Origin of the sequence: Cyanobium sp. Alchichica 3B3-8F6 (genome assembly GCF_024346435.1) — a bacterium.
GTDB lineage: Bacteria > Cyanobacteriota > Cyanobacteriia > PCC-6307 > Cyanobiaceae > Cyanobium_A.
In genome coordinates this window covers 107,266-154,311 of sequence record NZ_JAGQCZ010000006.1, presented here as the reverse complement: position 1 = coordinate 154,311, position 47,046 = coordinate 107,266, and the positions used below count along the sequence as shown (strand labels likewise).

Here is a 47,046-nt window from a genome sequence, read left to right as displayed (position 1 = left end):
CGAAAGGTTTTGGGCTTGCTCATGTCCCATTCTCCAGCCCAGATCCATTGCTGTCACTGGAATCTGGGCAGATTGGAGAGCGTCTGTGGAGAAGCAGGCGGTGGGGTTATGTGCGACAGGCTCCTAGGAGCCAGCCTCAGAGTGGACCGCAGTTGCAACACTGCGCTCCTCTGCCTCCTGCAGCAGCCGGCTGGCGGCGGCATCGGCAGCGATTCCCGCCAGGTCGACGCTGGTCAGCACTGGGCTGTTCCGGCGGCTCAGCTCGTGGTCGTAGCAGCGGTCGTAGTAATCCAGCATCTGGACGCAGGCGCTGGCCCAGTCGCAACGGTCGATTGCTTCCAGGGCCGTGGCGGTGCGCTGAGGCCCCAGCCGACGGGCGATCCGTTCGGTGGCCTGGCGCAGGGCCTCCTGCCCCTGGTTTCCATACACCGCCACGAGCTGCTCGACACGCTCTGCCAGTGGGCGCTGGATCTCGATCGCGGGCGCCTCCCCCATCTGCCGCCACAGACCGGCGGGGATCCGGCAGCGGCCCACCTGGGCGCTTTCCGCCTCGACCCAGATCGGCGCCTGGCCCTCGAGAGCCTGCAGGTTGGACGCAAGACGATTTTCGTAGTGCTCGCTGCTGGGTTGGGTCGGCAGCCCCAAGCCGCCAAAACTGCTTCCTCGGTGGTGGGCAAGCCCCTCCAGATCAACCACGGCTGCTCCCTGACGCCGCAGGGCCAGCAGCAGATCGGTCTTGCCGGTGCCGGTGCGTCCGCCCAGCACCAGCAGCGGCCAGGGCCGCTCGAAGGTGTCCAGCACCCAGCGGCGGTAGGCCTTGTAGCCACCCTCAAGCAGCAGCACCGGTAGCTCCAGGGTGCTGGCCAGCCAGGCGACGCTGCCTGAGCGCATGCCGCCCCGCCAGCAGTGCAGCCGCAGGGGTGTGTTGTGCTGACCCAGCCGGCGCAGCTCCTGGCCCAGCGCTGCCAACTTGGGACCCACCAGCTCCAGCCCAAGCTGGATCGCCGCAGGGCGACCCTTGTGCTTGTAGCAGGTGCCCACCTGAGCCCTTTCGTCATCGCTGAACAGGGGCAGGTTGAGGGCGCCAGGGATGTGGCCCTGGGCAAATTCCTGGGGACTACGTACATCGACGATGGGCCCGCCTGCCGCCAGGAAAGCTGCCACGGTGAGGGGGGGGCTGGCGCCCGGCATCGTTGTTGTGGATCTCTGCTGACATAGTGGTCCCACGCTGGCTTCGCTTCAGGCTTCGACCCCTTCCATGCTTTCCGGTCCTCCGGTCACCGCCACCACTAGCGCCAGCCCCGAGTCTCTGCTTGAGCGCTTTCAGAGCGGCAATCCCCGACAGCGTCGTGCCCTGCTGGCCGCCCTGCAGGAGCAGCGGCAGCTCCTGCGGCCGCTGATCGCCGACCACCTGTCGGCCCTCGATGCCACTGGCGACGACTGGGCCGCCGGTTTCCTGATCCAGTTGTTGCTCGACGAGAGTGACGGCCTGCGCGACGCCTTCCTGGCCCGGTATCCCCTGGGGTGGCTGGCCACGGTGTCGGCGCGAGGACTCGACTACGCGCCGCTGCAACAGGCCCTGATGGCCCAACAGTTTGAGGAGGCCGATCGGATCACCAGCGCCCTGCTGCGGGAGCTGGCCGGGCCGACCGCGGTGCGCCGTGGCTATGTGTATTACAGCGAGGTGCCGCCGATGCCGTCGGCCGATCTCGACAGCCTGGATCGCCTCTGGGTGTGCTTTTCGTGCGGGCGTTTCGGGTTTTCCGTGCAAGGGCGACTGCTGCGCAGTTGCAACGACCGCTGGGAGCTGCTCTGGCCCAAGTTGGCCTGGAAGGACGGGGGCCGGTGGACCCGCTACCCGGGCTCCTTCCAGTGGTCCATCGATGCGCCCGAGGGGCACATGCCCCTGGTGAACCAGCTGCGGGGGGTGCGGTTGATGGATGCCCTGCTCAGCCATCCCGCTCTGCAACAGCGCATCAACGCCTGAGCCAGGGTGCCGGCAGCGGCGTAGGGTCGAATTGGCCCCTGCGGATCCCAGCCGGATGGCGCTGCGCTGGTCAGATTTCATCACGCCTTCGACCCTGCAGCTCGCTCCGCTGCTGGAGTTGCTGATTGAGCCGATCCGCTGCCTGCAGCTTCAGAGCCAGGTGCAGCTGGGTCTCCAGGAGGCGCTGGTCAACGCGGTGCGCCACGGCAATGGTTGCGATCCGGCCAAGTGCCTGCGGGTGCGGCGGATTGAAACCCCGCGCTGGCTGGTGTGGCAAGTGCAGGATGAAGGCCCGGGGCTGCCGCCGGATGCCCGCACCACGTCCCTGCCGGAGCAGCTTGACGCCACCGGCGGACGAGGCCTGTTCTTGATCCACAACTGCTTTGACGACGTGCGCTGGAGCAGCCGCGGTAACCGGCTGCAACTGGCCGTCAGTCGCCAGCGGGCTGCGGTGCTGTCGCCGGTCGGTGGCTGGGGCAACCGGGGTCGCTGAGCTCCCCCCGCAACCAGCCCAGGCCGTGTTCCACCAGTTCGATGGCCTGCTGGCGGGCGGCGCTGGCCTGGGGGGCGCTGGGGTCATCGCCGCCCAGCAGGAGCACCAGGGCAGCGGCCAGCTGCTCCGCTCCCCGTCGGGACCGCTGGGCCTTGAGGGCGTGCCAATCGCGATCGCCGATGGCCAGTTGGCGCTGCAGGGCCAGGGCCTGATCCAGGGCTCCCTCAGGCCAGCACCGGGATGGCTTGGGCGGCGAGGTGGGCACTGGACGTTTGTTGATGGCAGGCCCCATCCTGATGCCACTGCTGCGTTGCTGTGAGCTGGCTATGCCGAGCCGACCCCTGGGCCACCATCTGGTACACCAGCCGATCCGTCTGCTGCACCTCTTGGACGGCTTGTTCACCCAGGCCTCGCTGACGCGCCACAGCTCCGGGGTGACCCAGCGGCGCCAACGCCAGCGCCTGGCCCTGACCCAGCGCCTGCTGGATCCGCTGCCGGAGTCTTTGGCACCCCCGCACCGGGTGGAGGTGTTGTTCTGGCGTGGGCTGCGCTGGTCGACCGCCGGATTGCTGCTGGCCTGGTTGCTGAAGCGTTAACGCGGTTTACGCGCTGTCCAGATCCGCGTCATGAAGTGGGATTCGGCGGCGACGGCTTCAAATCCAGCCTGCCGCATGCGGCCGTCGATGTCGTCGCTGATGTAATCGCGGTAGTAGGGCTCGTGGAACACGCGCCGGAAGTTTTCCATCGCGGCGCTGAATTGGGGGGAATCGGCCAGCTGCACCGAGTCGGCCAGCACCACCACCCCGCCGGGCTCGAGCACGCGATAGGCCTCATCAATCACCGCCTGACGGGCGTCTCCAGGCAGTTCGTGAAACAGGAAGACGCAGGTGAGGCCTTGGAACGTGGCCTCCGCAAAGGGCATGCTTTCGCCATTGCCCTGCACCAGCTGGGGCAGCTCGCCGGGCAACTGGCTCAGCCATTTGTTCGCCTGGCGAAGGTAGGCCGTGGAGAGATCCAGGCCCACCATCTGGGCCTGGGGCAGGGCGGCCCGGATCTGGCGCAGCGTGCGGCCGGTGCCGGTGGCCACGTCGAGCACCCGCAACTGGCCCGCTGGCCGATCGGTAAAGGCTTTGATGCCTCGCAGCAGCGGCGCCAACACCCGCCGCCGCATCGGATCGGCGGTGCCGTTGAACAGAATCTCCACCTGCAGGTCGTAGAGGGCTGCGGAGTGGTCGCTCAGGTAGCCGTCAGTCTGGTGGTGAAAGTTCTGGAGGTAGTAGTCGGGGTAGGCGGCCGGATCCACATCCTGGGGTAGGTCACGCACGTTGCGCTCGCTGCGGCGGGTCCAGGTGCTGGGCATGTCCAGCCATACCAGCGGGTAACGGCTGGCCCAGTCGAGCCAAGGGGCATCGAATAGCAACGACGCTGGATACAGACCCTGCTCCGCCTCCTGCCAATCACGCTCGTGCAGGCAGTCCATCGACTGCTTGAGCCGGCCCATCAATTCCGGCGGCACCGGCACGGTTTTCGGGGTGCCATCCGGAGCCAGCAACCCCATCAGCCGGGTGCTCACTTCCTTATGGGTCAAGCCCAGCAAAGCCTTGCCCTGCTGCATGGTTTGGTAGGCCAGCTTGGTGAGCTGATCGGGCATGGCTGGGCAATCGCGTGCTGCCATTCCAGCCGATTGCCCCGGCGAGCGCGAGCAGCGAAGACCTGTGCCCCCCCCTTGTGTTTCCAAGCAACGGCTCGAGATACAGCCCCCATGGCATGCAGCGATCCAGGAAGTCCTCGAATTCCAGGCCTGGAGACTCAGCTGAGCTGTGCTCGATCTGAGCTGATCAGTGTTCGGATTCGGCAGGTCCGCTTCGACCATCAAAAAGCCCCGGCCTTTGGCCAGGGCTCAGGGATTGAGCGCAATGCGACAGCTCCTTGATCAGGCGTCGTAATACATCACGAATTCGTGGGGGTGGGGCCGCTGGCGCAGCTGCTGGACCTCCTCGTATTTGAGAGCGATCCAGTTGTTGATGAAGTCTTCGGTGAAGACCCCGCCGGCCAGCAGGTAGTCCTTGTCGGCGTCGAGGGCCTCGAGGGCGCCGTTGAGGGAGGCGGGCACCGTGGAGATCTTGGACAACTCCTCCGCCGAGAGCTCAAACAGATCGACGTCGGTGCCATCGCCCGGATCGATCTGGTTTTTGATGCCGTCGATGCCGGCCATCAGCATGGCGGCAAAGCCCAGGTAGGGGTTGGAGAGGGCATCGCCAGAGCGGAACTCCAGGCGCTTGGCCTTGGGGCTGGGTCCGGTGAGCGGGATCCGCACAGCTGCGGAGCGGTTGCCCTGGGAATACACCAGGTTGACCGGAGCCTCGAAGCCCGGCACCAGACGCTTGTAGCTGTTGGTGGTGGGGTTGGTGAAGGCCAGGAAGCTGGGGGCGTGCTTGAGCAGGCCGCCGATGTACCAGCGGGCGGTTTGCGAGAGGTTGGCGTAGGTGCCTTCGCCGAAGAACAGCGGGTTGCCACCCTTCCAGAGGCTCTGGTGCACGTGCATGCCGCTGCCGTTGTCGGCAAACACCGGCTTGGGCATGAACGTGGCCGTCTTGCCGTACTTCTTGGCAATGTTGCGCACCACGTACTTGTAGATCATCACGTTGTCGGCCGCGCTGATCAGCTCGGCAAACTTGATGCCCAGTTCGTGCTGAGCCGTGGCCACCTCGTGGTGCTGCTTCTCGATCGGCACACCCAGGCTGCCCATGGTGAGCAACATCTCGGAGCGCATCTCCTGAAGGGTGTCGTTGGGCGAAACCGGGAAGTAGCCCTCCTTCAGCTGGATCTTGTAGGCCAGGTTGCCGCCTTCCTCAAGCCGGGCGGTGTTCCAGGGGGCTTCGATCGAATCGACGCTGTAGAAGCTGCTGCCACTACCGGAGGTGTAGCGCACATCGTCGAAGACGAAGAACTCAGGCTCCGGACCGAAGTAGGCCGTGTCGGCGATGCCGGTGGAGCCGAGGTAATTCAGCGCCTTCTGGGCCAGGGCGCGGGGGCAGCGGGCATAGGGCTGGCCGCTGCGGGGCTCCTGGATCGAGCAGATCAGGCTGAGGGTTTTGTGGCTGTAGAAGGGGTCGATCCAGGCGGTGTTCGGATCCGGCACCATCGCCATGTCCGATTCATTGATCGCTTTCCAACCGCGGATCGAGGAGCCGTCGAAGGCCACACCTTCGCTGAAGGCGGCTTCATCGATCAAGTCGTTGCAGACCGTCAGGTGCTGCCATTTGCCGTGCAGGTCGACAAATTTGAGGTCGATCAGCTCGATGCCCTCGTCTTTGATCTGACGCAGGACCTCTTGGGCTGTTTTGGCCATGACGAACAAAAGAGTGGGTGCCGCCCTGGTCGCGGCGTGGCGGGACCGTACGGATCACCCCGGCGCCGCTGTGTATCGCTTGTAACCAAATGGTGGGCAGCGCTTGCGTAACCGTTTCTGTCAACTTCCCCAGAACGCGCCCCTGGCCTGGGATTTGGCCAAATGTGAGTGCTACGTTCCGCTGTAGGTGCGTCGATTCGATCCCGCCATGCGCGATGCCATCACTGGTCTGATTGGCCGTTACGACCAGCTCGGCCGCTATCTGGACCGGGACGCGATTGACCGGATCTCGGCCTACTACTCCGAGTCGGAGGTGCGTCTGGCGGCCGTGGAGCTGATCAACCGGGAAGCGGCGGCGATCGTGCGGGAAGCGGCCCAGCGCCTCTGGCTGGCGGATCCCGAGTTGATCCTCCCCGGCGGCAATGCCTACACCACGCGGCGGCTCTCGGCCTGCCTGCGCGACATGGACTACTTCCTGCGTTACGCCAGCTACGCCCTGATCGCCGACGACGCTTCGATTCTCAACGAGCGGGTGCTCAACGGCCTGGACGACACCTACAAGAGCCTGGGCGTCCCCACCGGCCCCACCGTGCGCAGCATCGCCCTGATGGCGGATGTGGTGTGCGAGATGTTGCTCGATGTCGGCGTAACCGCCACCAACGTGGTGCGGGTTCCCTTCGAGCATCTCTGTCGTGGGCTCGGCGCCACCAACGTGCGTGCTCGCTAGGCCGTTCGTCGCTGCTTAGGCTCGATCGATCTGTTCATTTGGTTTTGGTTTCCCTCCCCGTGCTGCCCCCCGTTAATTCCGCCCACCGCCGCACGCTGGGTCCCATCGCCACCCCAAACCGCCTGCTGCTCGGTCCTGGGCCGTCCAATGCCCACCCCACGGTGCTCCAGGCCCTAGCCCGCACCCCGATCGGCCACCTCGATCCGCTCTACGTCGAGCTGATGGGTGAGGTGCAGGAGCTGCTGCGTTACGCCTGGCAAACCGACAACCGCCTCACCATTCCCATGAGCGGCACTGGCAGTGCCGCGATGGAAGCCACCCTGGCCAACACGATTGAGCCCGGCGACACCGTGCTGGTGGCGGTCAAGGGGTATTTCGGTCTGCGCCTCGCCGACATGGCCGGCCGCTACCGGGCCAATGTCGTAACGCTGGAAAAGCCCTGGGGCGAAGCCTTCAGCCTGGCCGAGCTGGAGGAGGCTGTGGCCACTCACCGGCCCAAGATCCTGGCGATCGTCCATGCCGAAACCTCCACCGGCATCTGCCAGCCCATGGAGGGCATCGGCGATCTCTGCCGTCAGCACGACTGCCTGCTCTTGCTCGACACGGTCACCTCGCTTGGGGCCGTTCCCCTCTACCTCGATGCCTGGAAGGTGGATCTGGCCTACAGCTGCAGCCAGAAGGGCTTGAGCTGCCCTCCCGGTCTCGGTCCCTTCACCATGGGGCCCCGGGCCGAAGCCAAGATGATGGCGCGCCAGGGCAAGGTGCCCAACTGGTACCTCGATGTCACCCTGCTCAACCAGTATTGGGGCAGCGACCGGGTGTATCACCACACCGCTCCGGTGAACATGAACTTCGGCATGCGCGAGGCCCTGCGCCTGCTGGCCGAGGAGGGGCTGGACTCGGCCTGGGCCCGCCACCGCAGCAATGCCGAACGTCTCTGGGCTGGCCTGGAGCGTCTCGGCCTTGAGCTCCATGCCCCCGAGCACCTGCGCTTGCCCACCCTCACCACCGTGCGCATTCCGGAGGGTGTGGACGGCAAGGCCTTCACCCTCCACCTGCTCAACCAGCACGGCATCGAAGTGGGCGGCGGTCTTGGCGCTCTGGCGGGCAAGGTGTGGCGCATTGGTCTGATGGGCTACAACAGCCAGCCTGTAAACGTCGATCGGCTGCTCAATCTGTTCGAAACCGAGCTGCCGGCCTTCCGTCCCGCTGGAACCCCTGCTGCCGTCGCTGTCTGAACCACGCGGCCAGCTGATCTCCAGCTGGTTCCCCCAACACTCCGCCGATCACCCGCATGTAGTGATGGGCGCTGGCTGCGGTGGCAAGGTTGTGGCAACTGCCCAGGGCGCCACGCTTGGGATCCAGTGCGCCAAACACCACGGTGCCCATGCGGGCCTGCACCAGGGCACCGGCGCACATCGGGCAGGGCTCCAGGCTTACCAGGAGGGTGCAGCCGTTGAAGCGCCAGTCGCCCCGCAGGCGTGCCGCCTGCCCCAGGGCCACCAGCTCGGCATGGCCGAGTGGATCGGCGTGGGCCTCGCGTCGGTTGCTGCCCCAGCCAATGCAGCGCCCCGCCTCATCCAGCACCACCGCCGCCACCGGAATCTCGCCGCTGGCTCCCACCCGCTGGCTGTGGCGCAGCAGGCGCTGCATCCATTGCTCATGGGTCCACAACGGCGCGTGCTGCGCCAGGGGCTGGGGGTCTGGGGATTGGGTGGACTCCAACGCCTGAGCCGCAGCAGCAACCACACACTTGTAGCTCACCTCCGCAGGTGAGAATGGAGTCATTCGAGCGTTCCCCGTTGGCAAGCGCGCCACCTGCCCCGCGGGCGAGCCAGCCCCTGCCGTTTGCCAGTCCTGAGCAGCTCGACCCGCAACTGCAGGACTTTCTGGAGCAGGCATCCCGCCAGCTCTGCAGCTGGCTGGGGTCGGCCTCCCAGCGCTCGCCGCTGCCGGGTCTGAGCGTGTTGCCGGGGGTGGAACCCGCCCTGGAGGGATTGGAGCCTGCTGCGTTGCTGGCCGACCTGCAGCTGGTGATGGACGGCGCCTACAACCCCAACCACCCCGGAGCCCTCGCCCACCTCGACCCGCCGCCGCTGGCGGCATCGGTGGCGGCCGACCTGATCTGCGCCGGGCTCAACAACAACCTGTTGGCTGAAGAGCTCTCCCCCAGCCTGACGCGCCTGGAGCGCAGTCTCACGGCCTGGCTGGCGGAGCAGCTGGGCCTGCCGGCTGGCAGCGGTGGCGTGGCGGCGAGCGGTGGCACCCTCTCCAACTTGATGGCTCTGGTCACGGCCCGGCGCTGCCGTGGTCTGGCAACACGGGCCGATGCGGTGGTGCTGGCCAGTGCCGATGCCCACGTCTCCCTGGCCAAGGCGTTGGCAGTGATGGGCCTGCCGGCTGCTGCCTTGCACGCGATCCCGGTGGACCATGAGGGGCGCCTGGATCCTGCGGCCCTCGAGCTGGAGCTCGATCAGCTGGCGCAAACCGGAACGCCGGTGATCGCCGTGGTCGCCACCGCGGGCACCACCGTGCGGGGCGCCGTCGATCCGCTCCTGCCCCTGGCATCGATCTGCCGGAAACGCGAGCTGTGGCTTCACGTCGATGGAGCGATTGGCGCCGTCTTCGGTCTGGTGGCCGGTCATCGCTTCCGGGTGGCGGGCCTGGAGCAGGCCGACTCCATCACGATCAATCCCCAGAAACTTCTGGGCATCACCAAGACCTCGTCGCTGTTGCTGTTGGCCAGGCCCCAGTGTCTGGCTGAGGCTTTTCACACCGGTCTGCCCTACATGGAGCCGAGTTGGGGCAACGGCCACGGTGGGGAGACGGGGTTGCAGGGCACTCGGCCCGCTGAGATTCTCAAGCTCTGGCTTGGTCTGCGCCAGTTGGGTTTAGAGGGAATTGAGGCGGTGCTCGATGGGGCCATTCAGCGGCGCCGCCAGCTCGCGGCCCTGCTGGAGGCCAGTGGCCGCCTGCAGCTGCGTGGGGGATCCTTCCACCTGCTGGCCTTCACACCCCAGGGCTTGGACGCCGCTGCTGCCGAGTGCTGGAGCCAACACACCCGCCAACGGCTGCTGCAAGAGCATCTGATGCTTTCGCGACCCTTGTACGCCGGTCGCCACCACCTCAAGGCCGTGCTCGGCAATCCCCACACCCGCAGCAGCCACCTGGACAGCCTGGCCAGGCTGGTGCAGCTCAGCTTGGACGAGCTGCCATGACCGACCCTTCTGCTGAATCCCAGGCTGGTCGGGGACGTTGGGTCGCGATCCTCACCGGGGCGATCTCGATTCTGATCGGCGTGCTGTATCTGGCCCTGATCGTGGTGCTTGACAGCCGGGGACCGCTGCAGCCGCCTCCGCCGGAAGCCCTTGTCGACAGCGCCGTCATTCGGCCGGAGGCCGGGGCGGCAAGCGCGGCTGCTTCGCCTGCAGCGGTTCCACCACCCGCCTGAACGCCGCCTCGAGAAAGCGGCTCAGCGCCCCATCGCGGCGGCTCAGGTCGTACTGCTGCTGCACCACCTCCTGCACACCGCCATCGCCCCAGTCCTGGTCGCGCTCGAAGTAGGTGACAAAACTGAGGCCCGCCACCCGGGTCAGCCAGGCCGCACTGACCGCCTGAATGGCCCGGCTCACCACCAGGGCGGGCAGATTCAGGCTCAGGGCCGCACTCAGCAGGCTGACCCCACCTTTCACCAGGCCCAGGCCGGCCATGGTGCGCCCCACCGACAGGGCTAGGTCCTGGGCGTTTTGGCGGCTGAGGCTGATGCCGTAGATCCGGCCGATCTCCACCACCATCTGGGCATTGACGGCCGCCGCGCCCAGCAGGTCGAGCCCGGGCAGGGGCGTGACGGCCAGCACCCCGGCGCCGATCCACATGTAGCGATCCACGATGGCTTCGCTATCACTGCGCCGCTGCCGGGCCAGCAGGGAGCGGCTGGCTTCGCTCAGCTGGCGGCACTGCAGCAGCAAGTTGTCGGCGATCAGCTCTTCGCCATCGGCATGGAGCACCGCCGCGATGCGGCGCAGTAGCGCGTCCACTTCAGCGGGCGGTTGGAGCGGTCTGCCGCCCGGCATCGGCACGCTCTGGGGAGCCGCGCTGGACGGCAACACATCCTCGGTGGCGATGCGGCCGCGGGTGCGTTGGCGCAGCAGCTGCAGCAGCCGTGCTTCTTCCTGTTCGCCACGCAAGTCGCACTTGTTCAGCACCAACATCAAGCGTTTGCCGAGGCTGGCCAGGGCTTCAAACACCTCCAGTTCGGCAGCACGCAGATCGCCATCCACCACCAACAGCAGCAGGTCGGCCTTGCCGGCCTGCTCCCGGGCCAGCCGTTCACGCTCCAGCCCCTGCGCGCCGGCTTCGAGAATGCCTGGTGTGTCCACCAGCCACACGGCCCGTTGCAGCCCACGCAGGCGCAGGCGGTAGCGCTGGCTGCCGGTGGTGGAGCCCATGGCGGCGCCCACCTCGCCCACCAGCTCCTGCAGCAGGGCGCGGATCAGCGAGGTTTTGCCAGAGGAGCCGATGCCGAACAGCACGATCACCAGGTCGCCCCGCTCCAGTTCGGCGGCCATGCGCTGGCGCTCCTGGCGCAGGGCTTCCCGCTCGACTGCATCCCGCACCCGGTCGAGGGTTTGATCAATGGCGGCCAGGTTCTGGGCGGCGGCCTCGCGGCGGTTGCCGGGAGGCGGCAGCTGCGACGCCGTGCCAGGGCCTGCCTTGCCCCCCAGGGCGGCCCGCAGCCAAGGCCAGGCCAGCTGCACCAGCAGCAGCACCAGGCCAGCGAAGACCACAAAAAACACCGGCTGGACGATCCAGTACGGCAGATACCAACTCAGTTGCAGGTAAAGGGTGTTGATCGCCTGCAGCACCACACCCACCGCGATCAGGGCCAGCAGGGCCAGACCAGCGATCAACCACAGGCGGGTGCGGGTTTTCATCGATCAAACCCAGGCATCAGGTTCGGGAGGCGCGCAGAATCTCACCCCACAGACTGGCGGCGAGGGCGCTGCTGGCGCGGGTGGGGCTGTTGTCGTCGTTGCCCAGCCAGATGCCCACCACCCAGTTGCGCTGGGGCTCATAGCCCACAAACAGCAGATCGCGGCTCTCGTTGGTGGTGCCGGTCTTGCCGCCCTCCTGGCCCCCCAGACTCGCCATCTGACCGGTTCCCCGCTGCACCACGGCCCGCAACATCTGCTGCATCGCCTGGGCCGTGGCCAGGGTGATGACCTGGCGGCCCGGCTGAGCAGGGGCCTGGCCAGTCCCCGAACCCCCACCGGCAGTTGTGGTCTGACGGCATTGACTGGACGTTTGGCCGCTGCAGGCCTCTGCATCGGTGAGGCGCCGGATGGTGGTGGGGGCATGCCAGATGCCGTCGTTGGCGATGGCGGCGTAGGCGGCGGTGAGCTCCAGCAGGGTCACCTCGCTCTGGCCGAGGGCGAGACCCGGCACGGCGGCCAGCGGGCTGGTGATGCCTAGATCGCGGGCCTTCTGCACCAGCGCGTCGAGGCCCACCCGCTGGGCTAACCGCAGGGCTGAGGTGTTGCTGCTGATCGCGAAGGCTGAGACCAAACTCAGGGAGCCGCTGCAACCGCTGGCGAAGCTCTGACCGCGCCAGCGGAAGGGAGCGCAGCTGATCCTATCCTCGGGGCGCAGACCCCGTTCCAGGGCCACCAGATAGGGGATCAACTTGAAGGTGCTCCCCGGCTGGCGCAGGGCCATGGAGGCCCGGTTGAACTGGCTCTGGCGGTAATCCCGGCCCCCGGCAATGGCCAGGATGCCGCCGCTGCGGGCATCGAGCACCACCACGGCGCCCTCGCTCACCCTCAGGCCAGCACTGCTCTGCAGCCTCTGGCGCAACAGCCGCTCCACCTGCTCCTGCAGGGAACGATCCAGGTGGGTGTCAATTAGAAAGTTGCCCTCGGCGGCCACATCTCGGCCTACCAGCTGATCGAGGTCGCGGCGCACCTGGTCGGAGTAGAAGGGCACGCCGCGCTGGGCTGGGCTGCTGCGGCAGGCCTGGGGTGACAAACGGATGGGGCTGCGGCGCCCACTGCGGGCCTGGTCGGCGGTGAGGCGCCCGGTTTCCCCCATCTTGCTGAGCACGGCGTTGCGGGCCTCCAGGGCTGCCTGGGGATCAAAACAGGGGTCGTAGCCGTTGGGGGAGGGCAACAGCCCCACCAGCAGGGCCGCTTCCTCGCGTTGCAGTTGGCTGGCGGGCTTGCCGAAGTAGTGGCGAGAGGCATCTTCGAAGCCCCAGCCCACGCCGAGATACACCCGGTTGAGATAGCTCAGCAGCAGGTCGCGCTTGCTGAAGCGGGCTTCCAGCTGCAGGGCTACGAGCAGCTCCCGCCACTTGCGGCCCAGGGTTTCCCCCTGGCCCACCTGATCGGGATACAGGCTGCGGGCCAGTTGCTGGGTGAGGGTGCTTCCGCCCTCCAGCACCCGGCCTCCGAGCACGTTGGTCACCAGGGCCCTCGCCGTGCCCACCGGGTCGACGCCCGGATGCCACCAGAAGCGGCTGTCCTCACTCGCCAGCAGCGCATCGATGAGCACCGCCGGATAGTCGCGCAGGGCCTGGCGCTCCCGGTGCTCGAGAGCATCGGCCGTGGTGATGGGCTTGCCCTGGCGGTCGTAGAGCACCAGCGGACCGCGCACCGTGGCCAGGCTGCCGCGGATCGGGGCTTGCACGACGGAGAGGGCCAGAAGACCAAGCCCTCCAGTAGCCATGCCCGCCAGCGCCCAGCTGACGCCTCGCAGCAACCGCTGAAGCTGAGGTAGTGGTCGGATCTGAAAGTCCAGTTCGGGCAGGCCCGCTTCCTGACTGGGGCCAAAGCGGAGGCTGTCGCCGTCGCGCAGCAACAGCTGCCGCACGCGGCGGCCTTGCCACCACAGGCCATTGGTGGAGTTCTGGTCACTCAGCAGCCAGTGGGGGCCGCACCGTTCGAGCAGGGCATGGCGCCGACTGACCGCCTGGTGGTCGATGCTGATCTGGCAGTCGCTGTCGCGGCCGATGCCGTATGCGCCCGGATGCAGGGGCAGCAAGCGCGAGGCCTGGCCCGGCTGGTGAATGCGCAGCTGGGCCTGGCCAGGCTGGCTAAACCGCTGCCAGCGGCGGCGCAGGGCCTCAAGGGCGGGGTTGGCCATGGCTCCCCAGTAGATCGATGGCGAAGCAGAGCACCGCCAGGTTGATCGCCACATCGGCGAAATTGAACACCGGGAAGGAGATCGGCACCAGGGCCAGGAAATCGACGACGTAGCCCAGCCGCCAGCGATCCAACCCGTTGCCGATGGCGCCGCCCAGCACGAGCCCCACCCCCAACCAGCGGGCCGGAGCCAGGGCGCCCTGCCGCTGAATCCAAACGATCACCCCCAGGGCCACTAGCAGACTCACCAGGCCGAGCAGTTCAGGGTGGCCCGTGAACAGGCTGAAGGCGGCGCCGGTGTTGCGGGTGAGGTGCAGATCCAGCAGACCCGGCCAGAGTGGTGTTGTGCCAAATAGGGCCAGCTGGGCTACGGCCCAGGCCTTGCTGAGTTGGTCCAAGAGCACCACCACACCGGCTGTGGCATAGGCCAGGGTGCGGGCCCGTCTCATGGCTCCACCAGCAGCAGCCGACGCAACAGCAGGGCCGCCACGGCGACGCCGCAGCACAGCAACAGCTGGGGCAGCAGGGGCGCGACGCTGTAGCTGATCAGCAGCATGCCGAGATTGGGCCCCCAGCGGCCCGCCAGGGCGCCGAGCAGCAAGTTGGCGATCCCGCAGAGTTGCAGCACCGCCAGGCCCACCACTGCTGCGCCAAGCAGGCTGAGCAGATCGTTCATGCCCGGTTGGCGCGCCAGCTTGCCGGTGAGCCAGGCGGCGGGAAGGAAGCCGGCCAGGTAGCCGAAGCCGGGATCGAGCAGATAGGCGGCGCCACCACCGCCGTGGAACACCGGTAGCTGGAACAGCCCCAGGCTGAGGTAAGCCACCGCCGCCAACATGGCGCTGCGGGGCCCACAAACCAGGGCGGTGAGCAGCAGCGCCGGCACCTGCAGGGTGATCGGCAGGGTGGCCAGGCTCCAGCCCCCATCGGCCGCCGGCAGGGGAGCTGCGGCCTGGATCAGTCCTCCCACCAGGATCAGCAACAGGCCGGCAATGGCGCCGCTCCAGGTGGCTAGGGCCCGCAACTGATCCCGTCGTGTCTGCGACCATTTTGGGGGGTCGTGCCACCAAGGCCGGTCCCATCTGCCCTCCCACCTGCCGGTATGGACCAACCCACAAGCCAGGAGACCCGCGAGTCCCAGCTCTTTACGGTGGGCGACGCCGTGCAGCTCAAGGGACGGCAGCAGTACCTGAAAACGGCCGATCCCATGCCGATGCTCCGCCCCCCCGATCTCGTGGATCCGGAGGAGCTGGGTGAGGTGCTGGCGCTGAAAGCGCGCAACCTTCTGGCAGTCCGCTTTCGGCGGGGCACTTTTTTGATCGAGGCCGATCAGCTCCAGCCCCCGGAGCCCCAGAACGCCGACTGATCGGCGAGTCCTCAGCGGCTGAGGGCATGGCGCTGCCAGGCCTGTTCGGCGGCAGCCAGAGCCTGCGGTGGTCCACAGAGGCTCAAGGCCGGCTCGGTTAGTCGCCGTTGGGCCGCGGCCAACAGGGCTGGGGCATCGAGCTGCTGGGCCCGGTCCAGGGTGTCTTGCACATAGGTCCAGCCCAGACCATGGCCGAGGACTAGGGCCTGGCGATCAGCGATCTGGCCGCAGGTCTGCCGTCCCATGGCGTCCTGGCCGCGGTATTTGGCTTTGGCTAGGGCGAGTTCGCCGTCGCTGAGTGGCTGCTCCAGCATGCGAGCCCATTCATCGAGCAGGGAGGTGGTGGCTTCGGCGGCCCGTTCCGCCGAACTGGACAGGTGCCAGATGAAGGGGCTCGCCCCGCGCCGCGCCGGCATGTGCACTCCCACGTCGTAGGCCAGGCCGCGCTCCTCCCGCATCGTCACAAACAGCCGGCTGGACATGCCCATGCCGAGGTGGGCCTGCAGCAGCCGCAGGGCCAGCCCGTCGGGATCCCCCAGGGGCACGGTGGCCACCCCCAGCATCAGCACCAACTGCTCGGTCTCCTGCTCCAGGCTGTTGAAGCGCTGGCTGCAACCTGGCGCCTGCGGGCCTGGGCCCGCTAGGGGCGTGGTGGTGGACCATGGGCTGCGCGCCAGCCAGGCATTGAGCAGGTCCGGCAGCTCGGCCCCCAGATCGCCACAGGCCACCAGCAGGGCACCGTCCTGGCCAAGCACCGGCACCAGAGCACTGATCTGCTCGCGGCCGATCGCGGCCAGCTCCTCTTCCACCCCCAGGGGGTCGTGCCCATAGGGCCCTTGGCCGTAGAGCTGGTGGCGCAGCTGGTCGTGGGCCAACTGGAAGGGATCCTCCCGCTGACGCTGCAGGCTCTGCAGGTTGAGGCCGCGCTCGAGCTCGAGTTGGTCGCTGCTGAGCCAGGGCTGCCGAGCCATGGACAGCAGCAGGGGCAGCAGCTCGGGGGCATCGCTGCTGGCGCACTTGAGGCTCAGCACCAGGCTGTCCTCCGTGGCCTCACAGCGCAGGGCGGCACCCCGACCTTCCACCAGATCGGCCAGGGCTTCGGCGTTGTAGTCGCCGCAGCCTCGCGTCAGAAGCCCGGCCAGCAGCTGGGCAGCTCCCCGCTCGCCTGGACGATCCCCACTGCTACCGCCGCGGATCCAGAGGCGGCAGGCCACGATCGCAGGCCCTGGCCGCCGTTGCCACACCAGGGGCAGGCCCCCCTCCAGGGTTGTGTTCTGCCAAGTGCCTGTTGGCCATGGGGAATGGCTCATGCCGGCACCGCTTCAAGGACGCAGGCCGCCGCTGGATCCAGCAGGGGCAGCGTCCGCCGCACCAGCTCCTGCCGATCCCAGCGCTCGATATCCTCCAGCGGCTGGGCCAGACCGTGCCGCCGCCCCCAGAGCCTGTTGTTGCCGATCAGCCCCGCCACGCCACCGGCGGCCTCCAAACCGAAGCGATAGCCGTTCGCCACCAGCCGCTGGGCCCGCTGCCACTCCACATCCGGCAGCCCGTCCTGCTGCAGTTGCGACCACACCTCAGCGATGGCCTGGCGCACCGCCGGCAGCTCGTCGGGTTCGCAGATCGCCTCCAGCAGGGCAAAGCTGCCGCTCTCCATCACATGCAGATCGAGATCGATACTCTCCACAATGCGGAGCTGCTCGCGCAGTCGCTCCACCAGGCGGCTGCGGCGACCTTCGGCCAACACGGTGGTGAGCAGGTCGGCACCCATCACTCCGTGGAGATCGGCGGCGGGTGGGAGCCCCCAGAGCATCAGCAACCGGGCTGATTCAAGCCGGGGCACAGCCAGTCGGTGCTCACCGGGTTGTACAGCCAGGGGAGGGCGGCTCGGGGGTTCAAGCACCGCCGGCAGGTCGGCCAGGGCGCTGCGCTCCAGGCGATCGCCGAGGGCGGCGGGTTCTACGGCACCGCTGAGGGCGAGCACGCAGCGGTTGGCGCCATACAGACGCTGATGGAAGCCGGCCATGGCCTCGGGCGTTTGGGCCAGCAGCAGCTCCCGCTGACCCAGGATCGGTTCGCCGTAGGCATGGCCAGGGCAGCCCAACCGCAGCAACTGCTGCAGGGCTATTTCATCGGGCTGGTCTTCGCTTTGGGCCAGCTCTTCGAGCACCACCTGGCGCTCCATCACAAAGGCGTCGCGGTCCAGCCGCGGGTGCAGCACCAGATCCAGCAGCAGATCCAGGGCGTCGGCAGCGGCCTCAGGCGGAATCAACACGTGGTAGTGAACGTCGTCGAAGCCGGTGGCGGCATTGCTGTTGCCGCCCATCGCTTCGATGCGCAGGTCGAATTCCCCCGGCCCCAGCCGCTCGGTTCCCTTGAACACCATGTGCTCGAGGAAGTGGGCCATGCCGCTCTCCCCGGGACCCTCAAACACACTGCCGGCCCGGCACCAGAAGTCGAGGCAGACCAGGGGGGAGTCGGCCAGGGGCAGATAGACCACGCTGGCACCGTTGGCTAGCGGGTGATCGCTGGGTGACGCCAGCCCTGGCAACAGGGTCTCGGACGGGGCCAGGGTCAAGGCTCAGATGCGTGGCAGGATCTGCATTCTGCTGGCTGCACCCCCTGCCGTGAGTTCCGCCCCCGCTTCCTCCCAGGCTTCCGGTATCCACCCACTGGTCGATGCCCTGGCCGAGCGGATGCGCCAGTGGTGGCAAACCCTGCCCGAGCTGGCCCCCCTGGCGGTGGATCCGGAGCTGGAGGCGATCAGCGGCAGTCTCGATGGCGATGCCCTGTTCATCCGCAACGAGCTGCGCCAGTGCCGAGGGTTGCGCAAACTGCACCTGGAGACGGCGCGCCTCGGCGCGGGGCTGAAGATCCTGCACTGCGTGATGTTCCCCGACCCCCGCTTCGATCTGCCGGTGTTTGGCGCCGACATCGTGGCGGGTCCAGCCGGGGTGTCGGCTGCCATCGTCGATCTCTCGCCGGTGCTGGGGGAGCTGCCAGTGGGCATTGCTGCCGCATTGACCGCCCGGCCTCGCCCCTCCTACAGCCAGGAGCGGGAGCTGCCCGGATGGGGATCGATCTTTTCGCCCTTTGTGCGCTTTGTGCGCCCCACCAGCCCCGAGGAGGAGAAGGCTTTTGTCGATGAGGTGAGCAGCGTTTTGGCTGTGTTGGGCGATGCCATCGCCGCCGCCGCGCCTCAGGACCCAGACCATCCGGCTACGGTTGAGCGCTGGCAGGGGCAGCTCCGGTATTGCAAGCAGCAGAAACAAAACGACAAGACCCGACGGGTGCTGGAGAAGGCCTTCAACCCCGCCTGGGCCGACCGCTACATCGAGGAACTGCTGTTCGACGATCCGCCGGCTCCGTGAAACGGACCCTTCAGCGGGTGCCGCGGCTGTGGTGGCTGGCTGGTGTCGCCGTGGTGGTGGTGCTGGGGGGGCTGGCCGTCAGTCGCCAGCAGCATCCAACGCCCATCCCCGCCACAGCTGCCTCCCAGTCGCCTCGCCCGCCTGAGGCCGTTGCAGCTCTGGGCCGGCTCGAACCCGCCGGAGATGTGCGGTTGCTGGCCGCCCCGATCAGTGGCATTGGTGGCAGCCCCCGCATCACGCAGTTGCTGGTGGAGGAAGGCGACACCGTGCAGAGCGGCCAACTCCTGGCCCGTTTTGATACGGCACCCAGCCTACTGGCCCAGCAGCGGTTGCTCGAGGCCCGGATTCGCAACCTCGACACCCGGCTGCAGGTGCAGACCCGCGACATCAGCCGCTATCGCCAGCTGAGCCGCTCCGGTGCCATTCCCAGTGGTGAGCTCGACACCCGCGAAACCGCCCTGCTCGAGCTGCAAGGGGCCCGCACCGAGGCCTGGGCCGAGCGCGAGAAGGTGAAGGCGGAGTTGCTGCTCACCCAACTGCGGGCACCCATCGCCGGCACGGTGTTGAAACTCCATGCGCGGGTGGGCGAGCGGCCTGCCGACAAGGGCGTGCTCGAACTCGGGGCCAGCGACCGAATGCAAGCGCTGGTGGAGGTCTATGAGAGCGACATCGACCGGGTGCGCCTGGGCCAGCCCGTCTCCCTGATCAGTGAGAACGGCGGATTCAAGGGCAACTTGAGCGGAGAGGTGATTCGGATCAGCCCCCAGGTGCGGCAGCGCTCGGTGCTCTCCACCGATCCCACCGGTGATGCCGATGCCCGCGTGGTGGAGGTGCGGGTGGCGCTCACTCCCACCGACAGCCTGCGAGTTCGCGACCTTACCGGCCTGAAGGTGATCGCCCGGCTCGGTCGCTGATGCTGGGTCGCCTCTGGCAGGGCCGGCGCATTCCGCTGGCCTGGCTGTTGCTGACGCGGCAGCCGGTGCGCCTGCTGGTGGCCCTGGCCGGCATCGCCTTTGCCGGCATTTTGATGTTCATGCAGCTGGGCTTTCGCGACGGGCTGTTCGACGCCAGCGTCACGATCCATCGGCTCTTTGACGCCGACCTGGTGCTGATCAGCCCGCGCTCCAGCAGCTCGGTGAGCATGGCAGGGTTTCCCAGGCGTCGGCTCGTGCAGGCCATGGCCGACCCCGCTGTGGAGGGGATCACGCCGGTGCACTGGAATCTGCTGCTCTGGCGCAACCCGGAAACCCGCGGCACCCGTTCGATCCTCACCCTCGGGTTTGAACCGGGTGATCCCCTGTTCACCGATCCCTCCTTGGCGCCCAAGGCCAAGCTGCTCCAAGACCGGGGTCGCGTGCTGTTCGACGAGCGCTCCAGGCCCGAGTTCGGTCCGGTGGCGGAGTGGTTTCGCAGCGGCCGCACGGTGGAAAGCGAAATCGGCGGCCAGCGGGTGCGAGTGGCGGGGCTCGTGGGTCTGGGCACGTCCTTCGGGGCCGACGGCAACCTGCTCACCAGCCACGAGACCTATCTGAAGCTGCTGCCCAACACTCCTCCGGGCAGCATCGAGGTGGGGCTGATCCGGCTGCAGCCGGGCTCCGATCCGGCTGCGGTGGTGGAGCGGCTCAGGCAGCGCTTGCCAGCCGATGTCACCGTCCTCACCAAGGAGGGCTTCATCGCCTTCGAGCAGAACTATTGGCGCACCAGCACCTCGATTGGCTTCATCTTCACGCTGGGCGCTGCGATGGGATTCGTGGTGGGCTGCGTGATCGTGTATCAGATCCTCTATTCCGACGTGAGTGATCACCTGCCGGAATACGCCACGTTGATGGCGATGGGCTATCGCCTGCCCAGCCTGCTTGGGGTGGTGGCCCGTGAAGGCCTGCTGCTCGCCACCTTCGGCTACCTGCCGGCCTACGCAGCCGGCCAGGGCCTCTATTGGTTGGTGCGCAACGCCACCCAGCTGCCGGTGACGATGAACACGACCCGGGCCCTGACCGTGTTCACCATGATCCTGGTGATGTGCATGGGCTCGGCGGCCCTGGCGATGCGCCGGCTCGCCGACGCCGATCCGGCGGAAATCTTCTGATGGATCTGGATCGTCTGGAGAGTGGGCCTGCTGCATCGGGCACCGTGGTGCAGGTGGCCGGGTTGAGCCACTGGTATGGGGCCGGCTCGATGCAACGGCAGGTGTTGCAGTCGGTGGATCTCGCCATTGCTCCCGGTGAGGTGGTGCTGCTCACGGGCCCCTCCGGATGCGGCAAAACAACCCTGCTCACCCTGGTGGGAGCCCTGCGCCAGGTGCAGCAGGGCTCGGTGCGGGTGTTTGGAGAAGAGCTACACGGCGCGGGGCGAGCCTCCCGCCAGCGTCTGCGTCGCCGGATCGGCATGATTTTTCAAGGTCACAACCTGCTGCGCTGCCTGAGCGCCGAGCAGAACGTGCAAATGGGTGCCGACCTGCTGCCGGGATTGGGTTATCGGGCCCGCCGCGATCGCGCTCGCGAATGGTTGCGCGCGGTGGGGCTTGGCGATCACCTGAACAAATTGCCCCACGATCTCTCGGGCGGCCAGAAGCAGCGGGTGGCGATTGCCCGAGCTTTGGCGGCCCGGCCCCAGTTGCTGTTGGCCGATGAACCCACCGCGGCCCTCGATTCCCGCAGCGGACGGGAGGTGGTGGATCTGCTCAAAGGCCTGGCGCGGGAACAGGGCTGCGGTGTGCTGATGGTGACTCACGATCCCCGCATTCTCGATGTGGCCGACCGGCTGGTGCAGATGGAGGATGGCCAGCTCTGCCAGGGGGCCAGGCCCATTGAGTAGGGTGAGGATTCGCATCTCTCCCCGTTGCCGTACGCATGGCCAAGCGCAGGAATCTCAAGAAAGAAAAACAGGAGCGCAACCGCGCCTATGCGCGCAAGTTCAAGAAGCGCAAGCTGCGCAACGACGGCCGTGGTGAAGGGGCTGGCAACGGTGTGACCGGCACGGCCAACAACGGCGGCGCTGCAGACTGATCAGCGCTTTGACGCGTTGCTGGGGGGATCCTGCGGGGTCCCCTTTTTGCTGTTCACGACCACTCGGCTCAATCTCTCCCGGCGGTTCCGATGTTCCTCAGCGTCGTCATCCCCACCTACAACCGCCTGCCGATCCTGCAGAAGTGCCTGCGGGCCCTGGAGGCCCAGGAGCTAGCTGCGCCGATCTCCGGCTACGAGGTGGTGCTTGTTGACGACGGCTCCACCGATGACACGGTGGCCTGGCTGCGGGGGCATGCGGCCGAATTGCCCCATGTCCGGCTGATCCAGCAGGAACACGGTGGTCCTGCTGAAGGGCGCAACCGAGGGGTGCAGCAGGCCCAGGGTGAGGTGATTGTTTTCATCGACAGCGACCTGGTGGTCACCCCCAGTTTTCTGCGCTGTCACGCTCAGGCCCTGGAGCAGCACTGGACGAGGCGGGGCGATCGCCGCTGTTTCACCTATGGCGCGGTGATCAATACCGCCAACTTCGACACTCCCACCAGCGAGCCCCACAAGTTGCAGGACGTGTCGTTTGCCTATTTCGCCACCGGCAATGTGGCGATCGATCGCACCTTGCTGGAGCAAGCCGGCCTTTTCGACACGCGCTTCCGCCTGTATGGCTGGGAGGATCTGGAGCTGGGGGAGCGGTTGCGGCGTCTGAGTGTTGCGCTGGTGCGCTGCCCTGAGGCGGTTGGTTATCACTGGCACCCGGCTCTGCGGCTGGAGCGGATCCCCGACCTGATCCGGGTCGAGCGGGAGCGGGCCAAAATGGGATTGGTGTTCTATTTGAAGCACCCCACCCGGCGGGTGCGATTCATCATTCAGTACACCTGGTTGCACCGGCTGCTCTGGGAGCTACTCACCCTGGGGGGCCTGCTCAATGAGCGCAGCCTGCGCCCCCTGCTGGCTTGGTTGATCCGTTGCGGCCACCCCGGTCTGGCGATGGAGCTGTTGCGGCTGCCCCTGAACCGTCTGGGGGTACGCGCTCTGTATGCCGAAGCCCGGGCCCTTGCGGCCACAAGCCAGGCCTGCAGGCCCGTTTGATAGGGTACTGGGGTTCCATTCACCCCGCACACCTGCGTGTTTCGGGTGATCTGAGCGCTTCACCCCACCGGCCCCTCTTGGCTGGCTGGGCGGCTCGAGATCCCTGGCAGGTGGAGGCAAACCCGAAACCCCCAACCAAACCATGGCTGTTGTCACACTCGCCGAAATGATGGAGGCGGGTGCCCACTTTGGGCACCAAACGCGCCGCTGGAATCCCAAGATGTCGCGCTACATCTATTGCGCGCGCAACGGCGTTCACATCATTGATCTCGTGCAGACCGCCGTCTGCATGAACAACGCCTACAAGTGGACCCGCAGTGCCGCGCGCAGCGGCAAGCGCTTTCTGTTTGTTGGCACCAAAAAGCAGGCCTCCGAGGTGATTGCCCTGGAAGCCACCCGCTGTGGAGCCTCCTACGTCAACCAGCGCTGGCTAGGCGGCATGCTCACCAACTGGACCACGATGCGCGCCCGCATCGACCGGCTCAAGGATCTTGAGCGCATGGAGAGCTCCGGCGCCATTGCCATGCGTCCCAAGAAGGAAGCTGCAGTGCTGCGCCGCGAGCTGGAGCGCCTGCAGAAGTATCTCGGCGGTCTCAAGAACATGCGTCGGCTGCCCGACGTGGTGGTGCTGGTGGACCAGCGCCGTGAAACCAACGCCGTGCTCGAGGCCCGCAAGCTCGATATCCCCCTGGTGTCGATGCTCGACACCAACTGCGATCCCGACCTCTGCGACGTGCCCATCCCCTGCAACGACGACGCTGTGCGCTCGGTGCAACTGGTGCTCGGACGCCTGGCGGACGCCATCAACGAAGGCCGCCACGGTGCCCAGGACCAGGGCCGTGACGACGAAGGCTGATTTCGCCCCTGCCCATTTCTCTCTGAATTCTGTACCCCATACCCTCCATGGCTGAGATTTCGGCAAAGCTGGTTAAAGAACTGCGCGACAAGACCGGCGCAGGGATGATGGACTGCAAGAAGGCGCTGTCGGAGTGCGACGGCGACGCCACCAAGGCCACCGAGTGGCTGCGCCAGAAGGGCATTGCCACCGCCGAGAAAAAGGCCGGCCGCACCGCTGCTGAAGGAGCCATCGGCAGCTACATCCACACCGGTGCCCGCGTGGGCGTACTGGTGGAGGTCAACTGCGAAACCGACTTCGTCGCCCGCGGCGAGGGCTTCCAGGAGTTGCTCCGCAACGTGGCCATGCAGATCGCGGCCTGCCCTGGGGTCGAATACGTCAGCGTGGATCAGATCCCTGCCGAGGTGGCCGAGCGCGAGAAGTCCATTGAGATGGGTCGTGACGACCTGGCCGGCAAGCCCGACCAGATGAAGGTCAAGATCGTCGAAGGCCGTATCGGCAAGCGACTCAAGGAGCTGGCCCTGCTGGACCAGCCCTTCATCAAGGACAGCTCTGTCACCGTGGCCGAGATGGTCAAGCAGGTGGGCGGCAAAGTGGGCGAAAACATTCAGGTGCGCCGCTTCACCCGGTTCACCCTGGGTGAAGGCATCGAGGTGGAGAAGGCCGACTTCGCCGCGGAAGTGGCGGCCATGACCCAGCCAGCCTGAGCGCCCCCCCTGTGACGGTGCTGGAGGCTGCCCGCCAGCAGCTCACGGATCTGGAAACCCAGCTGTCGGCCTCCAACCCGCAGCTGTATCGGCACCTGGCCCTCTACCTCCAGGTGCTGCGTGATGGCCTGTTGAACACCGTTCAACAGGCCTGCTTTCATTTGGCGACTCAGGCCTATCCCGATCGCTACCTCGAGCTGGATGCTTCCCAGCGGCAGGTGTTGCATCGGCGTCTCCGCAGCCTGGTTCAGCGGGCCACCAGCCTGCTCACGGTGGAACATCTGGCCCACCTGGCGTCCCAGATGGCGCGGGAACAGCATCGTCAGCGTCAGCGGCGGCGCAGCCGTCTGCTGGAGGCCCTTGAGCAGGGCGAACCCAGCGAGTCTTTGGCCGATGCGGACGAATCGGACCAGCCGCCGCACGGTTCGGTGCATCTCGGATTGGCATTGCCGATCGGAGCTGACTTTCTTCCCACCTCCAGCTTTGCCATATCGTCAGCGCCCCAAGCACCTTCGCTTGCGTCCGACGCGGCCGATACGGATCCAGGGGAGGAGGGTGAGCAGGACTCAGCCATGCAGGCCATGGCCGAAGCCTTCAGTGAATGGCTCGAGCAGTCCCCGCCCCGGGCTCCCACCCCCTGGGATGGAGGCTCGTTGCCGAGCGAACCGGCCCTGCTGATGGCCTGGATCGCAGGTTTTGAGCTGGCCCTCAGCCGCCGGCTGCGCAATCTTTCCCATGCCCTCAACGTGGAGCTGTTGCGGCTTGGGCTCAGCCGCACCCTGCTGCCGGTGAGCCTGCTGGATGCCGTGTTGGCTGGTCAATTGGATACCTTGGAGGCTCCGGCCAACCTGCTGCGGCTGCCCTTGCCGTTTGGCCCCGATGCGGGCCCGGCGCGGTTGGAGACCATGACGGTGCTGCTGCGACCGGATGATCTGGAGTTGGCGCTTCCCAAACTGCGCACCTGCCGCACCCGGATTCAGCAACACCGGCAGGAGGTGCGCAGAATGGCCCAGCACTATCGCCGCATCCAGCGGCGCGTTCAGGCGCTTGAGGCGGAACAGCTGTGGCTGCAGGACATCAACCCAGCCCAGACACCCCCGCTGCCCCCGACCTAGAGGCCTGGCTGCGCACCCTGCAGCAGGCGCTGCAGGTGGAGGCGGATCGTGGCTTCATTGATCTCAAGGGCCGCCATAGCCGCTTCAGTGCTTTTGTGATTCAGCAGCTGCGGGAGCGACCTGCTGATCTCCCGGACGAGCCACTGCAGCGGATCCTTGAGCTGAAGGCGGGCTTCGACACCTACAGCCAACTCTCGCTGGCACGGCGCCAGTCGCTGGTGCGGCAGTGCCGCGAGCGCCTGCATGCCTTGCGCCAGGCTCAGCGCCCGGTGTTGGCGGTGGCCCCACCGCAGCTGCGCCTGGTGTCCAGTGCACCCGGAACCACGCCCAGCGCAGGCGCGGCGGACTTCACGGCCGACACGCCGCTCTCGGAGGTCCGCGGCGTCGGCCCCAAAACGGCGGCACGGCTGGCCCAGCTTGGGCTCTGGGTGGTGCGCGACCTCGTGCACTACTACCCCCGCGACTACCTCGACTACGCCAACCTCGTGCGGATCAGTGGCTTGGAGCCGGGGCGCACGGCCACCATTGTCGCCACGGTGCGCCGCAGTCACGCCTTTGCCAGCCCGCGCAACCCCAATCTCTCGATCCTGGAATTGCATCTGGTCGACTGCACCGGGCGGATTCGGGTCAGCCGGTTCTTTGCCGGCCAGCGTTTCTCCAGCCCAGGTTGGCTGAAATCCCAACAACGTCTGTTTCCAGTGGGCGCCACGGTGGCAGTGAGTGGCCTGGTCAAAGAAACCCCCTATGGCCCGGCATTCCAGGACCCGCTGATGGAGGTGCTGGACTCGCCCCAGGCGCCGGTGCGCTCCGAAACGATCGGTCGCCTGCTGCCGGTGTATGGGCTCACCGAAGGCCTGGGGGCCGACCGCTTGCGTCAGGTGGTGGAGGCGGTGCTGCCGGTGCTGCGCCGCTGGCCCGATCCTTTGCCCGAAGGCCTGCGCCGCAGCCAGGGGCTGATCACCCGCTCCGAGGCACTCACCCAGATCCACGCGCCGGCCAGCCAGGAGCAACTCCAGGCCAGCCGCCGCCGGCTGGTGTTCGATGAGTTTCTGCTGCTGCAACTGGGCCTGGCCCAGCGGCGGCGCCAGCTCAGCCAGCGCCCTGCCCCGCCCCTGGCCCTGCCCGCCGGGGGTGAGGGCCTGGTGCAACGCTTCCTGGCAATCCTGCCCTTCGCGCTCACCGGCGCCCAGGAGCGGGTGCTGGCAGAAATCCGCGCCGATCTGGCTCGCCACCAGCCGATGGCTCGGCTGGTGCAGGGGGATGTGGGTAGCGGCAAAACCGTCGTCGCCCTGGCCTCCCTGCTCACCGCCATCGAAGCCGGCTGCCAGGGGGCGTTGATGGCGCCCACCGAGGTGTTGGCGGAACAGCACTACCGCAAGCTGGCGGAATGGCTGCCCCAGCTGCACGTCACCTCGGCGCTGCTCACCGGCTCCACGCCGGCCCCGAGGCGCCGGCAGTTGCTCCAGGACCTCGCCAATGGCCAGCTGCAGCTGCTGGTGGGCACCCACGCCCTGCTTGAAGACCCGGTGCAGTTTGATCGCCTGGGTCTGGTCGTGGTGGATGAGCAGCACCGCTTCGGGGTTCGCCAGCGCAACCGCCTGCTGGCCAAGGGCCTGCAGCCCCACCTGCTCACGATGACGGCTACCCCGATCCCGCGCACGCTGGCGCTCTCGCTGCATGGCGATCTGGATGTCAGCCAGATTGATGAGCTGCCGCCAGGCCGCCAGCCCATCCGCACCCACCTGATCAAGGGCAGCCAGCGCCAGCAGGCCTATGGCCTGATCCGCGAGCAGGTAGCCCTGGGCCAGCGGGCCTACGTGGTGCTGCCTCTGGTGGAGGACTCGGAGAAACTCGAGCTGCGCTCCGCCGTGGAGGTGCACCGGCAACTGAGTGAGGAGGAATTTCCCGAGCTCAGCGTGGGTCTGCTGCACGGACGGCTTAACAGCGCCGACAAGCAGGCCGCCATTGGCGCGTTTGCCCGCGGTGAATGTCAGGTGCTGGTCAGCACCACGGTGGTGGAGGTGGGTGTGGATGTACCCGAGGCGAGCGTGATGGTGATCGAACACGCCGAGCGCTTCGGCTTGGCCCAGCTGCACCAGTTGCGCGGCCGCGTCGGCCGGGGAGCTGCTGCATCCCATTGCCTGTTGATCAACGACAGCAGCAACGTGCTGGCCCGGCAGCGGCTGGAGGTGCTGGTGCGCTCCAGTGATGGTTTCGAGATCGCCGAGATGGACCTGCGGCTGCGGGGGCCTGGACAGGTGCTCGGCACCCGCCAGAGTGGCCTGCCCGATCTGGCCTTGGCCAGCCTCACCGAAGACGGTGCGGTGCTCGAAGAGGCCCGCGACCTGGCCAGGCAGATCACCGCCACCGACCCCGATCTGCAGCAGCATCCTGGGCTCGCCCAGGCCCTGGCAGAGCAGCGTCGCCGCCAGATGGATCAGGCGGCCCGGCTCAACTGATCAACCCCTTCCCTTCCTGTTATGGCCCTGCGACCCTGGAGTCCGATTCCGATCGTGGAGGCCGGGGAGCCACTGGTGGGGCTGCCGCCGCAGTTGTGGCGGCTGCAGCCCCATCCCTACGTCAGCCTCGGAGCGCCCTATGGGGCCCACGGGAATCCTTTCCAGCTGCGCAGCAGTGTGGTGGAGCGGCTACTCCAGGCCGAGCACGCCCTCCGGCAGGCCCAGCCCCAGTGCCGCCTGGCGATTTTTGATGCCTGGCGGCCCCTGGCCGTGCAGCGCTTCATGGTGCGCCATGCCGTGCTGCAGGAGTGCGCCCGTGCTGGTGTCAATCCCGATCAGCCCTCCCCTGCGCGCGACCGCGTGATCACCGAGGTGGGGCGCTTCTGGGCCCCGCCGAGTAACAATCCGGCGACACCGCCCCCCCACAGCACCGGGGCGGCTGTCGACCTCACCCTGGCGGATGTCTCAGGGATGCCGCTGGAGATGGGGGGCGAGATCGATGCGATTGGCCCTGTATCGGAGCCGGAGTTCTACGCGGAGGCAGCCCTGGCGGATCCCAACGGTGCTGAGGCCCTCTGGCATGGGCGTCGCCAACGCTTAGCCCGGGTGATGGCCGGAGCAGGCTTCGTGCAGCATCCCAACGAGTGGTGGCACTTCAGCTGGGGCGATCAACTCTGGGCCTGGCGCCGTAGCGAAGGGCAGGCCTGTTATGGCCGGATTGGCGAGGCCGCCAGCGCCCTGGCCAGCTGATCAGCCTGCTGGGCGGTCAGCAACTGCCGCAGGCGGGCGAGCACGGCTGGGCTCTGGTCGGCATAGGGCTGCAACTGTTGCTGAAACGCCGTTCGAATGCGCTCCGCATCGCAGGTGGTGCGATCGGGGTCGTAGACGGTGGGCCTGGAGGGGGCGGTTCCGGTTGGTGGCGGCCCTGGCTCAAGGCCACTGGGGTAAGCAGCGCCGAACCCAGGGCCACGGCGAGCAGGGGCCTGATCACCCAGCCCTCGCGCTGAGCCACTGCTGCACGGGGTGGCGGCCACTCTTGACCACGAAATCACCGAGGCTGCGGCGCCCTCCGGCGCTCTGCCAGGCCTGCAGCAGGGGCTCAAGCGTGGCTTCCAGGGCCTCCAGGGGCATCTTCTCGAGATAGGGCTCCGCCAGGCGGCTGAGGTTGGGGGTTCCACCCAGCCAGAGTTGGTATTGATCGACGCCGCTCCCCACCAGGCCGATCTCGGCCATGTAGGGGCGGGCGCAGCCGTTGGGGCAGCCGGTCATGCGCACCAAGACCGATTTGGTGATGCCGAGCCGTTGCATCAGCGCCTCGAGCCGCTCCAGCACCTCGGGCAGGATGCGCTCGGCTTCTGTCACCGCCAGGCCGCAAAGGGGCAGCGCCGGGCAGGCCAGGGCATGGCGCGCCAAGGGGGCGGGACTCTCGGGCGATTCAAAGCCGAGAGCCGCCAGCTCATCGCGCACGCTGGAGCGCTGGGCCACACCGATGTTGCAGAGCAGCAGGTCTTGGTTGGGGGTGAGGCGCACCTCGAGCTTGTAGGTGTCGATGATCCGGCGCAGGCCGCTCTTGACGGTGCCGGAGAGGCGGCCACAGAGCACAGGAAGGCCGACAAACCACAAGCCACGGCTTTGGCGGTGCCAGCCGAGGTAATCCTCGAGCTTGGCCTTGGGCTCCAGCCGCATGCCCTTGATCGGATGGGCGAAGTAACGGGCCTGCAGCTCCTGGCGGAACCAGGCGACACCACGGTCGTGGATCAGGTATTTCATGCGCGCATGGCGGCGCTGCTCCCGGTCGCCATGGTCGCGTTGCAGCGCCACGATCGACTGGAGCAGATCCAGCACGTGTTCGGCGGCCACATAGCCCAGCGGGTCGGCCGTGCGGGCGAACGTTTCCTCTTTGTTGTGGGTGCGGCCCATGCCACCGCCCACGTACACGTTGCAGCCCTGGGGCTGGCCCTGGGCATCGCAGAACAGCACCAGGCCGATGTCCTGGGTGAGCAGGTCCACCGAGTTATCGCCGGGCACGGTGACAGCCACCTTGAACTTGCGCGGCAGATAGGTGTCGCCATAGAGGGGTTCAGCGGCGTCGCCGCTGAACACACGTCCGTCGTGCTGACGTGCCTTCACTTTGGTGACGGCAGCGCTGGGCTTGATCCGGTAGCTGAGCTCACCATCCACCCAGAGATCGAGGTAAGAGCCTTCCGCAGCCTGGGGGGCGAGCAGGTCGGCAATCTCGTCGGCCAGTTGGCGTGCCGCCGGGTAGCCGCCCTTCTCAAACGGTGCCGCCGGTGCCATCACATTGCGGTTGATGTCACCGCAGGCGGCCAGGGTGGAGCCGAGATGACGCACGATCGTGCCGATCACCTCCTTGAGGTTGTCCTTGCGGACGCCGTGCATCTGGAAGGCTTGGCGGGTGGTGGCCCGCAGGGTGCCGTTACCCAGGCGATCAGAGAGCTCGTCAATAGCGAGATAAAGCGGCGCCGGAACCCGCCCACCCGGGTTGCGCAGGCGCAACATCATCTGCCAGTCCTTGTCCTGGCCTTTGACGCGATGTTCGCGGTTGTCCTGTTGGTAACTGCCGTGGAACTTCAGGATCTGGACGGCGCTGTCCGTGAAGTTCGGGGCGTCGTTGCCAAGTTCGGTGAGCAGCGGTTCCTTCAGGTGACCGCTACCGGCCTTGAGCTGTTCAAATTTTGATGGGGCCTTGTCAGAAGAGGCCTTGGCATCGGAGCCGTGCATGACTTGGGGCATCGGGTCCTGACTCAAGGCTCGGCACGACACCGAAGTTAGCGAACAGCGTTCAATACAGTCGCGCTGTCTCGCCTGCCACCCGTGTCGACCTTTTTGCTCGAAATCGGCACTGAGGAACTTCCCGCCGACTTTGCCCGGCTGGCCTTGCCCCAGTTGGAGCAACTGGTGCGGAAGGATCTCGACGGGTTGAGGCTTCGCTTTGATGCAATCCGTTGCACCAGCACGCCGCGCCGCTTGGTGGTCACGGTGGCCGGGCTGCCGGAGCGCCGGCCGGATCTGGAGGAAGATCGCAAGGGCCCTCCCAAAGCCCAGGCCTGGAAGGAAGGCAAGCCCACGCCAGCGGCCCTGGGGTTTGCCAAACGCTGTGGCGTGGCCGCTGAAGCTCTGGAGATCCGCGACACCCCAAAAGGACCGTTTGTATTTGCCCGCTGCCGCGAGGTTGGGCGACCCGCAGCGGAGGTGCTGGCGGGCCAGATTCCGCAATGGATCGAAGCGCTCCAGGGGCGTCGCTTCATGCGCTGGGGCGAGGGGGAGATCCGCTTCTCCAGGCCGGTGCGCTGGCTGGTGGCCCTGCTGGATGCCACGCCCCTGACCGTGACCCTGCCTGGCAGCGACCCGCTGGTGGCGGCGGGCACCCTCAGCCGGGGCCATCGCCTGGTGGGTGCCAAGGTCGCGATCGCCAGTGCCGACAGTTACGTCGCCGACCTGGCTGCCGCTGGTGTGGAGGTGGATCGTCAGCGTCGCGGCAGTCTGATCCGCGCAGCCGTAGACGCTGCGGCTGCAGTCCACGGCGCTGACGCTGACCTCCCGGAAGCCCTGTTTGAAGAACTCATTGACCTTGTCGAATCACCGTCCCTGCTGGAGGGCAACTTCGATGCCGCCTATCTGGAGTTGCCCGCCGAGGTGCTCAGCACGGTGATGCGGGTCCATCAGCGCTACGTGCCCCTGGTTCGCCAGGGGCACGCGCTGGATCCCCTGGCCCTGAACGCCAGGGATAGCCTCCTTCCCCGCTTTCTGTGTATCAGCAACGCCTTGCCTGAGGCGGCAGCCACGGTGGCGCGAGGCAATGAGCGGGTACTCAAGGCCAGGCTCGCCGATGCGGAGTTCTTTGTCCGGGCTGACCGGGCCATCGCCAGCATCGATCGCCGAGATCAGCTGGCGCGTGTCACATTCGCGGAAGGACTGGGTTCGCTGCTGGATCGCACGGAGCGCCTGGAATGGTGCACCGATGTGTTGCTGAAGCAACTGGGCCTCCCCGCCAGCTGTGGCGACCATGCCCGCCGGGCCGCTCACCTGTGCAAGCACGACCTGGTCAGCCAGATGGTGGGCGAGTTCCCCGAACTGCAGGGGGCTATGGGTGGCAAATATCTGGTAGCGGAGGGCGAACCAACGGAAGTGGGGCTGGCCGTGCTGGAGCACTACCTGCCCCGCGGAGCCGGTGACACCCTGCCCCGTTCGGATGCCGGGGCGGTGGTGGCGCTGGCCGAACGGCTGGAACTCCTGCTCAGCATTTATGCCAAGGGTGAGCGACCCAGCGGCTCCTCCGATCCCTATGCCCTGCGCCGCGCGGGCAATGGCCTTCTGCAGATTCTCTGGGAGCGGGGTTGGACCCTCGATCTGCAGGCTTTACTGCAACGCTGCACGGCCCATTGGGCCCAGTTGCTGCCGCACTTTGCGGTGGAGGCGCCAGCGCTTGCTGCCGAGCTGGGCGAGTTTCTACGCCAGCGGCTGGCCAGCCTGCTGGAAGAACAGGGCCTGGATGTCGATCTGGTGCAGGCGGTGGCTGGCGAGGGCATGGCCCTGGAGCGCATCCTTCGCGACCCATTCGATGCCCGCCAGCGCGCCGATCTGCTGGCCGAGCTGCGGGCCAGCGGTGAGCTGGCCGGGGTGCAAACCGTGGTCACCCGCGCTGCCCGCCTGGCGGAGAAGGGCAACCTCGACGGCACCGTGCTCAGCCCGGCAGCGGTGGTCGATCCCGGCCTGTTCGAGACCCCCAGTGAGGCGGCCATGCTCGAGGTCCTGGAACAGTTGCAACCGATCGCGTCCAGTGAGAGCATCGGACGCCATGCCGCCCTCGCCCGGGCCCTTGCGGCCAGCCGGCCGACTCTGGAGGCCTTCTTTGATGGTGAGCAAAGCGTGTTGGTGATGGCCGACGATGGAGCCGTGCGCACCAACCGGCTCAACCTGCTCGGGGTGCTGCGCAACCAGGCGTCCGTCCTGGCGGACTTCAGCCGCATTGCGGGTTGAGGGCCACCTAGGGTCGAGGTTGGATAGGCCTACCTGATGCCTGTTCAGACCGGGGTTTTCGCCTGACTCGTCTCTCATCTGAACAGGCCACGATGCCGGTTCAACCCTTACGCCGCAGCGACTTTCAGCTGGAGGCCTTCCGCAGCCCCGACGACCGCATCGCCTTCTGGCAGCTGCTCAACACCCTCGTGCCCACGGCCGTGCTGTGGGCATGCGTTCAGCCGCTGGCTCAGGCTGGATCGGGCCTCCGGCTCCTGCTTCTGCCGGTGCTGGTTCTGCTGGTGCTCTTCTCAGCCCGCTCCTTCGCGCTGATGCACGACTGCGGCCACGATTCCCTGTTCCGCTCCCGTTGGCTGAATCGACCGGTCGGCTTCCTGTTGGGCTGTCTCAATGCGATTCCCCAGCACCCCTGGGCACGGGGGCATGCCTTTCACCATCAACACAATGGCAATTGGGACCGCTACCGCGGACCATCAGCTCTGCTCACCCGGAACGCCTACCTCGCTCTTGCGCCAAGGCAGCGCTGGCTCTATGGACTCAGCCGCCATCCATTGATGCTGCTGCCCGGTGGCGGCTACTACCTGTTGATCCGGCCACGGTTGCAGTTGCTGCAGGGCCTGGCTGAATGGCTCAGCGCCATGGCCGCCCACCTCGGCAGCCGTGGTGTTTCAGGTGTCGTCGACCTGCCCGCCCTGAGTCGCGATTTCCAGTCCAGTCATTGGTACACCGCCGGGGAATGCCGCGAGCTGGTGGCCAACAACGTGGTGGTGCTCAGCAGCTGGTGGCTGATGGGAGCCTGGCTCGGCCATGGCCTCTTCTGGGCCTGCTATCTGCTGGTGATGACCCTGTCAGCGGCCATCTTCCTGTGCATTTTCTTTGTGCAGCACAATTTTGAGGGCTCCTACGCCAGTGGCAGCGACGGTTGGAGCTATTTGCGGGGGGCGCTGGAGGGCAGCAGCAATCTGGATGTGCCCCCCCTGCTGAACTGGTTTTTGGCGGACATTTCCTTCCACAGCATTCACCACCTCTGCGAGCGGATCCCCAACTACAGGTTGCGGGCCTGCCACACGGCCAACGCCGAACGACTCGCCACAAGCCGGCTGCTGCGATTTGCAGATTTCTCCACCTGTTTCACCTACATCCTCTGGGTCGATGAGGCAGGTCGGTTGATCACCCTCCAGCAAGCCTGAGGCTGTCAGCTGAGACCTGCGCTCAGCCCTTGCCTGCCAGAACGGGCTCGCGCTCTTCTTCTCCAGCTTCGGAAGCATTGCTCCGTTCGGCCGCGGTCGGCTTGGTTCGCACTTTGATGCCCCCCTTGATGGTGCTCACGGCAAGCATGGCGTTGACTTCAGCCTCATTCCGCACGGCGCTATCGACAGGCTTGTAGCCCTGGGGCGCCAGGGCGTTGCCGCGCAGCACTGAACCCAGGGTGAGCAGGGTGAGCTTCAGCTGCTGCCAGGGATTCATCAGCACCACCCGCTTGTAGAGGTAGCTGTCGAAGGTGAGGCGCTGCACGTCCTTGTCATCGCACATCTCCACGAAGGCCTCCCGGGCCGCATCGTTGCGGTAGAAGATATTTTGCAGCAGTTCCAGCACCTTGTAGGTGGCGCCGTACTGGCGATCCCACTTCTTCAAATATTTTTTGAGATCGGCTTCACTGGGCACCTTGGTGCCACCGGCGCTGGCCTCAACGATTTGCTCAGCGCACATCCGGCCGCTCTTGGCTGCGAAGTAGATGCCTTCGCCCGAGCTCTTGGTCACATAGCCGGCGGCATCACCCACCAGGGCCATGCGGCCCACCACCCGACGCGGGCGGGGATGCTCAGGAATCGGATGGGCTTCCACCTTGATCACTTCGCCATTGACCAGGCGCTTCTTGGCCCGCTCACGGATGCCTTCCTGCAGGCTTTTGATCAAGCCCTGGTTCTGTTGCATCGTGCCGGTGCCCACGGCCACGTGGTCGTACTTGGGGAAAACCCAGGCGTAGAAATCGGGAGAGACATCGGTGCCGACGTACATCTCGGCGAGGTTCTCGTAATACTTCATCTCCTCGGGAGGCAGTTTGATCCGCTCCTGGAAGGCGATGGCCACGTTGTAGTCGCCGGCATCCATGGCCTTGGCCACGCGGCTGTTGGCGCCATCGGCGCCCACGATCAGATCCACTTCGAGGGTCTTGGTTTCTCCGGTGGCCTCACCCGAGGCGTAATCGGAGTAGGTGAGGGTGTAGGGGCCCTGGCGATTGGCGCCCGTGTCGATCTTGGTGACCAGACCGTTGACCAGGTGAGCGCCCAGATCGGCGGCGCGGTCGCGCAGGAAGGCGTCCATCACCTCCCGCCGGCACATGCCGATGTACTCGTCAGCGTTCTCAAGGTTGATGTCCACCTCCCGGTTGGAGGGGGAGATCATTTTCATGTTGCGGACCTTGCGGTCGATGATCGACTCCGGCAGGTCGAACTCGCTGACCATGCAGAGGGGAATCGCCCCGCCACAGGGCTTGGCATTGTCCAGCTTGCGTTCAAAGATCCAGGTTTCGATGCCGGCCTTGGCAAGCACTTCGGCCGCACAGGAACCACTGGGGCCGCCACCCACCACTGCCACACGCAACATCGGAAAACCGCTCCGCCAGGAAGGATGTGGCTCGGAAGCTAACACTGCTGAGCAGCCTTTTGAGGGCCAATCCGCATGCCCCGCCTAGGATCTTTACTGCTCCCGTTTCCAGGGCTGTTGATTGGTGCCAGACAGGGGACCCGCGTGACCCGTCGCAACCCCCTTAGTAGCCCCAAGAGGCGCCCCCCTGATCAGGATGGGCTGTTGCAGGCTGGCGGCCTGGAGGACATTCCCGTGGCGCGTCGCTCTGCGCGCCCGGGATCTCCGGCCAATCGCTGGTTACTGCGGCTCACGGTGGCCACCGGGTCGCTCCTGCTGGGCTTGGTTGTGCTGCTGCTGTGGCGGCCCCAGCCCCTGCAGGGCCTGTTGGCGCCACAGCCAATCAAGGGCCTGAATGCCCGCACGGGCCCCGATGGGAGGCTGCTGGGCCATTTCCCCTACCCGGAACTGGCCCCCTCCGACCAGGTCGCGGTGGCTCCAGGCCTGTCGTTGCACCGAGACGCCGCCGTCTCCCTCCTGGCCATGCAGCGGGATGCGGCCAGCAGTGGGGTCGAGCTGGTGGTGCTGAGTGCCTTCCGCTCAATCACGCTCCAGAACGATCTGTTTTTTGGTGTGAAATCCGAGCGCAATCAGAGTGCGCGCGAGCGGGCGATGGTCAGTGCTCCTCCAGGCTTTTCCGAGCACAGCACCGGCTATGCGGTCGATCTGGGTGACGGTCGCACTCCGGCCACCAACCTCTCCCCAGCCTTCGACCAAACCGAGGCGTTTGCCTGGCTCCAAGCCCATGCGGCTCGTTATCACTTCACCCTCTCCTTTCCTCGCGGCAACGCCCAGGGGGTGAGCTACGAGCCCTGGCATTGGCGCTTTGAAGGCAGCGCCGAGGCACTCCAGGTGTTTGAGCCGGCGCAGCGGTTGGCCCGCTGATGGTGCCCGTTCCCGAACTGCTGGCACCGGCGGGCAACTGGGAGGCGCTGCGGGCCGCGGTGGCCAACGGTGCCGATGCCGTTTATTTCGGTGTGGAGGCGTTCAACGCCCGCATGCGTGCGGCCAATTTTCGGGTCGCCGAACTGGCGGAGGTGATGCACTGGCTGCACCAGCGCGGGGTCAAGGGTTTCCTCACCGTCAACGTGCTGGTGTTTAGCGACGAACTGGGCGAAGCCGCAGCGCTGGTGCAGTCGGCTGCGGCGGCGGGGGTGGATGCGCTGATCGTTCAGGACATCGGCCTCGCCCGTCTGGCCCAAGCCCTGGCGCCTCAATTGGCAATCCATGGATCGACTCAGATGTCGATCACCAGCGCCGCCGGCGTGGCCCAGGCCGCCGCGCTGGGGTGTGAGCGGGTGGTGCTGGCCCGCGAGCTGACCCTCACCGACTTGGGGCGTCTGCAGCACCAGCTGCAGCAGCGCCAGCTGGCCATGCCGCTGGAGGTTTTCGTGCACGGGGCCCTGTGCGTAGCTTATTCGGGCCAATGCCTCACCAGCGAAGCCCTCGGCCAGCGCAGCGCCAATCGGGGTGAATGCGCCCAGGCCTGCCGCCTGCCCTATCAGCTGATTGTTGATGGCGAGGAGCGCGACCTGCACGACCAGCGCTATTTGCTCTCACCCCAGGATCTGGCGGCCTGGGAGTTGCTGCCCCAACTCCAGGCGATCGGGATTGCCAGCCTCAAGATTGAGGGGCGCCTGAAGGACGCCAGCTATGTGGCGGCCGTCACCGATGCCTACCGACAGAACCTCGATCGGCTCGCCGCGGGCAGCGACCCAGGCGCCCTGCCCGCCGAGCAACGCCGCTCCCTGGAGCTGAGCTTCTCGCGGGGCCTGTCCACTGGTTGGTTGGCGGGCATCAACCACCGGGCCCTGGTGCATGGCCGTTGGAGCAAGAAGCGCGGGCCCCGGATCGGCGTGCTCGAGCACTGGGATCCGCAGGGGGGATGGTGGATCGTGGACACCCGCGAGGCCCTCAAGCCCGGCGATGGGCTGGTGTTTGAAGCTGCTGGTGCCGATCCCTTGGAGGCCCCATCGGAGGTGGGGGGGCGGGTGATGGCGGTGCAGCAGCGGCCGGGCGAGCGCCTGGCGATTCGGCTTGGACCTGGCCGGGTCGACGGTCTTGGCTTCCGGCCCGGCAGCCCCTGCTGGCTCACCAGTGACCCCAGCCTGGAGCGCCATTGGCAGCGGCTGGCCAGCCAGAGCGTGCCGGAGCGTAGCCGGCTGCTGCACCTCCAGGTGAGCGGTCAGGTGGGCCAACCCCTCGAGGTGCGGGTGCTCGCAGCCGAGGGCCTGCCGCCCGATTGCACCGGTTCCCTTTTGCTGTGCTCTGCCTCAGCGCTGCAGGTTGCAACCGGCCAGTCTCTCAATCGGGAGCGGCTGGAGACCCAGCTTGGCCGGCTCGGCGGCACCTGTTGGACCCTGGAGGGCCTGGAGCTCGCGCTCGACGGCGAACTGTTTCTGCCCATGGCCCAGCTCAACCAGCTGCGGCGTGAGCTGGTGGATCAGCTGGCGGCGCTGGAGCCGGATCCCGGGCTGGCTGGATCGGACGAGCCGTCTGAACCCTGCGCCGAACTCGAGGCTGTTCTGCAGCAGCTGGCCGCCGTCGAACCGCGCGAGATAACCCCGGTGGGTGCGGATCCAGGCCCCGAGTTGGTGGTGCTGGTTCGCACGCTGGAGCAGCTGCGAGCCTTGCGAGATCAGCCGGTGGCGGCGGTGATCGCCGACCTGGAGCAACCCGCTGATCTGCGGGAGGCGGTGGCGATCGGGCGGGGCTGCTGGCCCCAGGGCATCTGGCTGGCGGGGCCGCGCATCACCCGACCGGATGAGCGCTGGACGCTCGAGCCGCTGCTCCGGGCTCGCCCCGATGGCTACCTGGTGCGCAATGCCGATCAATTGGAAGCCCTCACACCCCTGGCCCCCTGCAATGGCGATTTTTCCTTGAACGTCGCCAATCCGCTCACCGCAGCGTGGTTTCTTGAACGTTGGGGCTTGCAGCGGATCACCGCCAGCTACGACCTGGATCTGCCGCAGTTGCTGGTCTTGCTCCAGGGCTGCCCCCCTGAGCGTGTGGAGGTGACGGTGCATCAGCACATGCCCCTGTTCCACATGGAGCACTGCCTCTTCTGCGCCTTCCTTTCGGAGGGCCACGACCATACCGATTGCGGTCGCCCCTGTGAGCAACACACCGTGGTGCTGCGGGATCGCAGCGGCAGTGAGCACCCCCTGCTGGCCGACTTCGGTTGCCGCAACACGCTGTTCAACGGCAAAGCCCAAACTGCCGCCGAGGCCCTTCCCCAGCTGCGCCGTGGCGGAGTGCGCCACCTCCGAGTCGAACTCCTGCAGGAATCCGCTGCCCAGGCCCGTCAGCGGGTGGAGCAATACGCCGCTGCGCTGCGCGGCGAGATCAGCGGCCGCAGCCTCTGGCAACGGGAGCAGCTCGACAGCCGCCTCGGCGTGACCCGCGGCAGCCTCAGAAGCGGCAAGGGCGTGGGATAGAGTTGAGTGCTGGCTTCAAGTCTTCGTAAACGTTCCGCATCCCGTTCCGTCTACATAAACTTCAAGTCAACGTACTTAAAACGTACGGCCATCAAGTACTCAGTAGGACCTTTATTTATATGAGCGGCGCACACACAGGCACGCCCATTCGCAACATTGCGATCATCGCCCACGTTGACCACGGCAAAACCACGTTGGTGGATGCCCTGCTCACCCAGTCGGGCATCTTCCGCGAAGGAGAGGCTGTTCCCACCTGTGTGATGGACTCCAATGATCTGGAGCGCGAACGCGGCATCACCATCCTGTCGAAGAACACGGCTGTTGATTACGACGGGATTCGCATCAACATCGTCGACACCCCGGGCCACGCCGACTTTGGCGGCGAGGTGGAGCGGGTGCTGGGCATGGTGGATGGCTGTCTGCTGATCGTGGACGCCAACGAGGGCCCAATGCCCCAGACCCGTTTTGTGCTCAAGAAGGCCCTGGAGAAGGGCCTGAGGCCGATCGTGTTCGTCAACAAGATTGACCGGGCCCGGGTTGACCCTGAGGTGGCGGTCGACAAGGTGCTTGATCTGTTCCTGGAACTGGGTGCCGACGACGACCAGTGCGATTTCCCCTACCTGTTTGGTAGTGGCATGGGTGGCTACGCCAAGCCAGACATGAAAACCGAGAGCGACAACATGTTGCCGCTGTTCGAAGCCATTTTGCGGCACGTTCCGCCCCCGGTCGGGGACCCCGAGAAGCCCCTGCAACTGCAGGTGACCACCCTCGATTACTCGGATTTTCTCGGCCGGATCATGATCGGCCGCATCCACAACGGCACGATCAAGGCGGGTCAGCCTGCGGCCCTGATCCGTGATGACGGCAGCATCAAACGCAGTCGCATCAGCAAGTTGCTCGGTTTCCAGGGCCTGCAACGGGTGGAGATCCAGGAGGCTCGTGCCGGTGACCTCGTGGCCGTGGCCGGTTTTGATGAGGTCAATATCGGCGAAACCATCGCCTGCCCCGATCACCCGGAGGCCCTGCCCCTGATCCGGGTGGACGAGCCCACCCTGCAGATGACTTTTGTCATCAACGATTCGCCGTTCGCCGGCAAGGAGGGCAAGTTTGTCACCAGCCGCCAAGTGCGGGATCGCCTGCAGAAGGAACTGCTCACCAACGTGGCCCTGCGGGTCGAAGACACCGATTCACCCGACCGCTGGGCCGTTAGCGGCCGCGGTGAGCTGCACCTCGGCATCCTGATCGAAACGATGCGCCGTGAGGGCTATGAGTTCCAGGTGTCCCAGCCCCAGGTGATCTTCCGCACCATCGACGGCACCCCCTCCGAGCCCTACGAAACCCTTGTGCTCGATGTGCCCGAGGAGTCGGTGGGCGCCTGCATCGAGAAGCTCGGCGTGCGCAAGGCCGAGATGCAGAACATGGAGAACACCAACGACGGCCGCACCCAGCTGGAGTTCGTGGTGCCAGCTCGGGGCCTGATCGGCTTCCGTGGCGAATTCATCCGCGCCACCCGCGGCGAAGGAATCATGAGCCACTCCTTCCTCGACTACCGGCCCATGCAGGGCGATATGGACAACCGCCGCAACGGCGTTCTGATTGCTTTCGAGGAGGGCACGTCCACCTTCTATGCCCTTAAGGGAGCCGAAGATCGCGGTCAGTTCTTCATCACTCCTGGCACCAAGGTGTACAAGGGGATGATCGTGGGTGAGCACAACCGTCCGCCCGATCTCGAGCTCAACGTCTGCAAGGCAAAGCAGGTGACCAACATCCGCTCCGCCGGCGCTGAGGTGCTCGACACCCTGCAGGCACCGATCCAGATGACCCTGGAGCGGGCCCTCGAATACATCGGTCCCGATGAAATGCTCGAGGTCACCCCTGAATCGATTCGCCTGCGCAAGCTGCCTTCTAAGAAGGCAGCCAAGCGCTGATCGGTGCCCCTCGACCTCGAAGAACAGGCGTTGATGGCCGATCCGCGTCTTGAGGAGGCCATCGCCCTGTTCAATGCCAGCGACTGGTACGCCTGCCACGACGGCTTCGAAGCCCTCTGGCATGAGACGGCGGGAGTCATGCGTCCGGCGCTCCAGGGCATTTTGCAGATCGCCGTGGCAGAGCTGCACCTCGAGCGCGGCAACCTCCGGGGGGCCACGATCCTCATGGGCGAAGGGCTGGGCAGGCTGCAGGGCGTCGCAGATGGGGCGCTGGGCCTGAACCTCACCGCCCTGCGCGAGTGCGCTAGCCAGCGGCTGCGGGCCCTGCAGGAGGAGCGCTCGCTGGAGGGGCTGGAGTGGCCGAGATTGCTTGCGGCGCAAGCGCAGCACTGCTCTGTAGATTGATGCGAGAGCCTCTTGGGCCCCAGCTGTTGCTCGTTTCCCCTCTGCGCCCGTGGCCCCTCCCGGTGGTGGTCAGCCTGATGGCCTGCCTCGCCGGCGCAACCTCGGCTGCATCCGCGGCAGCTGCCGATCTCCCGCCTAGTGCCCCTGGGTCCATCACCCCCACCAGTGGTTTGGTCACGATCGAGTCCGACCTGCAGAAAGCCGACAACACCACCGGCGTCGTCACTGCCACGGGCAACGTGCGCATCGTCTATCCGGATCAACGGGTTGTGGCCACCGCACGCCAGGCGCAGTACTTCAGCCGTGAGGGGCGGGTGGTGCTCAGCGGCGATGTCGATGTGGTTCAGGACACCGGTCACAGCATTCGGGCTGAGCGACTGGTTTACCTGGTGGAGCGTGAGCGGATCGTGGCTGAACCAGCGCCGGGCGATCAGGTGATCACCCACTACCGACTCAATGCTCCGCAGTCGCAGCCGGGTTCCCAGCCATGAGCCTGGAGTTGGTTGATGTGGTGCTGGCCATCAGCGGCCGGTTGTTGGTGAACCATGTGTCCTTGCAGCTCGAGCCCGGTGAAGTGGTGGGCCTGCTGGGCCCTAACGGCGCCGGCAAGACCACCACCTTCGGACTGGTTACGGGTCTGCTACGTCCAGATTCCGGCCGGGTGTCCTTGGATGGCCTGAAGATTGAACAGTTGCCGATGCCCCAACGGGCCCGGCTCGGCATCGGCTACCTCCCCCAGGAGCCAAGCGTGTTTCGTCAGTTGAGCGTGCGCGACAACCTCAGCCTGGCCTTGCAGGAAAGTGGCACCCCAGTTGAACTGCGTCGCGAGCGCCTTGAGGGCTTGATTGAAGATTTCCACCTCACGGCCTTTCAGCACCGCAAGGGCTATCAGCTCTCCGGTGGAGAGCGCCGCCGCTGTGAGGTGGCCCGGGCCCTGGCGGTGGGGGTGGAAGGTCCGCGCTACCTCCTGCTTGATGAGCCCTTCGCCGGGGTCGACCCAATCGCCGTGTCAGATCTGCAGCAGTTGATCGACCAGCTGCGGAGCCGGGGTATGGGTTTGTTGATCACCGACCACAACGTGCGCGAGACCCTGGCCATCACTGATCGGGCCTACATCCTCTCGGAAGGTTCCATCCTGGCCTCGGGCAGCTCCGAACAGGTGGGATCCGACCCCCTGGTGCGTCGTCACTATCTCGGCGAGTCATTCCGTCTATGAGCTGGACCCTTCGCTTCCGCCGCCAACTGTTGCGTCCCTGGGGCCGGCTGCCCCTGATCGACCGCTGGCTGCTGTCTGAGTTGATCGGCCCACTGGTTTTTGGCATCGCAGCCTTCACAGCTGTCTCCCTGTCGGTGGGAGCGGTGTTTGAACTGGTGCGGCGGGTGGCTGAATCCGGCCTGCCCCTCGACGTGGCGCTGCGGGTGCTGGTGCTTGAGCTGCCGTCGTTTCTGGTGCTCTCCTTCCCGATGGCCACCCTGATGGCCACCCTGCTCACCTACTCCAAGCTCTCGGGCAACAGTGAGCTGACCGCCCTGCGCAGCGTGGGGGTGGCGACCTGGCGGATGGTGATGCCGGCGGTGGCCGTCGCCCTTGTGATGACCCTGCTCACCTTCACCTTCAACGAGGCCATCGTGCCGAGGACACTGCTGGAGGCCAAAACAGTTTTAAACCGGGCGATCGGCCGCGCGGTGGCCGGGGAGCAGAAGGACAACGTGATGTTCTCTAAATACGGTGAGATTCAGGCTGACGATGGCAGCACCGAGCGGGGGCTGACCCACTTTTTCTATGCCCAGCGCTTCAACAAAGGCGTGATGGAGCGGGTCACCCTGCTCGATCTGTCGCGGCGGGATCAACGGGTGCTGCTCAGTGCCGATCGAGCCCGTTGGAGCGAGCCCGACGCCCAGTGGGAATTCCTTGATGGCCATGTGTTTGGTGTCACCGAGGGATCGAACAGCTCCACAACGTCAGGGGATTTCGACCGCTACCTCTACCCACTCGGTAGTCAGCCCTTGCAGGTGGCCAAGCTGCCCAAGGATTCCAACTCCATGACGATCGGTCAGGCCCGTACCGCCGAACGGCTGCTGCGCGAGGCCAGTGATCTGCAGGGCGCCCGCAAACTGAGGGTGCGGATTCAGGAGAAATTCGCCTTCCCAGCTGTGTGTCTGGTCTTTGGCTTGATCGGCAGCAGTCTGGGGGTGCGACCCCACTCACGCCGAAGCCGCAGCCAGGGGTTTGGGCTCAGTGTCCTGTTGATCTTCGGCTACTACCTCGTGGCCTTTGTGTTCAGTTCCCTCGGGGTGAAGGGCATCCTCACGCCCTATTTCTCAGCCTGGCTGCCCGTGGTGATTGGTCTGGGTGGCGGCATGTATCTGTTGCGCCAGGCCAGCCGCTGAGGTTGCCGGTGATTCGCCAAACTGGGTGCTGGTTTCTGCGATGCCCGTGCCCGCTCTGTTAAACGATCCGGTGCTTGGCCTTGGCCTGACGGCGTTTGCCCTGTTGCTGCTGGTCCTGCCCCTGGCATTCTGGTCGTTGAGTGGTGGCCGAAACAGTGGGCTGGTGCGGCTGCTGGTGGCGGCGGCCAACCTCTGCCTCACCGCCCAGCTGGTGCTGCGTTGGTGGGAGTCCGGCCACTTCCCAATCAGCAACCTCTACGAGTCGCTCTGCTTCCTGGCCTGGGGGTGCACCCTCACCCAGTTGCTGGTGGAACGCAGCTGGCCCTCACCGCTGGTGCCGGCAGCGGCTACGCCGATGGCCCTGGGCTGCGTCGCATTCGCGAGCTTTGCCCTGCCCGATCGGCTGCAAGAAGCCTCTCCCCTGGTGCCGGCGCTGCGCTCCAGCTGGCTGGTGATGCACGTCAGCGTGATCATGCTCAGCTACGCAGCCCTGCTGGTTGGCTCGCTGCTGTCCCTGGCCGTGCTGTTTACGGATCGTCACAACACTTTGAAGCTGCGCAGCAGCTCCATCGGCAGCGGTGGGTACCGCCAAGCCCAACTGGCCACGGCCACGGAAGGAGCGGGCAACGCTTCTCCACCACTCCAGCTCAGCAGCGTAGTCATGCCGATTGCTGAGCAACTCGATTCCCTCAGCTACCGCACCATCACCGTTGGCTTTCTGTTGCTCTCGGTGGGTCTAGTCAGTGGGGCGGTGTGGGCCAACGAAGCCTGGGGCAGCTGGTGGAGCTGGGACCCGAAGGAAACCTGGGCCCTGATCTGCTGGCTCGTCTACGCCGCCTACCTGCACACCCGCTTGATCCGAGGCTGGCAGGGCCGTAAGCCAGCCCTGGTGGCAGCCGCTGGCTTGGTGGTCATCGTGGTCTGCTACATCGGCGTCAACCTGCTTGGCATCGGTCTGCACAGCTACGGCTGGTTCTTCGAGAGCTGAAGCGTTTCCACAGCGCCAAACCCAGCGAATGCGGCAACCCAAGCCAGCAAAAAGCCCCCCTCTCGATGAGGGGGGCAGATGTTGGTGAGCGCGCTACCCAGCCCAGCTGCTCAAGCCGCCACAGCCACGGGACGCTTGCTGTTGCGAATGCCGGTGATCGCTTCGGCGTAGTTGGGCTGGTTGAACACGCCAGAGCCACTGACGATGGCATTGGCTCCGGCCTCAATCACCTTCCAGGCGTTTTCGGCCTTGATGCCGCCATCCACCTCAATCCAGGGATCGAGACCGCGCTCATCGCACAGGCGGCGCAGAGTACGAATCTTCTGCACCTGGTTGTCGATGAAGCTCTGACCGCCAAAACCAGGGTTGACGCTCATGATCAACACGAGGTCGCACAGCTCAAGGCAGTACTCGAGGGTGTCGAGGGGTGTGCTGGGGTTCAGCACTGCACCGGCGAGCTTGCCCAGATCCTTGATTTGGGCCAGGTTGCGGTGCAGGTGGGGGCAGGCTTCGACCTGAACGGAGATGATGTCAGCCCCGGCTTTGGCGAAGTCGGCGACGTATTTCTCGGGCTCAACGATCATCAGGTGAACGTCGAGGGTTTTGCTGGTGACCGGACGCAGGGCTTCGACAATCAGGGGTCCAATGGTGATGTTGGGCACGAAACGGCCATCCATCACATCAATGTGGATCCAGTCGGCACCGGCCTGGTCGACGGCACGCACGTCATCACCGAGACGGGAGAAGTCGGCGGACAGAATCGACGGGGAGATCACCAGGGGCTTAGTGCTCATGCTGGGGTCACCGCAAGAAGAGTGGCGGGATTCTAAGGAGCGGCGGTTTGGCGCCCTGTGGAAGGGGCGGCTTTCACTGATACAGTTGCAGGCGCTTCATCATCGAAAGGCCAAGCGGCAGCAGGACTCTGACCCCGTGTCCCGCCTGGCCAACGCCATTCCCTGAAGCCAATTCCCCTGCCGGATCACCGTGGATCGCACCCTCATCCAGGAAATTCTTGAGGTCGTTGAGCAAGCCGCCATCGCCTCCGCCGAACTGACCGGCTTGGGCAAAAAAGATGAGGCCGACGCTGCGGCGGTAGAAGCCATGCGCAAGCGCATGGGCCAGATCCAGATGCAAGGACGCATCGTGATCGGAGAAGGAGAGCGCGACGAGGCTCCCATGCTCTACATCGGAGAAGAGGTCGGCAGTGGCACCGGCCCCGGCGTGGATTTCGCCGTGGACCCCTGCGAAGGCACCAACCTCTGCGCCAACAGCCAGCGCGGCTCGATGGCCGTGCTTGCCGCGTCCGACCGTGGTGGTCTGTTCAACGCCCCCGACTTCTACATGAAGAAGCTGGCGGCCCCCCCGGCAGCCAAGGGCAAGGTGGACATCCGCAAGTCGGCCACCGAAAACATCAAGATCCTGAGCGAGTGCCTCGGCCTGGCCGCGAGCGAGCTCACCATCGTGGTGATGGATCGTGCTCGCCACAAAGACCTCATCGCCGAGATTCGCGCCACCGGCGCGCGGGTGCAGCCGATTTCCGACGGTGATGTCCAGGCCGCCATTGCCTGCGGGTTCGCCGGCACCGGTACCCACTGCCTGATGGGCATCGGCGCCGCTCCCGAGGGTGTGATCTCCGCAGCCGCCATGCGTGCCCTGGGCGGCCACTTCCAGGGTCAGCTGGTGTATGACCCCGCCATCGCCCAAACCTCCGAGTGGGCTGACTACACCAAGGAGGGCAATATCGCCCGCCTCAACGAGATGGGCATCACCGACGTTGACAAGATCTACGAGGCCGAGGAACTGGCCTCCGGTGAGAACGTGGTGTTCGCCGGCAGTGGCATCACCGATGGCCTGCTGTTCCATGGCGTGAAGTTCGAGAAGGACTGCACCCGCACCAGCTCACTGGTGATCAGCACCCTGGACAACACCGCCCGTTTTACCAACACCATCCACATCAAGGATGGGGCGAAGAGCATCGCGCTCAGCTGACTCCCCTGTCGCACGAGCAAACGAGCCAGCCTCCATGCACATCGCCGTTGTCGGCCTCAGTCATCGCACGGCTCCAGTAGAGATCCGGGAGCGCCTCAGCATCCCGGAACAAAGCATGGAGGCGTCGCTTCAGCAGCTGCGGGCTGATGAGCAGGTGCTGGAGGCGTCGATCCTCAGCACCTGCAATCGCCTGGAGATCTACACCCTGCTTCGCCATCCGGATCAGGGTATTTCGGCGGTCGGATCCTTTCTCAGCAACATCTCCGGGTTGGCGGTCGAAGAGCTGTCCCCCCACCTGTTCACCTACCACCACGAAGAGGCCATCGGTCACCTGCTGCGGGTTTCCGCCGGCCTCGACTCCCTTGTGCTTGGTGAGGGGCAGATCCTGTCCCAGGTGAAGAAGATGGTGCGCCTTGGGCAAGAGCACCGCTCCGTGGGGCCGATTCTCAACCGCCTGCTCAACCAGGCGGTGAGCACCGGCAAGCGGGTTCGCACCGAAACGAATCTGGGCACTGGTGCGGTCTCCATCAGCTCAGCGGCCGTCGAGCTGGCCCAGCTGAAAGTGGGGCAGGGCCGCGGTGCCGACGATTTGGTGCCCCTGGACCAAGAGCAGGTCGCGGTGGTGGGTGCGGGCCGCATGGCCCGC

General features: G+C 66.2%; 45 protein-coding genes (1 of these 45 only partly in view). 30 read left to right on the top strand and 15 right to left on the bottom strand.

Going from position 1 to position 47,046, the window contains the following annotated elements:
- Positions 1-123: 123 nt before the first annotated feature.
- Positions 124-1,191 (bottom strand): tRNA 2-selenouridine(34) synthase MnmH, encoded by a 1,068-nt coding sequence (gene mnmH, locus KBY65_RS07005; RefSeq protein WP_094559568.1) that lies wholly within the window; start codon positions 1,189-1,191, stop codon positions 124-126.
- 67 nt (positions 1,192-1,258) lie between these two features.
- Between mnmH and KBY65_RS07000 the strand changes: the two genes are divergently transcribed.
- Together KBY65_RS07000 and KBY65_RS06995 are read left to right on the top strand one after the other, a co-directional pair.
- Complete coding sequence (locus tag KBY65_RS07000) at positions 1,259-1,987, top strand: GUN4 domain-containing protein (protein WP_255000990.1); 729 nt, start codon at positions 1,259-1,261, stop codon at positions 1,985-1,987.
- A 55-nt stretch (positions 1,988-2,042) separates the two neighbouring features.
- Positions 2,043-2,480 carry an ATP-binding protein gene (locus tag KBY65_RS06995; RefSeq protein ID WP_094559570.1) on the top strand — a complete coding sequence of 146 codons (438 nt, stop codon included), beginning with the start codon at positions 2,043-2,045 and terminating at the stop codon, positions 2,478-2,480.
- Here KBY65_RS06995 and KBY65_RS06990 read toward each other — a convergent pair.
- Positions 2,419-2,745 carry a DUF6439 family protein gene (locus KBY65_RS06990; protein ID WP_255000989.1) on the bottom strand — a complete coding sequence of 109 codons (327 nt, stop codon included), beginning with the start codon at positions 2,743-2,745 and terminating at the stop codon, positions 2,419-2,421. The genes KBY65_RS06995 and KBY65_RS06990 overlap by 62 nt on opposite strands.
- A gap of 61 nt (positions 2,746-2,806) precedes the next feature.
- Here KBY65_RS06990 and KBY65_RS06985 point away from each other — a divergent pair, with 61 nt between their 5' ends.
- Positions 2,807-3,076 (top strand): hypothetical protein, encoded by a 270-nt coding sequence (locus tag KBY65_RS06985; RefSeq protein ID WP_158217025.1) that lies wholly within the window; start codon positions 2,807-2,809, stop codon positions 3,074-3,076.
- On the opposite strand, the gene KBY65_RS06980 is transcribed toward KBY65_RS06985, so the two are convergent.
- Positions 3,073-4,131: a class I SAM-dependent methyltransferase gene (locus KBY65_RS06980; protein WP_255000988.1), complete on the bottom strand. Its 1,059-nt coding sequence runs from the start codon at positions 4,129-4,131 to the stop codon at positions 3,073-3,075. The two genes, KBY65_RS06985 and KBY65_RS06980, sit on opposite strands and share 4 nt — an antisense overlap.
- A 282-nt stretch (positions 4,132-4,413) precedes the next feature.
- The gene (gene glnA / locus KBY65_RS06975) at positions 4,414-5,832 is read right to left on the bottom strand and encodes a type I glutamate--ammonia ligase (RefSeq protein ID WP_255000987.1); all 1,419 of its coding nucleotides are present in this window, start codon (positions 5,830-5,832) and stop codon (positions 4,414-4,416) included.
- A 208-nt stretch (positions 5,833-6,040) separates the two neighbouring features.
- On the opposite strand from glnA, the gene KBY65_RS06970 reads away from it, so the two are divergent.
- Together KBY65_RS06970 and KBY65_RS06965 are read left to right on the top strand one after the other, a co-directional pair.
- Positions 6,041-6,559 (top strand): allophycocyanin subunit beta, encoded by a 519-nt coding sequence (locus KBY65_RS06970; RefSeq protein ID WP_094559574.1) that lies wholly within the window; start codon positions 6,041-6,043, stop codon positions 6,557-6,559.
- Positions 6,560-6,603: 44 nt separating this feature from the next.
- Positions 6,604-7,797: a pyridoxal-phosphate-dependent aminotransferase family protein gene (locus tag KBY65_RS06965; RefSeq protein ID WP_255000985.1), complete on the top strand. Its 1,194-nt coding sequence runs from the start codon at positions 6,604-6,606 to the stop codon at positions 7,795-7,797.
- Here KBY65_RS06965 and KBY65_RS06960 read toward each other — a convergent pair.
- Positions 7,730-8,212: a nucleoside deaminase gene (locus KBY65_RS06960; RefSeq protein WP_094559575.1), complete on the bottom strand. Its 483-nt coding sequence runs from the start codon at positions 8,210-8,212 to the stop codon at positions 7,730-7,732. The genes KBY65_RS06965 and KBY65_RS06960 overlap by 68 nt on opposite strands.
- Positions 8,213-8,361: 149 nt before the next feature.
- On the opposite strand from KBY65_RS06960, the gene KBY65_RS06955 reads away from it, so the two are divergent.
- On the top strand, positions 8,362-9,777 hold the full coding sequence (locus tag KBY65_RS06955) for a pyridoxal phosphate-dependent decarboxylase family protein (RefSeq protein WP_409996629.1): 1,416 nt from the start codon (positions 8,362-8,364) through the stop codon (positions 9,775-9,777).
- Between the two features lie 165 nt (positions 9,778-9,942).
- On the opposite strand, the gene KBY65_RS06950 is transcribed toward KBY65_RS06955, so the two are convergent.
- Genes KBY65_RS06950 through KBY65_RS06935 form a run of 4 tightly spaced genes read right to left on the bottom strand, consistent with a single transcriptional unit; the run spans position 9,943 to position 14,719 of the window.
- A complete protein-coding gene (locus tag KBY65_RS06950; protein WP_255000983.1) occupies positions 9,943-11,493 on the bottom strand; it encodes a YcjF family protein in 1,551 nt (516 codons plus the stop codon).
- Positions 11,494-11,509: 16 nt separating this feature from the next.
- On the bottom strand, positions 11,510-13,699 hold the full coding sequence (locus tag KBY65_RS06945) for a transglycosylase domain-containing protein (protein ID WP_255000982.1): 2,190 nt from the start codon (positions 13,697-13,699) through the stop codon (positions 11,510-11,512).
- Positions 13,680-14,147, bottom strand: coding sequence for a signal peptidase II (gene lspA, locus KBY65_RS06940; protein ID WP_254987304.1), 468 nt, complete (start codon positions 14,145-14,147; stop codon positions 13,680-13,682). Before lspA ends, KBY65_RS06945 begins: the two co-directional genes overlap by 20 nt.
- Positions 14,144-14,719: a biotin transporter BioY gene (locus KBY65_RS06935; RefSeq protein WP_094559581.1), complete on the bottom strand. Its 576-nt coding sequence runs from the start codon at positions 14,717-14,719 to the stop codon at positions 14,144-14,146. The genes lspA and KBY65_RS06935 overlap by 4 nt, the downstream gene beginning before the upstream one ends.
- A 78-nt stretch (positions 14,720-14,797) precedes the next feature.
- Between KBY65_RS06935 and KBY65_RS06930 the strand changes: the two genes are divergently transcribed.
- Positions 14,798-15,061, top strand: coding sequence for a DUF3148 domain-containing protein (locus KBY65_RS06930; protein ID WP_255000981.1), 264 nt, complete (start codon positions 14,798-14,800; stop codon positions 15,059-15,061).
- An 11-nt stretch (positions 15,062-15,072) separates the two neighbouring features.
- On the opposite strand, the gene KBY65_RS06925 is transcribed toward KBY65_RS06930, so the two are convergent.
- Together KBY65_RS06925 and KBY65_RS06920 are read right to left on the bottom strand one after the other, a co-directional pair.
- Positions 15,073-16,371, bottom strand: a complete 1,299-nt coding sequence (locus KBY65_RS06925; protein ID WP_255000980.1) for a M16 family metallopeptidase — start codon at positions 16,369-16,371, stop codon at positions 15,073-15,075.
- Entirely contained in the window at positions 16,368-17,636 is a 1,269-nt protein-coding gene (locus tag KBY65_RS06920) for a M16 family metallopeptidase (protein WP_255000979.1), read from the bottom strand. Before KBY65_RS06920 ends, KBY65_RS06925 begins: the two co-directional genes overlap by 4 nt.
- A gap of 7 nt (positions 17,637-17,643) precedes the next feature.
- Between KBY65_RS06920 and KBY65_RS06915 the strand changes: the two genes are divergently transcribed.
- The 11 genes from KBY65_RS06915 to KBY65_RS06865 all read left to right on the top strand — a co-directional run bounded on the left by KBY65_RS06915 (position 17,644) and on the right by KBY65_RS06865 (position 28,365).
- A complete protein-coding gene (locus tag KBY65_RS06915) occupies positions 17,644-18,429 on the top strand; it encodes a phycocyanobilin:ferredoxin oxidoreductase (RefSeq protein WP_409996007.1) in 786 nt (261 codons plus the stop codon).
- A complete protein-coding gene (locus tag KBY65_RS06910; protein WP_255000978.1) occupies positions 18,426-19,343 on the top strand; it encodes an HlyD family efflux transporter periplasmic adaptor subunit in 918 nt (305 codons plus the stop codon). Before KBY65_RS06915 ends, KBY65_RS06910 begins: the two co-directional genes overlap by 4 nt.
- The gene (devC, locus tag KBY65_RS06905; RefSeq protein WP_094559586.1) at positions 19,343-20,515 is read left to right on the top strand and encodes an ABC transporter permease DevC; all 1,173 of its coding nucleotides are present in this window, start codon (positions 19,343-19,345) and stop codon (positions 20,513-20,515) included. The genes KBY65_RS06910 and devC overlap by 1 nt, the downstream gene beginning before the upstream one ends.
- Complete coding sequence (locus tag KBY65_RS06900) at positions 20,515-21,243, top strand: DevA family ABC transporter ATP-binding protein (protein ID WP_094559587.1); 729 nt, start codon at positions 20,515-20,517, stop codon at positions 21,241-21,243. The genes devC and KBY65_RS06900 overlap by 1 nt, the downstream gene beginning before the upstream one ends.
- 35 nt (positions 21,244-21,278) lie before the next feature.
- The gene (locus KBY65_RS06895) at positions 21,279-21,434 is read left to right on the top strand and encodes a hypothetical protein (RefSeq protein ID WP_006171625.1); all 156 of its coding nucleotides are present in this window, start codon (positions 21,279-21,281) and stop codon (positions 21,432-21,434) included.
- Between the two features lie 90 nt (positions 21,435-21,524).
- Positions 21,525-22,478: a glycosyltransferase family 2 protein gene (locus KBY65_RS06890; RefSeq protein WP_255000977.1), complete on the top strand. Its 954-nt coding sequence runs from the start codon at positions 21,525-21,527 to the stop codon at positions 22,476-22,478.
- Between the two features lie 142 nt (positions 22,479-22,620).
- Positions 22,621-23,334, top strand: coding sequence for a 30S ribosomal protein S2 (rpsB, locus tag KBY65_RS06885; RefSeq protein ID WP_094559589.1), 714 nt, complete (start codon positions 22,621-22,623; stop codon positions 23,332-23,334).
- Between the two features lie 47 nt (positions 23,335-23,381).
- Positions 23,382-24,041, top strand: a complete 660-nt coding sequence (gene tsf / locus KBY65_RS06880) for a translation elongation factor Ts (RefSeq protein WP_255000976.1) — start codon at positions 23,382-23,384, stop codon at positions 24,039-24,041.
- A gap of 11 nt (positions 24,042-24,052) precedes the next feature.
- Positions 24,053-25,156: a hypothetical protein gene (locus KBY65_RS06875; protein ID WP_255000974.1), complete on the top strand. Its 1,104-nt coding sequence runs from the start codon at positions 24,053-24,055 to the stop codon at positions 25,154-25,156.
- Positions 25,105-27,615 (top strand): ATP-dependent DNA helicase RecG, encoded by a 2,511-nt coding sequence (recG, locus tag KBY65_RS06870; RefSeq protein WP_255000973.1) that lies wholly within the window; start codon positions 25,105-25,107, stop codon positions 27,613-27,615. The genes KBY65_RS06875 and recG overlap by 52 nt, the downstream gene beginning before the upstream one ends.
- 21 nt (positions 27,616-27,636) lie before the next feature.
- Positions 27,637-28,365, top strand: a complete 729-nt coding sequence (locus KBY65_RS06865) for a M15 family metallopeptidase (protein WP_255000971.1) — start codon at positions 27,637-27,639, stop codon at positions 28,363-28,365.
- On the opposite strand, the gene KBY65_RS06860 is transcribed toward KBY65_RS06865, so the two are convergent.
- On the bottom strand, positions 28,323-28,649 hold the full coding sequence (locus KBY65_RS06860; RefSeq protein WP_255000970.1) for a hypothetical protein: 327 nt from the start codon (positions 28,647-28,649) through the stop codon (positions 28,323-28,325). The two genes, KBY65_RS06865 and KBY65_RS06860, sit on opposite strands and share 43 nt — an antisense overlap.
- On the bottom strand, positions 28,603-30,357 hold the full coding sequence (sir, locus tag KBY65_RS06855; protein ID WP_255000969.1) for a sulfite reductase, ferredoxin dependent: 1,755 nt from the start codon (positions 30,355-30,357) through the stop codon (positions 28,603-28,605). The genes KBY65_RS06860 and sir overlap by 47 nt, the downstream gene beginning before the upstream one ends.
- Positions 30,358-30,450: 93 nt before the next feature.
- On the opposite strand from sir, the gene glyS reads away from it, so the two are divergent.
- Positions 30,451-32,616: a glycine--tRNA ligase subunit beta gene (glyS, locus tag KBY65_RS06850; protein ID WP_255000968.1), complete on the top strand. Its 2,166-nt coding sequence runs from the start codon at positions 30,451-30,453 to the stop codon at positions 32,614-32,616.
- Between the two features lie 92 nt (positions 32,617-32,708).
- On the top strand, positions 32,709-33,806 hold the full coding sequence (locus KBY65_RS06845) for a fatty acid desaturase (RefSeq protein ID WP_255000967.1): 1,098 nt from the start codon (positions 32,709-32,711) through the stop codon (positions 33,804-33,806).
- A gap of 22 nt (positions 33,807-33,828) precedes the next feature.
- On the opposite strand, the gene chlP is transcribed toward KBY65_RS06845, so the two are convergent.
- Positions 33,829-35,223 carry a geranylgeranyl reductase gene (gene chlP / locus KBY65_RS06840; RefSeq protein ID WP_094559595.1) on the bottom strand — a complete coding sequence of 465 codons (1,395 nt, stop codon included), beginning with the start codon at positions 35,221-35,223 and terminating at the stop codon, positions 33,829-33,831.
- Between the two features lie 219 nt (positions 35,224-35,442).
- Between chlP and KBY65_RS06835 the strand changes: the two genes are divergently transcribed.
- The 8 genes from KBY65_RS06835 (at position 35,443) to ccsB (ending at position 44,411) form a co-directional block, all read left to right on the top strand.
- Positions 35,443-36,147, top strand: a complete 705-nt coding sequence (locus KBY65_RS06835) for a D-alanyl-D-alanine carboxypeptidase family protein (protein ID WP_255000997.1) — start codon at positions 35,443-35,445, stop codon at positions 36,145-36,147.
- Entirely contained in the window at positions 36,147-38,699 is a 2,553-nt protein-coding gene (locus tag KBY65_RS06830) for a U32 family peptidase (protein WP_255000966.1), read from the top strand. Before KBY65_RS06835 ends, KBY65_RS06830 begins: the two co-directional genes overlap by 1 nt.
- 119 nt (positions 38,700-38,818) lie before the next feature.
- On the top strand, positions 38,819-40,627 hold the full coding sequence (gene typA, locus KBY65_RS06825) for a translational GTPase TypA (RefSeq protein ID WP_255000965.1): 1,809 nt from the start codon (positions 38,819-38,821) through the stop codon (positions 40,625-40,627).
- Between the two features lie 3 nt (positions 40,628-40,630).
- Positions 40,631-41,032, top strand: coding sequence for a DUF309 domain-containing protein (locus KBY65_RS06820; protein WP_409996628.1), 402 nt, complete (start codon positions 40,631-40,633; stop codon positions 41,030-41,032).
- Positions 41,033-41,058: 26 nt separating this feature from the next.
- The gene (locus tag KBY65_RS06815) at positions 41,059-41,523 is read left to right on the top strand and encodes an LptA/OstA family protein (protein WP_233128470.1); all 465 of its coding nucleotides are present in this window, start codon (positions 41,059-41,061) and stop codon (positions 41,521-41,523) included.
- A complete protein-coding gene (gene lptB / locus KBY65_RS06810; protein WP_094559598.1) occupies positions 41,520-42,248 on the top strand; it encodes an LPS export ABC transporter ATP-binding protein in 729 nt (242 codons plus the stop codon). The genes KBY65_RS06815 and lptB overlap by 4 nt, the downstream gene beginning before the upstream one ends.
- Entirely contained in the window at positions 42,245-43,423 is a 1,179-nt protein-coding gene (locus tag KBY65_RS06805) for an LptF/LptG family permease (RefSeq protein ID WP_255000963.1), read from the top strand. Before lptB ends, KBY65_RS06805 begins: the two co-directional genes overlap by 4 nt.
- A gap of 40 nt (positions 43,424-43,463) precedes the next feature.
- Positions 43,464-44,411, top strand: a complete 948-nt coding sequence (gene ccsB, locus KBY65_RS06800) for a c-type cytochrome biogenesis protein CcsB (RefSeq protein ID WP_255000962.1) — start codon at positions 43,464-43,466, stop codon at positions 44,409-44,411.
- A 110-nt stretch (positions 44,412-44,521) separates the two neighbouring features.
- Here ccsB and rpe read toward each other — a convergent pair whose 3' ends face one another.
- Entirely contained in the window at positions 44,522-45,205 is a 684-nt protein-coding gene (gene rpe, locus KBY65_RS06795; protein ID WP_094559600.1) for a ribulose-phosphate 3-epimerase, read from the bottom strand.
- Positions 45,206-45,395: 190 nt separating this feature from the next.
- On the opposite strand from rpe, the gene glpX reads away from it, so the two are divergent.
- Positions 45,396-46,400, top strand: a complete 1,005-nt coding sequence (gene glpX, locus KBY65_RS06790) for a class II fructose-bisphosphatase (protein WP_094559601.1) — start codon at positions 45,396-45,398, stop codon at positions 46,398-46,400.
- 34 nt (positions 46,401-46,434) lie between these two features.
- Positions 46,435-47,046: the start of a glutamyl-tRNA reductase gene (locus KBY65_RS06785; RefSeq protein WP_094559602.1), read on the top strand. It continues 699 nt past the right edge of the window; only the first 612 of its 1,311 coding nucleotides appear in the window; its start codon is at positions 46,435-46,437; the stop codon falls past the right edge of the window.

What these genes read in the sequence shown, in the direction of transcription:
- mnmH (WP_094559568.1), bottom strand. Translation starts at nt 1,191, where the DNA reads ATGCCGGGCGCCAGCCCCCCCCTCACCGTGGCAGCTTTCCTGGCGGCA.
- KBY65_RS07000 (WP_255000990.1), top strand. Translation starts at nt 1,259, where the DNA reads ATGCTTTCCGGTCCTCCGGTCACCGCCACCACTAGCGCCAGCCCCGAG.
- KBY65_RS06995 (WP_094559570.1), top strand. Translation starts at nt 2,043, where the DNA reads ATGGCGCTGCGCTGGTCAGATTTCATCACGCCTTCGACCCTGCAGCTC.
- KBY65_RS06985 (WP_158217025.1), top strand. Translation starts at nt 2,807, where the DNA reads ATGCCGAGCCGACCCCTGGGCCACCATCTGGTACACCAGCCGATCCGT.
- KBY65_RS06980 (WP_255000988.1), bottom strand. Translation starts at nt 4,131, where the DNA reads ATGCCCGATCAGCTCACCAAGCTGGCCTACCAAACCATGCAGCAGGGC.
- glnA (WP_255000987.1), bottom strand. Translation starts at nt 5,832, where the DNA reads ATGGCCAAAACAGCCCAAGAGGTCCTGCGTCAGATCAAAGACGAGGGC.
- KBY65_RS06970 (WP_094559574.1), top strand. Translation starts at nt 6,041, where the DNA reads ATGCGCGATGCCATCACTGGTCTGATTGGCCGTTACGACCAGCTCGGC.
- KBY65_RS06960 (WP_094559575.1), bottom strand. Translation starts at nt 8,212, where the DNA reads ATGCAGCGCCTGCTGCGCCACAGCCAGCGGGTGGGAGCCAGCGGCGAG.
- KBY65_RS06950 (WP_255000983.1), bottom strand. Translation starts at nt 11,493, where the DNA reads ATGAAAACCCGCACCCGCCTGTGGTTGATCGCTGGTCTGGCCCTGCTG.
- KBY65_RS06945 (WP_255000982.1), bottom strand. Translation starts at nt 13,699, where the DNA reads ATGGCCAACCCCGCCCTTGAGGCCCTGCGCCGCCGCTGGCAGCGGTTT.
- lspA (WP_254987304.1), bottom strand. Translation starts at nt 14,147, where the DNA reads ATGAGACGGGCCCGCACCCTGGCCTATGCCACAGCCGGTGTGGTGGTG.
- KBY65_RS06930 (WP_255000981.1), top strand. Translation starts at nt 14,798, where the DNA reads ATGGACCAACCCACAAGCCAGGAGACCCGCGAGTCCCAGCTCTTTACG.
- KBY65_RS06925 (WP_255000980.1), bottom strand. Translation starts at nt 16,371, where the DNA reads ATGAGCCATTCCCCATGGCCAACAGGCACTTGGCAGAACACAACCCTG.
- KBY65_RS06915 (WP_409996007.1), top strand. Translation starts at nt 17,644, where the DNA reads ATGCGTGGCAGGATCTGCATTCTGCTGGCTGCACCCCCTGCCGTGAGT.
- devC (WP_094559586.1), top strand. Translation starts at nt 19,343, where the DNA reads ATGCTGGGTCGCCTCTGGCAGGGCCGGCGCATTCCGCTGGCCTGGCTG.
- KBY65_RS06900 (WP_094559587.1), top strand. Translation starts at nt 20,515, where the DNA reads ATGGATCTGGATCGTCTGGAGAGTGGGCCTGCTGCATCGGGCACCGTG.
- KBY65_RS06895 (WP_006171625.1), top strand. Translation starts at nt 21,279, where the DNA reads ATGGCCAAGCGCAGGAATCTCAAGAAAGAAAAACAGGAGCGCAACCGC.
- KBY65_RS06890 (WP_255000977.1), top strand. Translation starts at nt 21,525, where the DNA reads ATGTTCCTCAGCGTCGTCATCCCCACCTACAACCGCCTGCCGATCCTG.
- rpsB (WP_094559589.1), top strand. Translation starts at nt 22,621, where the DNA reads ATGGCTGTTGTCACACTCGCCGAAATGATGGAGGCGGGTGCCCACTTT.
- tsf (WP_255000976.1), top strand. Translation starts at nt 23,382, where the DNA reads ATGGCTGAGATTTCGGCAAAGCTGGTTAAAGAACTGCGCGACAAGACC.
- KBY65_RS06865 (WP_255000971.1), top strand. Translation starts at nt 27,637, where the DNA reads ATGGCCCTGCGACCCTGGAGTCCGATTCCGATCGTGGAGGCCGGGGAG.
- sir (WP_255000969.1), bottom strand. Translation starts at nt 30,357, where the DNA reads ATGCACGGCTCCGATGCCAAGGCCTCTTCTGACAAGGCCCCATCAAAA.
- KBY65_RS06845 (WP_255000967.1), top strand. Translation starts at nt 32,709, where the DNA reads ATGCCGGTTCAACCCTTACGCCGCAGCGACTTTCAGCTGGAGGCCTTC.
- chlP (WP_094559595.1), bottom strand. Translation starts at nt 35,223, where the DNA reads ATGTTGCGTGTGGCAGTGGTGGGTGGCGGCCCCAGTGGTTCCTGTGCG.
- KBY65_RS06830 (WP_255000966.1), top strand. Translation starts at nt 36,147, where the DNA reads ATGGTGCCCGTTCCCGAACTGCTGGCACCGGCGGGCAACTGGGAGGCG.
- typA (WP_255000965.1), top strand. Translation starts at nt 38,819, where the DNA reads ATGAGCGGCGCACACACAGGCACGCCCATTCGCAACATTGCGATCATC.
- lptB (WP_094559598.1), top strand. Translation starts at nt 41,520, where the DNA reads ATGAGCCTGGAGTTGGTTGATGTGGTGCTGGCCATCAGCGGCCGGTTG.
- KBY65_RS06805 (WP_255000963.1), top strand. Translation starts at nt 42,245, where the DNA reads ATGAGCTGGACCCTTCGCTTCCGCCGCCAACTGTTGCGTCCCTGGGGC.
- ccsB (WP_255000962.1), top strand. Translation starts at nt 43,464, where the DNA reads ATGCCCGTGCCCGCTCTGTTAAACGATCCGGTGCTTGGCCTTGGCCTG.
- rpe (WP_094559600.1), bottom strand. Translation starts at nt 45,205, where the DNA reads ATGAGCACTAAGCCCCTGGTGATCTCCCCGTCGATTCTGTCCGCCGAC.